Source organism: Paraburkholderia sp. JHI2823 (assembly GCF_038900695.1).
Taxonomy (GTDB): Bacteria; Pseudomonadota; Gammaproteobacteria; order Burkholderiales; family Burkholderiaceae; genus Paraburkholderia; species Paraburkholderia mimosarum.
On the sequence record NZ_JAYMRY010000031.1, the window covers coordinates 1 to 56,171 of the forward strand.

The 56,171-nt window shown below is 65.2% G+C and carries 54 protein-coding genes, 1 tRNA gene, 2 pseudogenes and 1 riboswitch (1 of these 58 running past the window's edge); of the genes and pseudogenes, 10 read left to right on the forward strand and 47 right to left on the reverse strand.

The genetic code is table 11. From position 1 onward, the window contains the following. Positions 1–295 (reverse strand): amino acid permease (locus VSR34_RS26965; RefSeq protein WP_342964046.1); only part of this gene is annotated, 295 nt, incomplete at its 3' end. 433 nt (positions 296–728) lie between these two features. Here VSR34_RS26965 and VSR34_RS26970 point away from each other — a divergent pair. Further along, entirely contained in the window at positions 729–932 is a 204-nt protein-coding gene (locus VSR34_RS26970; RefSeq protein WP_027797379.1) for a cold-shock protein, read from the forward strand. Between the two features lie 174 nt (positions 933–1,106). Here the strand turns inward: VSR34_RS26970 and VSR34_RS26975 are convergent, their stop codons facing one another. From VSR34_RS26975 to VSR34_RS26985, 3 genes are all read right to left on the reverse strand, one after another. Next, positions 1,107–2,366 (reverse strand): Hsp70 family protein, encoded by a 1,260-nt coding sequence (locus VSR34_RS26975; protein ID WP_036045642.1) that lies wholly within the window; start codon positions 2,364–2,366, stop codon positions 1,107–1,109. A 196-nt stretch (positions 2,367–2,562) separates the two neighbouring features. Continuing rightward, positions 2,563–3,165 (reverse strand): nitroreductase family protein, encoded by a 603-nt coding sequence (locus VSR34_RS26980; protein WP_028213267.1) that lies wholly within the window; start codon positions 3,163–3,165, stop codon positions 2,563–2,565. A 180-nt stretch (positions 3,166–3,345) separates the two neighbouring features. Further along, positions 3,346–4,629 (reverse strand): MFS transporter, encoded by a 1,284-nt coding sequence (locus VSR34_RS26985; RefSeq protein ID WP_028213268.1) that lies wholly within the window; start codon positions 4,627–4,629, stop codon positions 3,346–3,348. A 195-nt stretch (positions 4,630–4,824) separates the two neighbouring features. Between VSR34_RS26985 and VSR34_RS26990 the strand changes: the two genes are divergently transcribed. Together VSR34_RS26990 and VSR34_RS26995 are read left to right on the forward strand one after the other, a co-directional pair. Then, positions 4,825–5,475 carry a TetR/AcrR family transcriptional regulator gene (locus VSR34_RS26990; RefSeq protein ID WP_342964047.1) on the forward strand — a complete coding sequence of 217 codons (651 nt, stop codon included), beginning with the start codon at positions 4,825–4,827 and terminating at the stop codon, positions 5,473–5,475. A 9-nt stretch (positions 5,476–5,484) separates the two neighbouring features. Continuing rightward, a complete protein-coding gene (locus VSR34_RS26995; RefSeq protein WP_342964048.1) occupies positions 5,485–6,069 on the forward strand; it encodes a DUF1415 domain-containing protein in 585 nt (194 codons plus the stop codon). A 14-nt stretch (positions 6,070–6,083) separates the two neighbouring features. On the opposite strand, the gene VSR34_RS27000 is transcribed toward VSR34_RS26995, so the two are convergent. Then, positions 6,084–6,947 (reverse strand): SAM-dependent methyltransferase, encoded by an 864-nt coding sequence (locus tag VSR34_RS27000; protein WP_342964049.1) that lies wholly within the window; start codon positions 6,945–6,947, stop codon positions 6,084–6,086. Between the two features lie 380 nt (positions 6,948–7,327). Between VSR34_RS27000 and VSR34_RS27005 the strand changes: the two genes are divergently transcribed. Further along, the gene (locus tag VSR34_RS27005; RefSeq protein ID WP_028213272.1) at positions 7,328–7,648 is read left to right on the forward strand and encodes a hypothetical protein; all 321 of its coding nucleotides are present in this window, start codon (positions 7,328–7,330) and stop codon (positions 7,646–7,648) included. 122 nt (positions 7,649–7,770) lie between these two features. On the opposite strand, the gene VSR34_RS27010 is transcribed toward VSR34_RS27005, so the two are convergent. Continuing rightward, positions 7,771–8,919 carry a class I SAM-dependent methyltransferase gene (locus VSR34_RS27010; RefSeq protein WP_342964050.1) on the reverse strand — a complete coding sequence of 383 codons (1,149 nt, stop codon included), beginning with the start codon at positions 8,917–8,919 and terminating at the stop codon, positions 7,771–7,773. A gap of 279 nt (positions 8,920–9,198) precedes the next feature. Between VSR34_RS27010 and VSR34_RS27015 the strand changes: the two genes are divergently transcribed. After that, positions 9,199–11,958, forward strand: a complete 2,760-nt coding sequence (locus tag VSR34_RS27015; protein WP_342964051.1) for an N-6 DNA methylase — start codon at positions 9,199–9,201, stop codon at positions 11,956–11,958. 69 nt (positions 11,959–12,027) lie between these two features. Next, entirely contained in the window at positions 12,028–12,978 is a 951-nt protein-coding gene (locus tag VSR34_RS27020; protein WP_342964052.1) for a cation transporter, read from the forward strand. Positions 12,979–13,061: 83 nt separating this feature from the next. Here the strand turns inward: VSR34_RS27020 and VSR34_RS27025 are convergent. From VSR34_RS27025 to VSR34_RS27055, 7 genes are all read right to left on the reverse strand, one after another. Beyond that, positions 13,062–13,137: transfer RNA gene (locus VSR34_RS27025), tRNA-Thr, on the reverse strand. 18 nt (positions 13,138–13,155) lie between these two features. After that, on the reverse strand, positions 13,156–13,662 hold the full coding sequence (locus tag VSR34_RS27030) for a ClpXP protease specificity-enhancing factor (RefSeq protein WP_028213276.1): 507 nt from the start codon (positions 13,660–13,662) through the stop codon (positions 13,156–13,158). A gap of 79 nt (positions 13,663–13,741) precedes the next feature. Further along, on the reverse strand, positions 13,742–14,353 hold the full coding sequence (locus tag VSR34_RS27035) for a glutathione S-transferase N-terminal domain-containing protein (RefSeq protein ID WP_027797364.1): 612 nt from the start codon (positions 14,351–14,353) through the stop codon (positions 13,742–13,744). A gap of 114 nt (positions 14,354–14,467) precedes the next feature. Further along, on the reverse strand, positions 14,468–15,211 hold the full coding sequence (locus VSR34_RS27040; RefSeq protein WP_028213277.1) for a cytochrome c1: 744 nt from the start codon (positions 15,209–15,211) through the stop codon (positions 14,468–14,470). Between the two features lie 75 nt (positions 15,212–15,286). Further along, complete coding sequence (locus tag VSR34_RS27045; protein WP_028213278.1) at positions 15,287–16,687, reverse strand: cytochrome bc complex cytochrome b subunit; 1,401 nt, start codon at positions 16,685–16,687, stop codon at positions 15,287–15,289. Beyond that, on the reverse strand, positions 16,687–17,307 hold the full coding sequence (petA, locus tag VSR34_RS27050) for a ubiquinol-cytochrome c reductase iron-sulfur subunit (protein ID WP_028213279.1): 621 nt from the start codon (positions 17,305–17,307) through the stop codon (positions 16,687–16,689). The genes VSR34_RS27045 and petA overlap by 1 nt, the downstream gene beginning before the upstream one ends. A gap of 280 nt (positions 17,308–17,587) precedes the next feature. After that, positions 17,588–18,334, reverse strand: a complete 747-nt coding sequence (locus VSR34_RS27055) for a Nif3-like dinuclear metal center hexameric protein (RefSeq protein ID WP_028213280.1) — start codon at positions 18,332–18,334, stop codon at positions 17,588–17,590. Positions 18,335–18,353: 19 nt separating this feature from the next. Here VSR34_RS27055 and VSR34_RS27060 point away from each other — a divergent pair, with 19 nt between their 5' ends. Beyond that, positions 18,354–19,568: a Do family serine endopeptidase gene (locus VSR34_RS27060; RefSeq protein WP_028213281.1), complete on the forward strand. Its 1,215-nt coding sequence runs from the start codon at positions 18,354–18,356 to the stop codon at positions 19,566–19,568. A gap of 145 nt (positions 19,569–19,713) precedes the next feature. Here the strand turns inward: VSR34_RS27060 and tatC are convergent, their stop codons facing one another. The 28 genes from tatC to VSR34_RS27200 all read right to left on the reverse strand — a co-directional run bounded on the left by tatC (position 19,714) and on the right by VSR34_RS27200 (position 41,721). Then, positions 19,714–20,496: a twin-arginine translocase subunit TatC gene (gene tatC, locus VSR34_RS27065; RefSeq protein ID WP_028231680.1), complete on the reverse strand. Its 783-nt coding sequence runs from the start codon at positions 20,494–20,496 to the stop codon at positions 19,714–19,716. Positions 20,497–20,541: 45 nt separating this feature from the next. After that, entirely contained in the window at positions 20,542–21,099 is a 558-nt protein-coding gene (gene tatB / locus VSR34_RS27070; RefSeq protein WP_342964053.1) for a Sec-independent protein translocase protein TatB, read from the reverse strand. A gap of 73 nt (positions 21,100–21,172) precedes the next feature. After that, on the reverse strand, positions 21,173–21,412 hold the full coding sequence (tatA, locus tag VSR34_RS27075) for a Sec-independent protein translocase subunit TatA (protein ID WP_028213284.1): 240 nt from the start codon (positions 21,410–21,412) through the stop codon (positions 21,173–21,175). A 133-nt stretch (positions 21,413–21,545) separates the two neighbouring features. Then, positions 21,546–21,914: a histidine triad nucleotide-binding protein gene (locus VSR34_RS27080; protein WP_028213285.1), complete on the reverse strand. Its 369-nt coding sequence runs from the start codon at positions 21,912–21,914 to the stop codon at positions 21,546–21,548. Between the two features lie 66 nt (positions 21,915–21,980). After that, on the reverse strand, positions 21,981–22,373 hold the full coding sequence (locus tag VSR34_RS27085; protein ID WP_028213286.1) for a membrane protein: 393 nt from the start codon (positions 22,371–22,373) through the stop codon (positions 21,981–21,983). A 27-nt stretch (positions 22,374–22,400) separates the two neighbouring features. After that, complete coding sequence (locus tag VSR34_RS27090) at positions 22,401–22,769, reverse strand: phosphoribosyl-ATP diphosphatase (protein ID WP_028213287.1); 369 nt, start codon at positions 22,767–22,769, stop codon at positions 22,401–22,403. Further along, a complete protein-coding gene (hisI, locus tag VSR34_RS27095; protein WP_028213288.1) occupies positions 22,766–23,203 on the reverse strand; it encodes a phosphoribosyl-AMP cyclohydrolase in 438 nt (145 codons plus the stop codon). The genes VSR34_RS27090 and hisI overlap by 4 nt, the downstream gene beginning before the upstream one ends. A 4-nt stretch (positions 23,204–23,207) precedes the next feature. Then, complete coding sequence (gene hisF, locus VSR34_RS27100) at positions 23,208–23,981, reverse strand: imidazole glycerol phosphate synthase subunit HisF (protein WP_028213289.1); 774 nt, start codon at positions 23,979–23,981, stop codon at positions 23,208–23,210. Positions 23,982–24,237: 256 nt separating this feature from the next. Then, a complete protein-coding gene (gene hisA / locus VSR34_RS27105) occupies positions 24,238–24,990 on the reverse strand; it encodes a 1-(5-phosphoribosyl)-5-[(5-phosphoribosylamino)methylideneamino]imidazole-4-carboxamide isomerase (protein WP_028213291.1) in 753 nt (250 codons plus the stop codon). Between the two features lie 174 nt (positions 24,991–25,164). Then, entirely contained in the window at positions 25,165–25,806 is a 642-nt protein-coding gene (gene hisH, locus VSR34_RS27110) for an imidazole glycerol phosphate synthase subunit HisH (RefSeq protein ID WP_028213292.1), read from the reverse strand. A 251-nt stretch (positions 25,807–26,057) separates the two neighbouring features. Next, on the reverse strand, positions 26,058–26,645 hold the full coding sequence (gene hisB / locus VSR34_RS27115; protein WP_028213293.1) for an imidazoleglycerol-phosphate dehydratase HisB: 588 nt from the start codon (positions 26,643–26,645) through the stop codon (positions 26,058–26,060). A 54-nt stretch (positions 26,646–26,699) separates the two neighbouring features. Further along, complete coding sequence (gene hisC, locus VSR34_RS27120) at positions 26,700–27,776, reverse strand: histidinol-phosphate transaminase (RefSeq protein ID WP_028231682.1); 1,077 nt, start codon at positions 27,774–27,776, stop codon at positions 26,700–26,702. Positions 27,777–28,074: 298 nt separating this feature from the next. Continuing rightward, positions 28,075–29,394: a histidinol dehydrogenase gene (gene hisD / locus VSR34_RS27125; RefSeq protein WP_028213295.1), complete on the reverse strand. Its 1,320-nt coding sequence runs from the start codon at positions 29,392–29,394 to the stop codon at positions 28,075–28,077. 51 nt (positions 29,395–29,445) lie between these two features. Continuing rightward, positions 29,446–30,144, reverse strand: a complete 699-nt coding sequence (gene hisG, locus VSR34_RS27130) for an ATP phosphoribosyltransferase (RefSeq protein ID WP_028213296.1) — start codon at positions 30,142–30,144, stop codon at positions 29,446–29,448. Beyond that, entirely contained in the window at positions 30,141–31,403 is a 1,263-nt protein-coding gene (gene murA / locus VSR34_RS27135; protein WP_036019849.1) for a UDP-N-acetylglucosamine 1-carboxyvinyltransferase, read from the reverse strand. The genes hisG and murA overlap by 4 nt, the downstream gene beginning before the upstream one ends. A 120-nt stretch (positions 31,404–31,523) precedes the next feature. Continuing rightward, positions 31,524–31,763: a BolA family protein gene (locus VSR34_RS27140; protein ID WP_028213298.1), complete on the reverse strand. Its 240-nt coding sequence runs from the start codon at positions 31,761–31,763 to the stop codon at positions 31,524–31,526. Positions 31,764–31,789: 26 nt separating this feature from the next. Then, positions 31,790–32,557, reverse strand: a complete 768-nt coding sequence (locus VSR34_RS27145; protein WP_028213299.1) for an ABC transporter permease — start codon at positions 32,555–32,557, stop codon at positions 31,790–31,792. Beyond that, on the reverse strand, positions 32,554–33,480 hold the full coding sequence (locus tag VSR34_RS27150; protein ID WP_028213300.1) for an ABC transporter ATP-binding protein: 927 nt from the start codon (positions 33,478–33,480) through the stop codon (positions 32,554–32,556). Before VSR34_RS27150 ends, VSR34_RS27145 begins: the two co-directional genes overlap by 4 nt. Positions 33,481–33,750: 270 nt before the next feature. Continuing rightward, positions 33,751–34,023: an STAS domain-containing protein gene (locus tag VSR34_RS27155; protein WP_036019851.1), complete on the reverse strand. Its 273-nt coding sequence runs from the start codon at positions 34,021–34,023 to the stop codon at positions 33,751–33,753. Continuing rightward, positions 34,020–34,652, reverse strand: a complete 633-nt coding sequence (locus VSR34_RS27160; protein WP_028213302.1) for an ABC transporter substrate-binding protein — start codon at positions 34,650–34,652, stop codon at positions 34,020–34,022. The genes VSR34_RS27155 and VSR34_RS27160 overlap by 4 nt, the downstream gene beginning before the upstream one ends. 178 nt (positions 34,653–34,830) lie before the next feature. Next, the gene (locus VSR34_RS27165; RefSeq protein ID WP_028231683.1) at positions 34,831–35,874 is read right to left on the reverse strand and encodes a VacJ family lipoprotein; all 1,044 of its coding nucleotides are present in this window, start codon (positions 35,872–35,874) and stop codon (positions 34,831–34,833) included. 10 nt (positions 35,875–35,884) lie between these two features. Beyond that, entirely contained in the window at positions 35,885–36,466 is a 582-nt protein-coding gene (mlaD, locus tag VSR34_RS27170; RefSeq protein ID WP_028231684.1) for an outer membrane lipid asymmetry maintenance protein MlaD, read from the reverse strand. A 73-nt stretch (positions 36,467–36,539) separates the two neighbouring features. Then, on the reverse strand, positions 36,540–37,316 hold the full coding sequence (gene mlaE, locus VSR34_RS27175) for a lipid asymmetry maintenance ABC transporter permease subunit MlaE (protein WP_028231685.1): 777 nt from the start codon (positions 37,314–37,316) through the stop codon (positions 36,540–36,542). Further along, complete coding sequence (locus VSR34_RS27180; protein ID WP_028213306.1) at positions 37,313–38,134, reverse strand: ABC transporter ATP-binding protein; 822 nt, start codon at positions 38,132–38,134, stop codon at positions 37,313–37,315. Before VSR34_RS27180 ends, mlaE begins: the two co-directional genes overlap by 4 nt. 168 nt (positions 38,135–38,302) lie before the next feature. Next, positions 38,303–39,415 carry a thiamine phosphate synthase gene (gene thiE / locus VSR34_RS27185; RefSeq protein WP_342964054.1) on the reverse strand — a complete coding sequence of 371 codons (1,113 nt, stop codon included), beginning with the start codon at positions 39,413–39,415 and terminating at the stop codon, positions 38,303–38,305. Beyond that, positions 39,412–40,227 carry a thiazole synthase gene (locus VSR34_RS27190; RefSeq protein ID WP_028231686.1) on the reverse strand — a complete coding sequence of 272 codons (816 nt, stop codon included), beginning with the start codon at positions 40,225–40,227 and terminating at the stop codon, positions 39,412–39,414. Before VSR34_RS27190 ends, thiE begins: the two co-directional genes overlap by 4 nt. 92 nt (positions 40,228–40,319) lie before the next feature. Then, positions 40,320–40,517, reverse strand: coding sequence for a sulfur carrier protein ThiS (thiS, locus tag VSR34_RS27195; RefSeq protein ID WP_028213309.1), 198 nt, complete (start codon positions 40,515–40,517; stop codon positions 40,320–40,322). Positions 40,518–40,572: 55 nt separating this feature from the next. Further along, positions 40,573–41,721: an FAD-dependent oxidoreductase gene (locus tag VSR34_RS27200; RefSeq protein ID WP_028213310.1), complete on the reverse strand. Its 1,149-nt coding sequence runs from the start codon at positions 41,719–41,721 to the stop codon at positions 40,573–40,575. Between the two features lie 239 nt (positions 41,722–41,960). Then, a riboswitch (TPP riboswitch) is annotated at positions 41,961–42,074 on the reverse strand. A gap of 319 nt (positions 42,075–42,393) precedes the next feature. Between VSR34_RS27200 and VSR34_RS27205 the strand changes: the two genes are divergently transcribed. Further along, entirely contained in the window at positions 42,394–44,151 is a 1,758-nt protein-coding gene (locus VSR34_RS27205; RefSeq protein ID WP_028213311.1) for an ABC transporter ATP-binding protein/permease, read from the forward strand. Positions 44,152–44,353: 202 nt separating this feature from the next. Here the strand turns inward: VSR34_RS27205 and thpR are convergent, their stop codons facing one another. From thpR to VSR34_RS27225, 4 genes and pseudogenes are all read right to left on the reverse strand, one after another. Then, positions 44,354–44,914: an RNA 2',3'-cyclic phosphodiesterase gene (gene thpR, locus VSR34_RS27210; protein WP_042290447.1), complete on the reverse strand. Its 561-nt coding sequence runs from the start codon at positions 44,912–44,914 to the stop codon at positions 44,354–44,356. A gap of 296 nt (positions 44,915–45,210) precedes the next feature. Next, positions 45,211–46,677, reverse strand: coding sequence for a glutamate synthase subunit beta (locus tag VSR34_RS27215; RefSeq protein ID WP_028213313.1), 1,467 nt, complete (start codon positions 46,675–46,677; stop codon positions 45,211–45,213). 129 nt (positions 46,678–46,806) lie between these two features. After that, positions 46,807–51,507 (reverse strand): glutamate synthase-related protein, encoded by a 4,701-nt coding sequence (locus VSR34_RS27220; RefSeq protein WP_028213314.1) that lies wholly within the window; start codon positions 51,505–51,507, stop codon positions 46,807–46,809. A 648-nt stretch (positions 51,508–52,155) separates the two neighbouring features. Beyond that, positions 52,156–52,845: pseudogene (locus tag VSR34_RS27225) on the reverse strand (transposase); the annotation flags it as partial. A 188-nt stretch (positions 52,846–53,033) separates the two neighbouring features. Here VSR34_RS27225 and VSR34_RS27230 point away from each other — a divergent pair. Together VSR34_RS27230 and VSR34_RS27235 are read left to right on the forward strand one after the other, a co-directional pair. Then, complete coding sequence (locus VSR34_RS27230) at positions 53,034–53,753, forward strand: OmpW family outer membrane protein (RefSeq protein ID WP_028213315.1); 720 nt, start codon at positions 53,034–53,036, stop codon at positions 53,751–53,753. Positions 53,754–54,121: 368 nt separating this feature from the next. Next, positions 54,122–54,499 (forward strand): DUF883 family protein, encoded by a 378-nt coding sequence (locus VSR34_RS27235; RefSeq protein WP_028213316.1) that lies wholly within the window; start codon positions 54,122–54,124, stop codon positions 54,497–54,499. Positions 54,500–54,532: 33 nt separating this feature from the next. Here the strand turns inward: VSR34_RS27235 and ugpQ are convergent, their stop codons facing one another. After that, entirely contained in the window at positions 54,533–55,318 is a 786-nt protein-coding gene (gene ugpQ, locus VSR34_RS27240; protein ID WP_342964055.1) for a glycerophosphodiester phosphodiesterase, read from the reverse strand. Between the two features lie 52 nt (positions 55,319–55,370). After that, positions 55,371–56,171: pseudogene (locus VSR34_RS27245) on the reverse strand (deoxyguanosinetriphosphate triphosphohydrolase); its annotated part runs 333 nt beyond the window's last position; the annotation flags it as partial.

Sequence of the window (56,171 nt, forward strand, 5' to 3'; positions counted from 1 at the left end):
AGACGATGGCGATCCAGTTCGCCCACGCGCTGATGAAGCCCACCAGGGCGCCGTGCGAGTAGCGCGCGTAACGGACCATGCCGCCCGACTCCGGGAACATCGCGCCGAGTTCGGCATAGGTGAGCGCAATGGCCAGAATGACCACGGCGCCGATGATCCAGGCGCAAATGGCCGCCGGACCTGCGATTTTCGCCGCCTTCCACGCGCCGAACAGCCAGCCCGAACCGATGATCGACCCGAGGCCGGTGAACATCAGCGCGAACGGGCCGATGTTCCGTTGAATAGAACTTTTCACGTCTTCTCCTGTATCGAGAGCAGCTCGACAACGCGTTTTTCCCGTCTGTTGTGCGGGCGGGTTTGCCGCGGTTGCCGTACCTCCACGCGTAGGATTGCGCCTGTAGGCGCAACTTCAGCGCGGCGCGTAGTTTAACCGGTTGCACCTGCGAAAAGCGCCGAAAAAATCGGCCTAATACAAAAAAGTCATTTGCTTATCAAGCTTTGTAAGGTTTTGTTTCGACCCTGAAGCAAAAAACATGAAGATTGGCGGGGGTCCTAGTTGACGTTCCAGGCGATTAGCCGTATAAAGTTCGGGCAGGATTTCAAGCGGCGAGTGTGAATTGGTCTTTCGTAGTTCGCCCATCAACGGTACTCCGGCTGGTCCCATACCCCTTCCTTGATTTTCGTGCACCTCTCGGGCTTCGGCCTTCATTCATTTTTAGGAAAGTAATATGGAAACCGGTACCGTCAAGTGGTTCAATGACGCAAAGGGCTTTGGCTTTATCACTCCGGATGGCGGCGGCGAAGACCTGTTCGCGCACTTCTCGGAAATCAAGGTTGACGGCTTCAAGACGCTGCAAGAGAACCAAAAGGTTCAATTCGAAGTCCGCACGGGCCCGAAGGGCAAGCAAGCTGCCAACATCAAGCCGGTCTAAGTACTGCGCTCATTGGTCTGCTACCGCTTTCGGGATCCGAACGCAGTCTTGCGTGGATCCTGACTAGCGAGCCTGCCAAAAAACCCCACGCTTCTTCCCGAAGGTGGGGTTTTTTCTCGCCTCGTTTTTCTGCTTGTCAGGGGTTTTCACACGGCGCATGGGCGCCTGAAGCTTCTAGCCGTACAGGCGCTGCGCGTGAATGCCAAGGCCAGTCGCCACGCTGGCGAGGCGGTCGCCGAACACCGCCTGCGACTGCGGAAACGCCTCCGCCAGCGCCTGAGTCAAGAACACGAGGCCGGTCGAGCCCCCCGTGAAGTAGAGCGCACTGACCTGCGCTGGCGCGACGCCCGCCATCTGCACCGTCTCGCGCGCAGCCTGCACGATGCGACGCGTCTCTTCGCGTCCCGCCTCGACGAGTTGCGCATCGCCGAACGCGAGGCGCAAATCCGTCTCGACCGCTTCGAGATCGATCATCGTCTCCCCACCCGCCGAAACGCCGATCTTCGCCTCCTCGGCGCGCGCCGTGAGCGCGTGCCCCAGACGAGCGTCGACCACGCGCATCAGCCGGTCGTGGTGGCGCGTGTCCGGGTACAGATGACGCATCAGCTTGAGCTCGGTGGCGCGCTTGGGCGTGTAGATCGTGTTGATGAGGTGCCAGGTCGCCAGATCGAAATAGATGCGGTTCGGCACCTCGCGGCCCTCGGGGTCGAGCGACTGGTAGCCGAGTTCTCGCAGGATGGTCGCCAGTTCGACGCGGCGGTCGAAGTCCGTGCCGGCCACGTGCACGCCGTGGTGCGCGAGCACGTCGTCCTTGCGCTCGAGCCGCGTCATGCGATCGGGCCCCACGCGCACGAGCGAGAAGTCCGAAGTCCCGCCGCCGATGTCCGCCACGAGCACGAGCCCTTCTTGCGCGAGCCGCGACTCGTAATCGAATGCCGCCGCGATCGGCTCGTACTGGAATTCGATCTCGCGAAAGCCCACGCGACGCGCCGCCGCTTCGAGCTGATCCTGCGCGAGCTGGTCGGCACGCGAATCCTCGTCGACGAAGAACACGGGGCGCCCGAGCACCGCGCGCGTGATCGGCGTGCCCGAGCAGCGTTCGGCGCTGCGTTTCAGGTGCTCGAGAAAGATCGTGATGATCTCGGTATAGGGAATCGCGCTGCCGTCGCCCAGGTCGGTCGTGCTCTCGGCGAGCGGCGAGCCGAGGATGCTCTTCATCGAGCGCATCAAGCGGCCGTCGAAGCCATCGATATAGGACGCGATCGCCGCGCGCCCGAATTCGCGCGTGTGTTCGTCGACATTGAAGAAAACCGCCGTGGGCAAGGTGGTGTGGTCGCCTTCCACCGGCGCGAGGCGCATGGCGCCGTCGGCGGCTGCCGGCAGCGCCACCGCCGAATTGGAGGTTCCGAAGTCAATCGCGCAGAAGCTGGTCATGGCAAGGGCGCGCCGCAGCGAATGCGCGCGCGAGAGAGGAAAGGTCGGGGGGATCGGCTTTGTAACACGAAAGCGCGGCGCGGGGCAACCGGCGGCCCATGATGCGGCCCTGCAAGAAAAAACGCGCGGACGGCGCCGCGCGTTTCACTCGGGAACGACCTGCAACGCCACAGCGGCGCGCAGCTACCCGCCCGAATCAGCCCTTGAACGGGTGCTTCCATGCGTTCTCATAGGCGATTTCGCCCACCGCCGAGCGCGTGCGCTCCGCCTTCTCCCGGTCGCGCAGCACCGGCTCCAGCTTCTCGGCTTCGCCGTAGTGGCCGATCGAGATGATCGCGAGCGGCTCCACGTCGTTCGGCAGCGCGAATTCCTTGCGGAACGCCTGCACGTCGAAACCGCTCATCTGGTGCGCGGCAAGACCCAGTGCATGCGCCTGAAGCACGAGCGACATCGCCGCGGCGCCCGCGTCGTACTGCGCCGTGCGGTTGACTTCGCCCTTGGCGTTGAGCGTTTGCGCCGTCACCGCGATCAGCACCGGCGCGGGCGCATTCCATTGCTGGTTGAACGGCACGAGTGTCGCGAAGGCGCGCTTGAACGCGGTTTCGTCGACATTGCGGTCGAACACGATAAAGCGCCACGGCTGCTGATTGTAGCCCGAGGGCGCCCAGCGCGCCGCCTCGATCACCGCGTGTAGCGCCTCGCGGCTCACCGGCTCGCTCGAATAGGCGCGCGGGCTCCAGCGGCCGGCGATGAGTTCATGAATGGGCACGGCTGTCGGTGCGGGTTTGTGCTTCGTCATGCCTTGTGTGTCCTTGGGTTGGAGGGCGGCGTGCCCCGGGGGTCACTAGCATAACCGTAGCGCGCGAAATACGCTCGAACCCGAAGGGCGACGCTTGCGCTTTGCCCTTCGGATGCGCCTGCGCAGTACGCGGGCGCGCGGAATTGACACATGCGCGTGACGGCGCGCCCGCGAGCCGCGTCAGGCCGTCTGCACGCTCACCGTTTGCGGCCCGCGATTGATCCGCAGCACGAGGAAGGACGCCACGATGCACAAGCCGCCCGAAATCATCGACGCCACCGTATAGGTCCCGAGGCTCGAGCGCAGCAGGCCCGCGCCGAACGCAGCAAACGCCGCGCCGAGTTGATGGCCCGCCACGACCCAGCCGAACACGATCGGCGCGCGCTCCTTGCCGTACACGTCGGTGGCGAGGCGCACCGTCGGCGGGACGGTCGCGATCCAGTCGAGGCCGTAGAACACCGCGAAAATCGGCAAGCCGAAGAAGTCGATGCCGAACGCATGCGGCAGATAGATCAGCGAAAGGCCGCGCAGACCGTAGTACCAGAACAGCAACAGGCGGCTGTTGAAGCGGTCCGAGAGCCAGCCGGAGAGCGTCGTGCCGAACAGGTCGAAGATGCCCATCGTCGCGAGCAGCGAAGCGCCCTGCACTTCGGTCATGCCGTAGTCGCCGCACATGGCGATGAGGTGCGTGCCCACATAGCCGTTGGTACTCGCGCCGCAAATGAAAAAGCTGAAGAAGAGCAGCCAGAAGTCGCGCGTGCGGCTGGCCGAGAAGAGCGCGTCAAACGCGATCTTCAGCGGATTTTGCTGCGGAGCGGGCGGTGCGACGGGGGTGGTTTCGTCTTCGCCGAACGGACGCAGATTCACACTGGCGGGCCGCTCGGGCAACAGGAACAGCACGAGCGGCAGGACCACGGCGGCTGCCGCCGCGACCACGAGCACCACCGGCTGCCAGCCGTACTTCTGGGCAATGGCCGCGAGGAACGGCAGAAACACGAGCTGCCCGGTGGCCGAACTCGCCGTGAGGATGCCCATTGCAAGGCCCCGGTGCGAGTGGAACCAGCGCGTGACGACCGTGGCCGAAAGCGAGAGCGCGGCCACGCCGGTTGAGCCGCCCACCATCACGCCCCAGATCAGGATCATCTGCCACGGATGCGTCATCAGCGCGGAAAGCGCCACGCCCGCCGCCATGGCGGCGAGCGCCGCGAGCAGCGTGGGCCGCACGCCGAAGCGCTGCATCGCCGCCGCTGCGAACGGGCCCATCAGGCCGTAGAGCGCAATGTTCACCGAAATGGCAAGTGAGATGGTCGCCCGGCTCCAGCCGAACTGATGCTCGAGCGGCACCATCATCACGCTCGGCGTCGCGCGCGTGCCGGCCGCGGCCAGCAGCACCAGAAACACCACCGCCACGACGAGCCATCCATAGTGGAAACGCCCGACTATTCGCCTCGCTGCCCAGTTCATTGCTGCTCCTGTTACGCCGCGGTGGGATGCACGCGCAGTTTCTCGTTGATCGCTGGTTGAAGGTTCTGTGCCTGAGCCCGCGTGGCTGCGTCAATTCGCCATCGCCGGATTGTTACCGATCGGTCACAAGTGTGTTGCGATAGTAGTTACCGCTCGGTAACATGTCAAGCAAACCCCTGATCGCGAGATGCCCTCATGAAACACGAAGGCCACGACGAAACGCCGTCTTCCGCCGCCCGGACGAGCCGCCCGCGCGCGCAGACGGCCGGCGCGCGCGCGCACGAGCACCTGCTGCGCGCCGCCGACGAGCTGTTCTACCGCGAGGGCGTGCGCGCAGTCGGCATCGAAGCGGTGGTCGAGCGAGCCGGTGTCAACAAGATGAGCCTGTACCGGCAGTTTTCGTCGAAGGACGATCTCGTCGTCGCGTACCTGCAGCGCTGCGATGTGCGCTTCTTCGAGCGCTTCGACGAAAGCCTCGCCAAGCATCCCGGCGAGCCCGCGAAGCAACTGGTGCAGTATTTCGAGGACCTGTCGCGCCGCGCTTCGGCGCCGGGCTATCGCGGCTGCCCGTTCGTGAACGTCGCGACCGAATTTCCCGACCCCTCGCATCCCGCGCGGCGCAGCGTCGACAGCAACAAGAGCCGGCTCATGGCGCGGCTCGCTTCACTCGCGAAGGGGGCGGGCGCCAAAGACCCGGCCGCGCTCGCCGAGGAACTCGCGCTGCTGGTGGAAGGCATTTACGCCGCGAGCCAGACTTACGGTCCGGGCTGCGGCGCGATTCTCGCGGCACCGCGCATGGCGAAGCTGTTGATCGAGGCCGCGTGCCCCGGCGCCAGCCGCCCGTAAAATGACACGATGAACGAAACCGCTGCCCCATCGCCCGCTGCTCGCTCTTCCGATCACGCCGCCATTCTCGAAGCGACGCGCCATTGGCTCACGCGCGCCGTGATTGGCTTGAACCTCTGCCCGTTCGCGAAGAGCGTGCACGTGAAGAACCAGATCCGCTACGTCATCAGCGAGGCTACTGAACTGGAAGCCGTCCTCACCGATCTCGAACGAGAACTGCGAACGCTGGCTGAGGCGGACCCCGCGGAGATCGACACGACGCTGTTGATCCTGCCCCACGCGCTCGCCGACTTCGCGGACTTCAACGACGCGACGTGGTTCGCCGAACGCCTCGTGCAGCAGTTGCGGCTGGAAGGCACGTTACAGGTCGCGAGCTTCCATCCGGACTATCAGTTCGATGGCACCGCGCCCGACGACATCGAGAACTACACCAACCGTGCGCCGTATCCGATCCTGCATCTGCTACGGGAAGCGAGCATCGAGCGCGCAGTCGAGGCGTTCCCGGACGCCGCCGACATTTACGAGCGCAATCAGGAAACGCTGCGCAAGCTCGGTCTCGACGGTTGGCGCGAGTGGATGAGCAAGCGCGACTGACGCCGCGCCAGTGATCAGGCTTCGGTGGCTGGCTCGGCGGCCGCCTCGCCGTCCTCGGTGAAAAAGCGTTCGCGCAGGTCCGCGAGCCCGAACGTATCGAGTATCTCGTTGAGCCGCGCTGCCGGACGGCGCCGCGGCAAATCCTTGTACTGGGCGATGATGAGTTCGTTCTTCATCGAGTGCTCCCAGCCCACCAGTTCCGTCACGCTCACCTGATAGCCGTGCGCCTCGAGCTGCAGACAGCGCAGCACGTTCGTGATCTGGCTGCCGAATTCTCGCGTATGCAGCGGGTGACGCCAGATCTCGGCCAGCGCCTGCCCAAGCGACTTGCCCTTATTGCGGCGCAGCACACCGGCCACCTCCGCCTGGCAGCACGGCACGACCACGATATAGCGCGCGTGCTTTTTGAGCGCGAAGCGGATGGCGTCATCGGTGGCGGTGTCGCAGGCATGCAGCGCCGTCACGATATCGACACTCGGCGGCAATTGCGGCGACGTGATGGACTCCGCAACGGACAGGTTTAGAAACGACATCCCACCAAAGCCCAGGCGTTCGGCGAGTGCCTGCGAGTGCCGCACGAGCTCGTCGCGCGTTTCAATGCCATAAATGTGTGACCTGTCGCGCTGATCCTTGAAGAAGAGGTCGTAGAGAATGAAGCCCAGATAGGACTTGCCCGCCCCGTGATCGACAAGGGTCACGTCGCGGCCATCCTCCTTGAGATCCTTGAGCAGCGGCTCGATGAACTGGAACAGGTGGTACACCTGCTTCAGCTTGCGGCGGCTGTCCTGGTTCATCTTGCCGTCGCGCGTCAGGATGTGGAGCTCCTTCAGGAGTTCGACGGATTGATTGGGACGGACTTCGTAAGTCTTGCTTGACATCGGCGTGATCGGATGAATGGCGAGGCCTGTCGCGAAACGTGCGACAGGCGACAGAAGGGTTGCGGTTTTCCTGTCATTTTACGAAAAAAGCTAGTCGAGGCTGTCGAACCCAGAAGAGCGGCCCGTGTCGTAACAGAGCCACTGCGATCCGCACCCTGACCCACGTGCGACCAGGAGGGAGGGGGTTGAGTAAAAGAGACACGAGGATTTTGTCCCCGATGCCCACAAAGGACCAAAACGTGGCGCGACCGGTCGGCATCGTATCGACGGGCTCGCATTGGGAGGTCGCACCGGGACTGCCGGTTGCGGTGAATCAGGCTGGCGCAGTCCTCGCTGCGCGAAGAGCGCTCGACGCTGTACGGCCTTGCATGGGGCATGCAATGAACACGATACCTGACGGAAACGCAGAGCAAAAATTCCAGGAACTGCTTACGAAACTTCTCACGGTTCCCGACTGGACGGAAAAGCAGCAACTGGAGCTGGAAATGGCGCGCGACATCTCGGTGGAGATGCTGCGAGTCGCGGAGAGCATGCGCGACGGCCCTTCGGATCTCGAGACTTGCCTGATTCTGCTGAAGTACGCGAAGGTGCTCGATTTCGTGATGTCGGCACTGGCATCGCGCCGCGATATCAAGCCGCAGACCCTGCGCGTGATTTTCAAGCTCGCAGGTCTCAAAGTCGACGAGGCCTATCCGGGGTAACGCCAATGTGAGCCCGGAACGCCGGCGCGGCGGTTGCGCCGCCAGCGCCGCTGATCGACAGCCACACGGGCCGCGAGCGGCCCGCCTTGTTCGGTGTTGCCTGCGTTCTCCCTGCCCCGCGCTCACTCCGCGCGAACTTTCAGGCGCCAAAGCGATGTCACTTCAGCCGCCCGCGCATGGTAGAGCGGATCGCTGGAATCCGTGGCTTTCGGATGCCTCGGACGGATGTCCTCGCGCCCCACCACTTCGAGTCCGGCCTGCTCGATCATCTCCACGAGCGAATCGCGCGTGCGCAACCCGAGGTGCTCCGCGAAGTCGGACAGGATCAGCCAGCCCTCGCCGCCCGGTTCGAGATGATCCTTGAGGCCGCCGAGAAAGCCGCGCAGCATGCGACTTTCCGGATCGAACACGGCGTATTCGATGGGCGAAGCGGGGCGCGCCGGCACCCATGGGGGATTGCAAACGACGAGCGGCGCGCGGCCCGGCGGGAACAGATCCGCCTCGACGACTTCGACCTGCTCCGCATAGCCAAGGCGCGTGAGGTTCTCCTTTGCGCAGGCCAGCGCGCGGGCGTCCTGATCGGTGGCGACCACGCGCTTCATGCCACGCGATGCGAGCACGGCGGCCAGAACGCCAGTGCCCGTGCCGATATCGAAGGCCTTCTCCAGCGTTGGCAGCGCCGTGCGCGCGACGAGATCGACATATTCGCCGCGCACGGGCGAGAACACGCCGTAGTACGGATGAATACGCGCCCCGTTCAGCGACGCGACCGCGACGCCCTTCTTGCGCCACTCATGCGCGCCGATCAGACCGAGGATCTCGCGCAGCGACACTGCGGAAGGCTCGCCATCGGGCGCGCCCCACGCCTCCTCGCACGCTAGCCGCACGTCGGGCGCGCGGCGCAGGTTGATGCCGTAATCGCCTTCGAGCGGAATCAGCACCATGCCTAGCGTACGGGCACGCTGCGCCTGCGCCTGCCGGTGCAGATGAAAGGCTTCGAGCGGCGAAGCGGGCGCCCCGGGTGGCGCGGCCTTGCGCGGCTTGCGCTCCGCGCGGCGCGCCATCGCCTGCAGCAGCTGACGCGCATTCTGATAGTCGCCGCACCACAGGAGCGCCGTGCCTTCGCAGGCGAGACGGTACGCCGCGTCCGCGGTCGTGCGGTCGTCGGCGACGACCACGCGTTTCGGCGCTGGCACGCCAGCCTCGGAGCGCCAGCGCACGGTACGCGGGCCATCTGTATCGGGCCAGGTGAGAGTGGGATGTTCGGTCATAAGTCGGGTATTCGATGCGGCGGACCGGTTTGCACGGTGGGGACGAATTGTCCGGCCGTACAGTGGCCCGCGGGTTGACGCCGCGGCGCGCCTTGAGCGGCGCCATCATATAGCAGAGCGATGCGGCGCGTTCCGCCCCCTCCTCTTTGCAGCCATCATCGCTCAGCCGCTCGGGCGCGTCGACCCGGCCGAACGGCATAGGACGCATGGACATGCGGAAGGCCGGACCTGCGGCAGTAAAATGTGCGCCGACCGCGCCCTGTCCGACAGCAAGAGACCATGCCACGAACCACCCAGCAGACCCGCCGCGCGCGCAAACCGCGCACGCGCCGCGCCAACGCCGGTGCCGTGCGGCTCGACGAAGGGTTTTACGCCGAATTGCTGCACATCGTGGGTCTGCAGGAGAGCGTTCACGGCGCGAGGCGCACCGTCTCACGACGCGCGCCTCACGAGCGCTTGCATGGCTCGCTCATCGAACTCGCGCTGTCGCGTCTCGCTGCCGATGAATGCCAGCTTGCGCAAGAAGACCACTTCGCGCTCGCGTTGCGGATTTGTATCGTCTGGATCAGCCGGCTCGTCTTTCTCAAGGTGCTCGAGACGCGTCTGTTGACGCTGCACGACGACGATTCGACCTATGCCTTCCTGAACGCGCGACATATTCGCTCGTTCAGCGATCTCGACGCGCTGTGCAACGCCATACTCGGGCCCTGCGACGTCACGCACGCGAAGCGCTTCGCTCATCTTCCGCGCTTCGACGGATCGCTCTTCGAACCGCACGATATCGAGCCAGGCCTGCACGCCATGGGCGCCCTCGACGAGCGCGCCACGTTGCCGCTTTACTCCGCCACAGTGCTCAGCGAGGCGAGCGGCGAGCGCCACGTGCTTGCGTATCTGCTCGATTTCCTCGCCGCCTTCGAGTTCTCCACCGGGCTGGCGGGGGGCGCCAGCCGACGCTGCCTCGACGCCTCGGCACTCGGCCTCGTCTTCGAGAAGCTCAATGGCTACCGCGACGGCGCGTGGTACACGCCGGGCAGCGTCGCGATGCAGCTCGCCCGGCCCGCCGTCACGCAGGCGGCACTCAACCGCTTCAACCGCGCGAAGGGCTGGCGCTGCACGAGCATCGACCAGTTATCCAAATCGATCGAAGACCGCGACGAAGCCCGCGCCTTGCTGGACTCGCTGCGCGTCTGCGACCCGGCCGTGGGCTCGGGGCATCTGCTCGTCTCCGCGCTCAACGAATTGCTCGTGCTAAAGGTGCGGCTTGGCTTGCTGGACGCACGCGAGCGCGCAGCGCTCGGCGAGTGCCGTGTCGGCATCACCGCGGATCGCCTTTGTGTCACACACGCGAATGGCGAACCGCTCACGCGCGGGTGCGACGACGAAGCGATCCGTGCAATCGAAGCCACGCTCTTTCGCGTGAAGCGGGACATCATCGAGCGCTCGCTGTTCGGCGTCGATATCAGCGCGGATTCGGTCGGCATGGCGCGTTTGCGGCTGTGGATCGAACTGCTCGAACACGCGGATTTCACAGCGGGCGCCCCGACCGTCCTGCTGCCGAATCTCGAAACCAACCTCAAGCACGGCAACGCGACAATCAGCCGGTTCGCCTTCGACGCCCCGCTTCGCGAGGCCGCGCAACAGGTCGCGGACTATCGCGCGAGCACGGCAAGACTTCGGGCGACGGCCACGCAGGCGGCAAGGACCGCCGAAGCGGCGCGGCTCGCGCAACTGCGCGACGCATTGCGCAAGCGCCTCGATGAGGATGGCGAAGCAACGGCCCACGATGCCATGGCATTCGAATGGCGCATCGCCTTCGCGGACCTCCTCAACGACAACGGCGACTTCGAACGCTTCGACGCCGTCATCGCGAACCCGCCCTATATCGATTCCGAACGCATGATCAACGAAGGCCAGCGCGCGCTGCGCGAACGGCTCGCGCTACGCTGGCCGAGTGCGAAGGGCAACTGGGATCTTTACATCGTATTCATGGAGCTGGGTCTCGCACTGCTGCGGCCGGGGGGCGCGATGGCCTTTCTCACGCCCGACAAATGGCTGTCGAAGCCCTTCGGCAATGCCTTGCGCGCACGGCATATCGGCAAGATCGAGCGCATCGTCGCGCTTGGACGCGACGTGTTCGAACAGGCGCGGGTCGATTCGATCATCACGCTGTTTCGCGAATCGGGCACGACGGCCATCACGACGGCACAGATCGAGGGCGAAACGCTCACCGAGCTTGCGCAGACCGACAAACGCACGCTTGAAGCGCCATGGCCGCTCGACGCGCTGCTTTCGCCGCATTTCGCGTTCGTGCAACGGCTCGCCGGTTCGCACGCCACGCTCGGCGCCTTGCTGCCGTGCGAGAACGCATGCGCGACTTCAGACGCCTACCGGCTCGCGCCGCTCATCGAAGAGGCTAACGGCCGCTTTCTGGCGGAAGGTCGCTATCGGGTGGTAAATACGGGCACGCTCGGACGTTATATCTCGCGGTGGGGCAGCAAGCCGATGACCTATCTCGGACGACGCTACGACGAACCGGTGGTCGACCGTGTGCGTTTCGCCTCGACGTTCGCAAACGGATACGGCGCGAAATCCAATGCGAAAAAGCTGATCGTGAAGGGGCTCACGCGGCTCGACGCGACGCTCGATCTCGCGGGCGACACGATTCCCGGCAAGACCACGCTGATCCTCCGCTCGCACGACGAGAACCTGCTGAAGTTCGCGGCAGCGCTGTTGAACTGCCCGCTCTCGGTCTTTCTGATCCGCGCGAAACACGGCGCGTCGAGCTACAACGGCGGCGTGGTGTTCACACGGGCGATGATCGACGCATTGCCCGTGCCGGGAGACGCACGGGTGCGCGCAGAGGTCGCGGCGCGCGTGAGCCGGCTGCTGGCGGCTGCGCAGTCGGACGGTGGCGAGCCGGCCGTGATCGAGATCGCGCGCGAGATCGATCACATTCTGTACGCGGCATTTGGCTTGTCAGCGCAGGAAATCGAACTCGTGGAAAGCCAGGCCGTCTCTCTCGCGCGCGGGACGAGATGACCGCGCAGTCGGGCGGCAACGTCGCGGCGAGTCGGCTAGTCTTGCTCATCTTCGCGCTGAGCAGACATCATGGAATGGCCCCGATTCCTGATCACTTCCGACGAGAGCAGTGTTCTGAGGCTTTCGATTGTCACGACGTTACTGATCGCCTCCATCGGCATCGTGTTCGGACTCGTTTCCGGGTCGTTTTCCATTGTGTTCGACGGCGTGTACTCGCTCGTCGATGCGAGCATGAGCGCCGTCGCGCTCGCGGTCGTGCGCCTGATCACGTCCTATGCGGTCAACGTCGACCTGCCGCGCAAATGGCGCGACCGATTCACCATGGGTTTCTGGCATCTCGAACCCATGGTGCTCGGACTCAACAGCACACTGCTGGTGGGCGTGGCCGTCTATGCGCTGATCAACGGCGTCACGAACCTGCTGTCCGGAGGGCACGAATTGCACTTCGGCGCCGCGCTGGTGTACGCCGCGCTCACGGTGAGCGCCTGCGTGACAATGGTCGTGGTCGAATCACGCGCGAATCGCCGGATCCACTCGGATTTCCTGCGCCTCGACATCAAGTCATGGATCATGTCGGCGGGCATCACGGCAGCGCTGCTGATTGCGTTCAGCATCGGCTACGCGATCCAGGGAACCGCTTGGGAACCGCTCACACCCTACGTCGATCCGGCGGCGCTCGTGCTGGTATGCGTCGCGATCATTCCAATTCCGCTCGCGGAAATCCGCCAGGCGCTGCTGGACGTGCTGCTCGTCGCGCCGGCGGACCTCAAGCAGCATGTCGACATCGTCGCGAAACACTTCGTCGAGCGCTACGCCTTCGAGTATTACCGCGCGTATGTCGCGAAAGTGGGCCGCTCGCGCGAAATCGAGCTGTACTTCGTCGTCCCGCCCGACATGCCGCCCAAGCGCATTGCCGAGTGGGATGCGATCCGCGATGAAATCGGCCGCGCGATAGGCGGGGACGAGTCGCACCGTTGGCTCACGATCATGTTCACGAGCGACCCGGCATGGGCCGAGTGAGGTCCATAGCGGGAGCGATGAAGAAAGTGGGGGCAAGAAAGCACAAAGGGTTACGTGAACTTCACGTAACCCTTTGTTGAGTTTGGTGCCGGCTGCAGGACTCGAACCCGCCACCTGATGATTACAAATCAACTGCTCTACCAGATGAGCTAAGCCGGCGTAGCCCGCTATTCTACTTCATTTCACGATCTTGAGGTGCCCTTTGCCGCCCTTGTTGCCGCCGTCGTCATCTTTGTCGACAGCGGGGGAGGCGACCGGCGCGACCGGCGCGGCGGGTGCCGAAGGCTGCCCGGCGGCCTCGTCGCGCACTTCGTGCGCCTCTGCCTCTTCGTGATCCTCGGAGGACAGCACATCGGCGGCGTCGCCCGGCGGCGACTCGACCGGGAACGCCATGCCTTGCCCGTTCTCGCGCGCGTAGATGGCGAGCACGTTCGGCACAGGCACCTCGATCTTGTGCGATTTGCCCGAGAAGCGCGCGTGGAACTCGATCATCTCGTTGCCCATCTGCAGCTGGCTCGTCGCCTCGAAGCTGATGTTCAGCACAATCTCGCCGTCGCGCACGAACTGGCGCGGCACGCGCGTGCGGTTGTCGACCCGCACCGCGATATGCGGCGTAAAGCCGTTGTCGGTGCACCACTCGTACAGCGCGCGCAGCAGATAAGGCTTGGTGGAAATCTCTTGCATCAACAATCCTTTCGCGAGGCGGCGTCACGCCCACGCCGTGCACGCCACCTCTGTTACCCGCAAACCGCCGGGATACTGCTTAACGACGCATGACCTTTTCGGACGGCGTCAGCGCTTCGATGTACGCCGGACGGCTGAAGATACGCTCGGCGTACTTCATGAGCGGCGCGGCGTTCTTCGAGAGTTCGATGCCGTAATGGTCGAGGCGCCACAGCAGCGGGGCGATCGCGACGTCGAGCATCGAGAACTCTTCGCCCAGCATGTACTTGTTCTTCAGGAAGATCGGCGCGAGCTGCGTGAGGCGGTCGCGAATCGCGAGGCGCGCCTTCTCGTGGTTCTTCTCGGCGGCCTTGCCCTTCTCGTTTTCGAGCGTGCTCACGTGCACGAACAGTTCCTTCTCGAAGTTGAGCAGGAACAGGCGCGCGCGGGCGCGCTGGACCGGATCGGCCGGCATGAGCTGCGGGTGCGGGAAGCGCTCGTCGATGTACTCGTTGATGATGTTCGACTCGTACAGGATCAGATCGCGCTCGACGAGAATCGGCACCTGACCGTACGGATTCATCACGGCGATGTCTTCCGGTTTGTTGAACAGGTCGACGTCGCGGATTTCGAAGTCCATGCCCTTTTCGAACAACACCAGCCGGCAACGCTGGGAGAACGGGCAGGTAGTGCCGGAGTACAGAACCATCATGATTTACATTTCCTCAATAAACCCAAAAGGCCAGCGGGCGAAAAAACCGCCAGACGGTCGCTGAACCGTCAGACGGCTTCTCGTCGCACCGGCCCCACGTCGGTCAGGACGTGCCTATTTGATATCTTTCCAGTACGCGGCGTTCAATCGCCACGCGAAAAAGCTCAGGACGCCAAGGAACAGGAGCACCCACACGCCAAGCTGCCTGCGGGTTTTCTGCTCCGGCTCGGCCATCCAGCCAAGGTATGCCACCAGGTCGGCCACGTCGGCATCATAATCCACCGGCGAGAGCGTTCCGGGCTTGACCTGCTGGAACCCCGTGAAGCGGCGGACCTTTTCCCCGGTTTCCTCGTCCGTCGTATTCTCGTACTTCGCCGTGCGGATGCCTTGCAACTGCCACAGCACGTGCGGCATGCTCACGTTTTCGAACACCAGATTGTTCCAGCCGGTCGGCCGCGTGTCGTCGCGGTAGAAACTGCGCAGGTACGTGTACAGCCAGTCACGCCCTTTCGCCCGCGCTTCCACGGAGAGGTCCGGCGGCGGCACGCCGAACCACGCCTTGGCGTCGTCCGGGCGCATCGCGATGGACATCGTGTTGCCGACCTTGTCGGTCGTAAACAACAGATTATCTTCGATTTGCTTCTGCGGAATGCCGAGATCCTGCAAACGGCTGTAGCGCATCAAGTTCGCACTATGGCAATTCAGGCAATAGTTTACAAACAATTGGGCGCCGTGTTGCAGCGAAGCAAGATTTTCGCCGTTATCGGGTGCGCGGTCGAGCGGAATGTTTTCCTGTGCCGCCACGGATCCCGCCCCGACGGCGCATGACAGCGCCAGAGCAGCCAGGGCGGCCCGCATGCCGGCGGCCCGTACGCTCATCTTCGCGAGTGTCGAAAAGAGAGTTTTTCCCGTCATGTTTTCCTCGCTCGTCAATTAATGGGGCTTGAACCGCACGCGCTCGGGTGGCTGCTTGAAGGTGCCAAGCGGCGTCCAGAACGGCATGCCGAGGAAGAACGCGAGATAGACGAGCGCGCAAATCTGGGCAATCAGCGTGGCCGCCGGCGATGGCGGCTTCGTGCCCAGGAAGGCGAGCGTCAGGAACGCGAGCACGAAGATCCCGAGGAACACCTTGTGGAAGAGCGGCCGGTAGCGGATCGACTTCACCGGCGAGCGGTCGAGCCACGGCAGGAAGAAGAGCGAGATCACCGCTGTGCCCATCACCACCACGCCCCAGAACTTCGACTCGGTGAAGTACATCGCGAGAATCACGAGCACCGCCAGCACCGGCAGCCCTGCGCGCCATTTGCCGCGCGCGCGCACGAGCGCAAGCAGGCCGAGCAGCGCGATCACGACCATCAGCACGATCTTGAACGGGTCGGTGGTGGCGCGCAGCATCGCGTAGAACGCCGTGAAGTACCAGACCGGCGCGATCTCGGGCGGCGTCTGCAGCGGATTGGCGGGCACGAAGTTATTCGATTCCAGGAAGTACCCGCCCATTTCCGGCGCGAAGAACACGATCGCCGCGAAGATCAACAGGAAGATGCACACGCCCATGAAGTCGTGCACAGAGTAGTACGGATGGAACGGAATGCCGTCGAGCGGCACGCCGTTCGCGTCCTTTTTCTCCTTGATCTCGATGCCGTCCGGGTTGTTCGAGCCCACTTCGTGCAGCGCGATGATGTGGCAGATCACGAGCCCGATCAGCACGAGCGGTATGGCGACCACGTGGAACGCGAAAAAGCGGTTCAGCGTGACGTCGGACACCACGTAGTCGCCGCGAATCCACAGCGAGAGGTCCGGGCCGATGAAGGGGATCGCCGAGAACAGATTCACGATCACCTGCGCGCCCCAGAACGACATCTGGCCCCATGGCAGCAGGTAACCGAAGAACGCCTCGGCCATCAGGCAGAGAAAAATCGCGCAGCCGAAGATCCACACGAGCTCGCGCGGCTTGCGGTATGAGCCGTACAAAAGCCCGCGGAACATGTGCAGATACACGACCACGAAGAACATCGAAGCGCCCGTGGAGTGCATGTAGCGGATGAGCCAGCCCCATGGCACCTCGCGCATGATGTACTCGACCGATGCGAATGCGAGCGTCGCATCGGGCTTGTAGTTCATGGTGAGGAAGATGCCGGTGACGATCTGGTTCACCAGCACGAGCAGCGCCAGCGAGCCGAAGAAGTACCAGAAGTTGAAGTTCTTCGGCGCGTAGTACTCGGAAAGGTGCGCGCGCCAGGTCGAAGTCATCGGAAAGCGCTTGTCGATCCAGCCTTGCAGGCCGGAAGATGCGCCGGTTGTTTCCACCACGTCCTTTTCGGTTCCCGTCGCCATCACGCTTCTCCTTTTTCGTCCTTGCCGATCACGAGTTGCGTCGGGGACACGAACATGTACCGGGGAATGTCGAGGTTCTGCGGCGCCGGCTTGTTCTTGAACACGCGGCCGGAGAGATCGTAGGTGGAGCCGTGGCACGGGCACAGGAAGCCGCCCGGCCAGCTGTCGGGGAGGTTCGGCTGCGGGCCTTCCTGGAAGCGCGGCGTGGGCGTGCAGCCCAGATGGGTGCAGACGGCCACGGCCACGAGGATGTTCTGATGCTCGGCGCGGGAACGAAACTCGTTCTTGCAGTACTCCGGCGTGGGCAGGGAAAACGGATGCTCGGAGTCCGGATCGGCCAGATCGGGATCGGCCTTCTTCACGTCGGCCATCATGCGATCCGTGCGGTTCAGGATCCACACGGGCTTGCCGCGCCAGGCCACGGTCATCATCGAGCCGGGCTGCAGATTCGTGATGTCGACCTCGATGGGCGCGCCGGCGGCGCGCGCTTTTTCCGATGGTGCAAAGGAGCCTACGAAGGGTACGACGGTGGCCACGCCTCCAATGCCACCTGCTACGGACGTCGCAATCAGCCAGGTTCGGCGGCTGCCATCGACGCGGTCATTCTCGTTGTCTCGCATCACATCGCCCCACTTCTGAGTTGGATTTTTCCGTCACGCCAGCTTACCCGCGGTGCTGCCGAACGCTAGTTTGCGCGAATGGAGTTGGCATTTACAAGGGGCGCTCTCCAAAAAGCTTCGGAAGTCCTTGATAAGTCGGGGTTTTCCCGCAGAAAAAAGGGACATTTTCCTTTTGGTTTGTAAATGCCCCATGAATAAAACGGTGCTGCGTCACGACAATTCGCGCATTTCGCCGTGCGTGATGCGCGATGCCGGATGCGCGGAGGCCCGGGACTGGCGCCTAAACGGGATTATCGATATCGATGAAGAGATGCTCGATGTCGAAGGCTTCCGAGAGGTGCGCGCCAAGCGCCTGAACGCCGAAGCGCTCCGTCGCATGGTGGCCCGCAGCGAGGAACGCGACACCGCTTTCCGCCGAGGTGTGCGTGGTCGGCTCGGAGATTTCTCCGGTGAGGAAAACGTCGGCACCGGCGTCGATCGCGGCGTCGAAGAGGCTTTGTGCCGCCCCCGTGCACCACGCCACGCGACGCAGCTGCCAGTCCGGGTCGCCGAGCACGAGCGGTGTGCGGCCGAGTGTCTGCTCGACCTCGGCGGTAAAGTGCGCGAGCGTGATCGGCATGGGTAGCGTAGCCATCCAGCCCAGATCCTGCTCACCGAAGCGTTGTTCGCCGATCCAGCCGAATCTGGCGCCCAACTGCGCGTTATTACCCAGTTCTGGATGGCTGTCGAGCGGCAGATGGTAGGCGAACAGGTTGATATCGTTCGCCAGCAGCGTCTTCAGGCGCCGGTACTTGCGGCCCGTGATCTGCGCTGCTTCGTTTTTCCAGAAGTAGCCATGATGGACGAGCACGGCGTCCGCGCCCCACTCGTGCGCCGCTTCGAGGAAGGCAAGCGACGCGGTCACGCCGGTGGCGATTTTCTCCACGCGCCTCCGACCTTCGACCTGCAGGCCGTTCGGGCAATAGTCCTTGAACCGCGCGGATTCCAGAAGATTGTTCAGATACAATTCCAGTTCGATCCGATCCATATAATCCTCTCATCTTCAGATGCTTAGACGCTTTTGGCTGTTCTTCGCCCAGGCGGTGACGGTCCTGCTGGCGTTGATGTTCATCATCGCCACGCTCAAGCCGCAGTGGCTGCAGCACCAGGGGCAGTTCGGCAAGCAGCTCGCCGAGCCGATCGTCGCACTGCGGGAAGTGGCGCCAGGCATCGGGTCAGGTAGTGCCCAGGGCTCCTATGCGGACGCCGCCCAAAAGGCCATGCCCGCGGTCGTCAACGTGTTCTCGAGCAAGGATGGGTCGCTGCCGCCCGATCCCCGCCAGAACGATCCGCTATTTCGCTACTTCTTCGGCGATCGCAACAAAAACCAGAAACAGCAGGAGCAGCCTGCCGCCAACCTCGGTTCGGGTGTCATTGTCAGTCCGGACGGTTACATTCTAACGAACCAGCACGTCATCGACGGCGCGGACCAGATCGAAATCGCGCTTTCCGACGGCCGCACCACCAACGCGAAGGTCATCGGCATCGACCCGGAAACCGATCTCGCCGTACTCAAGATCAACCTGCCGAACCTCCCCACGATCACGCTCGGCCGTATGGACCAGACGCGCGTGGGCGACGTCGTGCTCGCCATCGGCAACCCGTTCGGCGTGGGGCAAACGGTCACGATGGGCATCATCAGCGCGCTCGGCCGCAATCACCTCGGCATCAACACGTTCGAGAACTTCATTCAGACCGACGCGCCGATCAATCCGGGCAACTCGGGCGGCGCGCTCGTCGACGTCAACGGCAACCTGCTCGGCATCAACACGGCCATCTACTCGCGCTCGGGCGGCTCGCTCGGCATCGGCTTCGCGATTCCCGTCTCCACGGCGCGCAGCGTGCTGGAGAGCATCATCACCACGGGCACGGTCACGCGCGGCTGGATCGGCGTTGAACCACAGGACGTGACGCCGGAGATCGCCGATTCGTTCGGCCTGAAGGAGAAGTCCGGCGCGATCGTCGCGGGCGTGTTGCAGGGCGGCCCCGCCGACAAGGCCGGCATCAAGCCAGGCGACGTCCTCACATCGGTGAACGGCGAGGCCATTACCGACACCACGCGCCTCCTGAACGTGATCGCGCAGATCAAGCCAGGCACCGACGCGAGGGTCCACCTCGTGCGCAAGAACAGGGACATGGATCTCGACGTGCTGATCGGCAAGCGCCCGCCCCCGCCGAAACAACCGGCTCAGGAGGATGGCGAAGGCGACGACGGAGGCTGATGACGCGGTGGCGGCCGAGCCGCCATGGCGCGCGCGCTATCCGAAAAGCCGAGCCCAAACAAAAAGGCCGCGAACCTGGGTTCGCGGCCTTTTCGTTGTCTGGGGCCGGGCTTCCTGCTGGCTTTCCTGCGCTGGGCCAGCGAGCCTAGCTTGCCGCCTGACTCTCGTCCGCCGCCTTCTTCTCGCCGGTGCCGACGAAAATTCGCGCCGCGATGATGCCCGCCTCGTACAGGATGATGAGCGGCAACGCGAGAATGAGTTGCGAGAAGACATCGGGCGGCGTCACGACGGCAGCGACGATGAACGCGCCGACGATCACATACGGCCTGATCTCCCTGAGCTTCCTCACGCTCAGCACGCCCATGCGCACGAGCAGCACGACGACGATGGGCACCTCGAACGTCACGCCGAACGCAATGAACATCGTGAGCACGAAGCTCAGGTAATTGTCGATATCCGTCGTCATCTCCGCGCCTAGTGGCGCGTTGTAATGCGCCATCACGCGGAAGATGGTTGGGAACACCACGAAGTACGCGAATGCCATGCCGCACAGAAAGAGCGTGTAACTGCTCGCCACCAGCGGCGCGACGAGCTTCTTTTCGTGCTGGTACAGGCCAGGGGCCACGAACGCCCAGATCTGGTAGAGCACGACAGGCAGCGCAATCACGAAGGCGACGAGCATCGTGACCTTCATTGGCACGAAAAACGAGCCGGTCACGTCGGTGACGATCATCTTGCCGTCGCGCGGCAGGTTCTGCATGAGCGGTCGCGCAAGCAGCCGGAATATGTCGGGTGCCCAGTACACGAGCCCCACGAAAACGACGATCACGGCGATGCCCGCGCGGATGATGCGGTCACGCAGTTCGACGAGATGGGAAATGAAGGTCTCTTCGGAGCCTTCTTCCAGGTTTTGCTGGGGGTCGCTCACACCGGCCCTCTATTGGAAATGGACATGCGCAAAGGCGGATCCGCGTCAGAAGAACCGCGTGGGCCGGCGCAGGCTGGCCGGCGTGTGCTGCGCCACCCGCGCGGCGCCCGATTGCACGCGCGTGCGCCGCAGCGTGGCGCGCTTGTACCAGACGGGTGCGGCGCTCTGCTTCACGCGCCAGTTCTTGCGCTTCACGGCGCTCGATCCCGCGCTGCCGGAGCGCCATCCCGATCGCATCGAGGCGCCGTCCGCCGCATTGGCGGCGGCCTCGACGCTGGCCGGATCGGCGCCGCCGGCAATGCTCGGCGAGACCGACGTGCCCGCGTTCCACGCGTCGTTCAACTCGGTTTCATGCTTGCGCAGGTTGTCCTGAACGGTTTTCTCGACGTTCTGGGCCGCCGACTCGAACTCGGTTTTCATGCGGCGCAACTCGTCCAGTTCGATCTCACGCGTAACTTCGGCCTTGACGTCGTTGATATAGCGCTGCGCGCGCCCGAACAGCGCGCCCGCCGTGCGTGCGACGCGCGGCAGTCGCTCCGGCCCGAGAACGACCAGCGCGACGACGCCGATCAGCGCCATCTTCGTTAAACCGAGATCGAGCATGAATGGAGAATTCCGTCAGCCTTGGCTGCTGCCTTAGAAGAAGAAACGGCGGAAAAGGACGGTTGCCACGCGTTCAGCGCAAGTCGTTCGAGCGCTGCGTCTTGTCCTTGGCTTCGACGTCGACTGCACCGCCATTGGGCGGCAGCTCGCGCTTTTGCGCGTCGGGGGCGCCTTCGCTCTCGCGCATGCCTTCCTTGAATCCCTTCACCGCACCGCCCAGATCGCTACCGATATTGCGCAGCTTCTTCGTGCCGAAGACGAGCGCCACGATCAACAAGACGATCAGCCAGTGCCAGATGCTCAATGAACCCATGATTGACTCTCTCCTTAACCCCGCCGCCGCGCTTGCTGCGCGACGCGAAAAATTGTGCCTGTGTGATGTTGCATCGACGTGGCGTGCGACCTCTTGCGCCGCCACCGCTCTCTGCCACCTGCGCTAGCAGCGCTCAGCCCATGCGGTGCCACGGACGCGGCCCTGCCAGCAGATGTGCGTGCAGATGATAGACCTCCTGCCCGCCTCCCGGCCCCGTATTCACGACCGTGCGATACCCGGTTTCGCCGCCCGTGTACGAGACGCCCAGATCCTTCGCGAGCCGCGCGACCAGTACAAACATTCTACCAAGCAGCGGAGCGTCGTTTTCACCGCAATCGGCAAGGGTGGGAATATGCTGGCGCGGAATCACGAGTACGTGGGTTTCTGCCGCGGGCCGGATGTCGCGGAAAGCGACGAACTCGTCGTCCTCGTACACCCGCGTGCTGGGAATGTGGCCATCGGCGATCTTGCAGAAGAGACAGGTGCTGCGGTCGTGATTCATGGTGCTCCTGGTGGGCGACAAGACAGGCCGGGTTAGACGAGCCGCACCACCGGACGCTGCTGCCGCTCAGAACCAGGCGCGCGGGTTGTGCAACGGCTTATTGTCGTACAAGTACAGCCAGCCTTTGATGATACGGTACAACGTCCAGATTGCGACAGCCCACAGAATTGGAATGCCGATCAGCACGAGGATGAGAAGGCCGCCGATCAGATGGCCGGCCAGTCCGAGCCAGAAAGTGCGGATTTGCCACGTGAAGTGCTGCTCATAGGGCGTACCGAGCGCTTCGTCGCGTTTCAGGTAATTGAGGATGATGGCGATCAGCACGGAAATGCCGCCGGTGAGCCAGTACACCGCATAGAGTGCGTACAGCACATGGGTGAGCGTGCGCAGGCTGCGCAGCCGGTCCGCGTCTACGCCATTGCGGTACGAAGGGGGTGGGTAATCGCCGGAAGTGGACATCGAATTCGTCTCCTGTCGCCGCCAACCTCAGTCGCCGTTCGCCTCGCGCTCACGGGTCTTGCGCAGCGCCTTTTCCTCGAGCCCCGAAAGGCCCTCGCGGCGTTCCAGTTCCGCCAGGACATCGGCGGGGCTCAAATCGAAATGCGAGAGCGTCACGAGACAATGAAACCACAGGTCGGCCATCTCGCCCACAAGCGCTTTCGGCGCGCCGCCCTGACGCACGTCCTTGGCGGCCAGCACGACTTCGGTCGCCTCCTCGCCCACTTTCTTGAGCACCGCGTCGTCGCCCTTGTGGAAGAGGCGCGCGACATAGGAAGCGTCCGGGTTGCCGCCCTTGCGGCTGTCGATCACCGCCGCGAGGCGCAGCAGCGTGTCGTTGGTGTTCAGTTGCGTCATTTGTAGATGTGTTCGGGGTCTTTCAGCACCGGATCGACGGCGACCCAGCGGCCTTCGTCGACGGTGCCTTCGAATTGCTGGAAAAAGCACGAGTGGCGGCCCGTGTGGCACGCGATGCCCGAGACCTGCTCGATCTTGAGCAGCACGACATCTTCGTCGCAGTCGAGGCGGATGTCGCTCACGTGCTGCACGTGCCCCGACTCCTCGCCCTTGAACCACAGGCGCTGACGCGAGCGCGAGAAGTACACGGCGCGACGCAACTCGACCGTTTTCGCGAGCGCCTCACGGTTCATCCACGCGAACATCAGGACGTCGCCGGTGGTGGCTTCCTGCGCGATCACGGGCACGAGGCCGTTGGCGTCCCAGTTGACCTTGTCGAGCCAGTTCGCGTTGGCGAGGTCGCTCGCGGAGTTGCCGGTTTGCGTATTGCTCATCGCGTCAAATCCTCACCGAAATGCCCTGGTCGGCCATGAAGCGTTTGGCCTCGCCAACCGTGTGCTCGCCGTAGTGGAAGATGCTCGCCGCCAGCACGGCGTCGGCATGGCCTTTTACGATGCCGTCCGCCAGATCCTGCAAGCCGCCCACGCCGCCCGATGCGATCACGGGAATGGGCACCGCGTCGGAAACCGCGCGCGTGAGGTCGAGGTCGAAGCCGCTCTTCGTGCCGTCGCGGTCCATGCTCGTGAGCAGGATTTCGCCCGCGCCCAGTTCGGCCATTTTGCGCGCCCATTCCACGGCGTCGATGCCGGTGGCCTTGCGGCCGCCGTGTGTGAACACTTCCCAGCGCGAAGTTTCGCCCGGCGCCGAGGTACGCTTCGCGTCGATGGCGACGACGATGCACTGCGAGCCGTATTTGTCGGCGGAATCGCGCACGAGCTGGGGATTCGCGACGGCCGACGAGTTCATGCTGACCTTGTCGGCACCGGCGTTGAGCAGGCGCCGCACATCCGCCACGGCGCGCACGCCGCCGCCGACGGTGAGCGGAATGAAGACCTGGGAAGCCACTGCCTCGATGATCGGCAGGATCAGGTCGCGCTGGTCGGACGTCGCGGTGATGTCGAGGAAGGTGAGTTCGTCGGCGCCCTGGTCGTCGTAGCGGCGCGCGATTTCGACGGGGTCGCCCGCGTCGCGCAGCTCGACGAAATTGACGCCTTTCACGACGCGCCCGGCGGTCACGTCGAGGCAGGGAATAATGCGTTTGGGTAGAGCCATGATCTTGCCGAAGTTGCCAGTCGGTTTGCGTCCGGTGAGCGCCCTGCCTGAGCAGGCTGCCGCACCCGGTTCGGGCGTAGCGCGCTTTCACCACGCGAGAGCCCGGCATCTGCCGGCCTTTGGCGTGTCGAACTGCCCATTGTCGCGCGCTTTTGCGCCGTGTCGCGAAAATATCCTGCGCGAGCGCCATCCGAAGATGATGGCGCCGCGCCAAAAACAAAAGGCCTCCGCGTAACGGAGGCCGACGTTCTGCGCTTTACGCGTCGTCCGATTCGCGCAGGCTGTCTGCGCGCGTTTGCGCGGCGGCGAAATCGAGGTCGCCCGAATAAATCGCGCGCCCGCAGATCACCCCTTCCACGCCTTCGTCCTCGACCTCGCAAAGTGCGTCGATGTCGGCGAGATTCGAGAGGCCGCCGCTCGCGATGATCGGAATCTTCACCGCGCGCGCGAGGCGCACCGTGGCTTCGATGTTGATGCCCTGGAGCATGCCGTCGCGGCCAATGTCGGTGTAGATGATCGACTCGACGCCGTAATCCTCGAACTTGCGCGCGAGATCCACGACTTCGTGGCCCGTGAGCTTGCTCCAGCCATCGGTGGCGACCTTGCCGTCCTTCGCATCGAGGCCGACGATGATATGCCCCCCGAATGCCGTGCATGCTTCCTGGAGGAAGCCCGGATTCTTGACGGCGGCAGTGCCGATGATCACGTAGGAAAGGCCATCGTCGAGATAGCGCTCGATGGTGTCGAGGTCGCGGATGCCGCCGCCGAGCTGCACGGGGATCTCGTCGCCCACCTCCGCGATGATTTCGCGGATCGCGTCTTCGTTCTTCGGCTTGCCTGCGAACGCACCGTTCAGGTCGACGAGGTGCAGACGGCGCGCGCCGCGCTCGACCCAGTGTCGGGCCATGGCCGCCGGTTCCTCGGAGAAAATCGTCGCCTGGTCCATATCGCCTTGCTTGAGGCGAACGCAGTGACCGTCTTTGAGATCGATGGCCGGAATCAGCAGCATAGCTTCGGGTGTGTCTGGGAATGAGGTTGAAATCTGCGGCGCCGGCGGAAAAGAGGCCCGATCCGACGCCGATTCGCTAGTTTAGTACAACTCTTTCGGCGGCCTTGCTGATGTACATCGAAGGCCGCGGCGCTCGCGCGCGAAGACGGCCGCGAAAGCCAGCGCCGCAGGGAATCAGGGGTTCCAGTGGACGAAGTTGCGATAGACGCGCAAGCCCGCAGCGGCGCTCTTTTCCGGGTGGAATTGGGTGGCGAAGATGTTATCCCGCGCCACCGCCGAGGTAAAGGCCGCGCCGTACGGCGTTTCGCCCACGGTGTGCGCCGGGTCCGCCGGCACCACGTAGTAGCTGTGCACGAAGTAAAAGAAGCTTTCGTCGGGCACGCCTTCCCACAGCGCGTGGGCGCGCGCCTGGCGCACGCGGTTCCAGCCCATCTGCGGAACCTTGAAGCGCGAACCGTCGTCCTGCAGCTTGCCCTCCAGATCGAAGCGCACGACCTTGCCTGGCAGAAGACCGAGGCCCTTCGTATCGCCTTCCGCGCTCCAGTCGAACAACATCTGCTCGCCCACGCACACGCCCATGAGCGGCTTGGTGCGCGACGCTTCGAGCACGGCATCCTGCAGGCCCGACTCGGCGAGGCTGCGCATGCAGTCGGGCATCGCGCCCTGTCCCGGCAGCACCACGCGGTCGGCCGCACGGATCGCCTCGGGACGCTCGACGATGGCCACGTCGGCTTCCGGCGCGGCCTGCCTCAGCGCCTGGGCCACCGAACGCAGGTTGCCCATCCCATAATCCACAATCGCAATTGAAGTTTTCATCTCGATTCCGGCCTGCTCGTGAGGCCCTGCCCTCGGCTGTGCGGGCGCGCGCGCCGCGATGTGCCCTGATCTGCCTTCAAAGCCGTCAATGTACGCCAGTCGGCGCGCGCAAACCATTAGCCGAACGGCCAACATTGCGCTTGCCACGTGTGCGCGACAACCCGATGCGGCGCGCGTGCGGCAAAGCGCTCATGTGCCCGGTCCGCCCGACGCGGCTCGCCTGCTGGTCGCTGAAAGGCCCGCTTGGACGCTTAGAGGCTGCCCTTCGTCGACGGAACCTTGCCCGCCTGACGTTCGTCCAGTTCGGCGGCCTGGCGCAGCGCGCGGCCAAACGCCTTGAACACGGTTTCCATCTGATGGTGCGCGTTGAGACCGCGCAGGTTGTCGATGTGCAGCGTCACGCCGGCATGGTTCACGAAGCCGCGGAAGAATTCGATCGACAGGTCGACGTCGAACGTGCCGATGCGCGCGCGCGTGAACGGCACGTGGAATTCGAGGCCCGGACGTCCCGAGAAGTCGATCACCACGCGCGAGAGCGCCTCGTCGAGCGGCACATAGGCGTGGCCGTAGCGGCGAATGCCCTTCTTGTCGCCGATGGCCTGCGCCACGGCCTGCCCGAGCGTGATGCCGACGTCTTCCACCGTATGGTGGTCGTCGATATGCGTGTCGCCATGCGCCTCGATGTCCAGATCGATCAGACCGTGTCGTGCGATCTGGTCGAGCATGTGGTCGAGAAACGGCACGCCGGTCGCGAGCTTTTGCTCGCCGGTGCCGTCCAGATTGAGTTTCACGCGGATTTGCGTTTCGCTGGTGTTGCGAACGACTTGCGCGACGCGCATGGGAATTTCCTTCAAACAGCCCGTAACAGGAGAATGGGAGAACGAAGCATCGGCTTAACGGAGCACGAGCTTCAGGGCAGCGAGCAGTTTGGCGTTTTCGTCGGGGGTCCCAACGGTCAGGCGCACGCAGTTCGCCAGCAATGGGTGCATTTTACCCACGTTTTTGATCAGGATCCGGGCGGACAGCAGCGTGTCGAAAACCGCGGCCGCGTCGGGCACGCGCACGAGCAGGAAGTTGCCCGCGCTTTCGAACACCTGAGCACCGGGCAGCTTCGCCACTTCGGCCGCCAGCGCCGCACGTTCGGCACGCAGTTGCGCTGCCTGCGCGTCGAGCACGTCGAGGTGGTCGAGCAGCAGGTCTGCCGCCGCCTGCGTGAGGACGTTCACGTTGTAGGGCGGCCGCACCTTGTCGAATTCGTTGAGCCACGACGGCCGCCCGGCGAGATAGCCGAGGCGGATGCCCGCGAGTCCGAGCTTCGACATCGTGCGCATCACGACCACGTTGTCGAACTCGCCCGCGCGCGGCATCCAGCTTCGCATCGCGAACGGCTGGTAGGCCTCGTCGATCACCACGAGGCCCTTCGCCGCCGCCGCGGCCGCGATCACGCGCTCGATGTCCGCCTCGGCGAACAACGTGCCCGTGGGGTTGTTGGGATACGCAAGCCAGATCACGGCGGGCGTGTGCTCCGCGATCGCCGTGAGCATCGCCTCGAGGTCGAGCGTGAAATCGGCCCTGAGCGGCACGCCGACGAATTCGACCTGCGCGAACTTCGCCGACATCGCATACATGACGAAGCCCGGCACCGGCGCGAGCACCTTTGCTCCCGGCTTCGCGCACGCGACGGTGATCATGCTGATGATCTCGTCCGAGCCATTGCCGAGCAGCACGTCGCAGTCGGCCGGCACGCGCATCGCGCGCTTGAGCTTCGCGATCAGCGCCTCGGGGCGCGGCGCGGGATAGCGATTGAGCGCGACGGCCGCGAGGCGTTCGCCTAGTTGCGCCGCAAGATCGGCGGGCAGGGGAAACGGGTTTTCCATGGCGTCGAGCTTCACGAATCCGGCAGCGTCGGGCACGGGGTAACTCGTCATCGCGAGCACATCGCGACGGATGATGTCTTGTGGTGTCGTCATGTTCAAAGGCGGCTCGCGCAAGCGGCTCCGCCAGCACGGGCAGCTCGGAAGGCCGGCTGCCCTGGTTATCGTCGTGGTCTCTGCTGCGTGTGGGGCAATCTGCCGGGCACAGTGCGGCTCATGCCTGCAGTTCCCGTAGTTCCTGCCGTTCCTGCGGTTACGCCCCGCCTTTTCGCGGGGCTTGCCGCGGCGCAGCGTCTCCATGCTGCACGGCGGCGTCACTCGACTACGCTTCGCACGGGCGATGCTGCCTGCCGGCAAGGCAGGCCCACCGCGCCAGGAGGCGCGGGATCTGGCTTTAGCCCTGCCTCATCCGGAATTCGGCGCTGCGCGCGTGGGCCTGCAGGCCTTCGCCGTAGGCAAGCTCGGCTGCGATCTCGCCGAGCGTCTGTGCGCCTTCGGCACTGACCTCGATGAGGCTCGAACGCTTGATGAAATCATAGACGCCGAGCGGCGACGAAAAGCGTGCGGTACGAGACGTAGGCAGCACGTGATTGGGTCCCGCGCAGTAGTCGCCCAGGCTCTCGCTCGTGTAGCGGCCGAGGAAGATCGCGCCCGCGTGGCGGATCTCGGCGCCCCACTTCTGCGGCTCCAGCGCCGAGATTTCGAGGTGCTCGGGAGCGATCTCGTTGGCGATGGCGCAAGCCTCGGCCATGTCGCGCACCTTCACGAGCGCACCGCGGTTGGTCAGCGACGTGGCGATGACTTCGGCGCGCGGCATGCTGGGCAGCAGTTCCTGGATGGCTTCCTCGACGCGCCTGATGAAGCCTTCGTCCGGGCACAGCAGGATCGACTGGGCGAGCTCGTCGTGCTCGGCCTGCGAGAACAGGTCCATGGCGACCCAGCGCGGGTCGGTCGTGCCGTCGCACAGCACGAGGATTTCCGAGGGGCCCGCGATCATGTCGATGCCGACCGTGCCGAACACGCGGCGCTTGGCCGAGGCCACGTAGGCGTTGCCCGGCCCGCAGATCTTGTCGACGGCCGGAATCGTGTCCGTGCCGTAGGCGAGTGCGGCCACGGCCTGCGCGCCGCCGATCGTGAACACGCGATCGACGCCGCCCAGCAGCGCTGCCGCCAGCACGAGCGGATTCTTCACGCCGTCCGGCGTGGGCACGACCATGACGATTTCGCGCACGCCCGCCACCCGCGCGGGAATGGCGTTCATCAGCACGGACGACGGATACGCGGCCTTGCCGCCGGGCACGTAAAGGCCCACGCGGTCGAGCGGCGTGACCTTCTGGCCGAGCACCGTGCCGTCGGCTTCGGTGTATTGCCAGCTATGCGAGCCGCACTCGATGCGCTGCTTCTCGTGGTAGCCGCGCACGCGCGCCGCCGCCGCTTCGAGCGCCGCGCGCTGCTTGGGTTCGAGGCTCTCCAGCGCCGCTTCGAGTTCGGCGAACGGCAGCTCGAGCGCCGCGACGCTGGTGGCGTCAAGGCGGTCGAAGCGGTTCGTGAAGTCGAGCACGGCGGCGTCGCCGCGCGCCTTCACGTCGGCGAGAATCTGGGCGACGGAGCGCTCGATCGCCTCGTCCTCGCTCGCCTCGAAGGCGAGCACCGCGTGCAGCGCCTTTTTGAAGCCTGAGGCGCTGGAATCGAGTTTGCGCATCGTGATAGCCATGCTGGTATCCATCCGTATCGGTTGTGCAGGCGGTGCTCGACGCCCGCCTGCTTAAGCAGCCTGCTCGCGGCGCGACGCGCGTTCGAACGCGTCGATGATGGGCCGCAGCGCCGCGCGCTTGAGCTTGAGCGCCGCCTGATTCACGACGAGGCGCGACGAGATCTCCATGATCTCCTCGACCTCGACCAGGTTGTTCGCGCGCAGCGTGCCGCCCGTGCTGACGAGGTCGACGATGGCATCGGCGAGGCCGACCAGCGGCGCGAGTTCCATCGAGCCGTACAGCTTGATGAGGTCGACGTGCACGCCCTTGGCCGCGAAGTGCTCGCGCGCGGCTTGCGTGTACTTGGTCGCCACGCGCAGGCGCGCGCCCTGGCGCACCGCGCTCGCGTAGTCGAAGCCCGCCTTCACGGCCACCGAAAGACGGCAGCGCGCGATGTCGAGATCGATCGGCTGATAGAGGCCGCCGCCGCCGTGCTCGAGCAGCACGTCCTTGCCCGCCACGCCGAAGTCGGCCGCGCCGTACTCCACATAGGTGGGGACGTCGGTCGCGCGCACGATGATCACGCGCAGATTCGGATCGGTGGTCGGCAGGATCAGCTTGCGCGAGGTTTCCGGGTCTTCGGTCACCTGCACGCCCGCGGCGGCGAGAAGCGGCATCGTCTCTTCGAAAATGCGGCCCTTCGAGAGCGCGAGTGTGAGCGGCGCGCTGGCCGCGGCCGCCGGCGTCGGCTTGGACTCGACCGTGCTCATACCGCGCTCCCTTTGATGCGCTTCACGTTGGCGCCGATCTTCGTGAGCTTCGCTTCCATGCGGTCGTAGCCGCGGTCGAGGTGATAGATGCGGTCGATCAGCGTTTCGCCATCGGCGCACAGGCCCGCGATCACGAGGCTTGCCGAAGCACGCAGATCGGTTGCCATGACCTTCGCGCCCGAGAGCTTTTCCACGCCCGTCACGAGTGCCGTCTTGCCGTCGATCGTGATGTGCGCGCCGAGGCGGTTCAGTTCCTGCACGTGCATGAAGCGGTTCTCGAAGATCGTCTCGACGACCTGCGAGGTGCCGTCCGCGATCGCGTTGAGCGCCATGAACTGCGCCTGCATGTCGGTCGGGAACGCCGGATATTCGGAGGTGCGCACGTTCACGGCGCGCGCGCGCTCGTCCATGCGCACGCGCATCCAGTCTTCGCCCTCCTCGATCGTCACCCCGGCTTCGCGCAGCTTGTCCGTGACGGCGTCAAGGATGTGCGGACGCACGTGGCGCAACGTGACGTCGCCGCCCGCGGCCGCAACCGCGCACAGGAACGTGCCCGCTTCGATGCGGTCGGGAATGACGGTGTGGCGCGCGCCGTGCAGCTTGTCCACGCCCTGGATGACGAGGCGGTCGGTGCCGATGCCCTCGATCTTCGCGCCCATCGCGACGAGCAGATGCGCGAGGTCGCCCACTTCGGGCTCGCGCGCGGCGTTCTCGATCACGGTCTCGCCCTCCGCGAGCACGGCGGCCATCAGCAGGTTCTCCGTGCCGGTGACGGTGATCATGTCGGTGACGATGCGCGCGCCCTTCAGGCGCTTCGCGCGCGCCTCGATGAAGCCGTGCTCGATGTTGATCTCGGCGCCCATCGCCTGCAGGCCCTTGATGTGCTGATCCACGGGCCGCGCGCCGATCGCGCAGCCGCCGGGCAGCGACACCTTCGCCTCGCCGAAGCGCGCGACGAGCGGCCCGAGCACGAGGATCGAGGCGCGCATGGTCTTCACGAGCTCATACGGCGCGACGAGGTTGTCGACGTTCGAGGCGTCGAGCTGCACGCGCGCGCCGTCCTGCTCCGTGCGCACGCCCATCTGGTTGAGCAGCTTGAGCGTGGTGCGCACGTCCTGGAGGTCGGGCACGTTGTCGAGATGAACGGGTTCGGCGCTCAGAAGGCCTGCGCAGAGAATGGGCAACGCGGCGTTCTTCGCACCCGAAACAGCCACTTCCCCTGCGAGCCTCTGCCCGCCGACGATGACGAGTTTATCCATGCCTGAGATTTCCTGATCGGTGCGCCCGGCTTGCGGGTTCGCTTCGTGGGTCGCTTGGTGTTGAGCAGCGCCGCTTGCTGCGGCGCTTTTATCCTGGGTGATTCGCACTGAGATTCCAGATTATGCGTTCTGCCATTCGGCGGGCGTGAGCGTCTTCATGCTGAGCGCGTGGATTTCCTCGCGCATGCGCTCGCCGAGCGCCGCGTAGACGAGCTGATGGCGCTGGATCAAGCGCTTGCCGTCGAATGCTGAGGAAACGATCGTCGCGAAGAAGTGCTGGCCATCGCCTTCGACTTCGAGGTGCTCGCACGCGAGCCCTGCCGAGATGTACTGCTTGACCTGTTCCGGTGTCGGCAACATGAGTATGGCTCCTGCCTGATAGTGCGCTAGTGGCGCAGCTTGTACCCGCTCGCGAGCAGACGCATCGCGAACGCGGCCAGCGCCACGAAAAACACGAAAACGATCGAAAGGCTCACGAGCGGGTTGATGTCGGACAGGCCGAAGAACCCAAAGCGAAAACCATCGATCATGTAGAAGAACGGGTTGAGTCGCGACACCTCGCGCCACACGGGCGGCAGCGTATGCGTCGAATAAAACACGCCCGAAAGAAACGTGAGCGGCATGATGAGAAAGTTTTGAAACGCCGCGAGCTGGTCGAACTTCTCCGCCCAGATCCCGGCGATCAGGCCGAGCGTACCGAGGATTGCCGAGCCGAGCACCGCGAAGCCGATGATGTACAACGGCGCGGCGAAGCTCATCGGAATGAACCAGATCGTCACGACGAACACGCCCGCGCCGACAGCGAGGCCGCGCACGATCGAGGCGAGCACGTAGGCGCCGAACATTTCCCAGGCTGCGAGCGGCGGCAGCAGAACGAATACGAGATTGCCCGTGATCTTCGACTGGATCAAGGACGACGAACTGTTCGCGAAGGCGTTCTGCAACACGCTCATCATCACGAGGCCGGGAACCAGGAAGCTCGTGTACTCCACGCCGGGATAAACCTCGACGTGGCCGCGCAGCGCGTGCCCGAAGATCGTGAGATAGAGCAGCGCGGTGATGACGGGCGCGAGAACGGTCTGGAAGGCGACCTTCCAGAAGCGCAGCACTTCCTTGTAGAACAGCGTGCCGAATCCACCACGCCAGGCGCTCATGCGAGACCCTCGACCATTTCAGGACCGTTCATCACCTGCACGAAGACATCCTCCAGATCGGCCTTGCGCACTTCCACTTCTTCGAGCTTGCAGCCATTTGCGCGGCACGTCGCGAGAATGCGCTCCACGTCGTCGTAGCTCGCGAGGCGCAAGAGGTGCTGGCGCGCGTTGACATTCGACGGATCGACTTCGAGCGCGCGCAACTCGGCGGGCAGCACGCCTTCCGAGAAGCGCAAATAGAGCTGCGTGCCAGCGAAGCGCTGCAGCAGCGTGCTCGTGCGCTCCAGCGCGACCATCTCGCCGCGCCGCAGCATGGCGATGCGATCGCACAATTGCTCGGCTTCTTCCAGATAGTGCGTGGTGAGCACGATGGTGTGCCCTTCGCGATTCAGGCGCGAGATGAATTTCCAGAGCGTTTGACGCAGTTCCACGTCCACGCCGGCGGTGGGCTCGTCAAGCACGATCACGGGCGGACGGTGCACCAGCGCCTGCGCAACGAGCACGCGCCGCTTCATGCCGCCCGAGAGTGCGCGCATGTTCACATCGGCCTTCTCGGTGAGATCGAGATTGGCCATGACCTCGTCGATCCACGCGTCGTTGTTGCGCAGACCGAAGTAGCCGGACTGGATGCGCAGCGTCTCGCGCACGGTGAAGAACGGATCGAACACCAGTTCCTGTGGCACGACGCCCAGATTGCGGCGCGCGTTGCGGTAGTCGGAGACGACGTCGTGGCCGCGCACGGCGATCGAGCCCTCGTCCGCGCGGGCGAGCCCGGCCAGAATGCTGATGAGCGTCGTCTTGCCCGCGCCGTTCGGGCCGAGCAGCCCGAAGAACTCGCCGTCTTCGACCGTGAAGCTGACGCCCTTGAGCGCCTGAAGCGCCTTGTAGCGCTTCTTGACGTTGCGGATTTCTATGGCTGGCATGACAAATACGCCGCCCGTTTGCGAACGGCGCGGCTCAAGAGTGCATCGATGCTGCGGGGAAGACCGGAATTGGGGACGGCTTATGAGGCCGGCTTTGCCGTCTCCGCGCACGGCTTTACACCGGTGCTATTGCGCCGAGGCAGCGCCCAAAAAACGGTTGATTATAGGCCAAGTCGGAAACCCCGGCCTGGCCCTGGAATGAGGAAGCGTCGGTCTGGTTGCGCGGCGGCTTGCCGCCCGGGCGCTTCGCGTCCGGCCAGGCGACTCGCGTCAATGTCGCTCGTGCAGGAGCGTATCGACGCCATAGGCGCGCGCGAGGGACGCGAGCGCGGGAGGCAGATTGAGCACGGCGAGGGCGGCGCCGCGTTCGCGCGCGGCGCGCTGCCACGCGATCAGCACGGCGAGCGCCGACGAGTCGAACTGCGTGAGCGCCGTGCAGTCCACTGCGGTTGCGCCCGCCGCGATCTGCTCGATCCCGGCCGCGAGCGCGGCATTCGCGCTCGCGTGGGTGAGGTTGGCGCCGGTGGCGAAGCGCTCGCTCACGAGGTCGCCTTGCCCGATGCGAGCTGCTGGTTGCGCTGCGTGAGGAACTGGATGAGACCGTCCACGCCGCCCTGCTGGATCTTTTCCTGGAACTGCTGCTGGTACGCCTGGATCAGCCATGCGCCGAGCACGTTGATGTCATACACGCGCCAGCCCTGGGCCGTCTTGTACAGGCGATAGTCGAGCTCGATCGGCTGGCCGTTGTTCAGCACCGTCGAACGGACCACGACGTCGGTGTCGTCAGGGTTCGCGCGGAACGGTTTGTACTGGATCTGCTGATCGCGCACCTGGGCCAGCGCGCCCGAGTACGTGCGGATGAGCAGCGTCTTGAACTGCTCGATGACCTGCTGCTGCTGTTCCGGCGTGGCCGTACGCCAGTTGCGGCCCATCGCCAGCTGCGTGGTGCGGCGGAAGTCGGTGTATGGCAGGATCTTCTCGTTCACGAGCTGCGTGATCTTGCTGAGGTCGCCACCCTGGATCGACTTGTCACCCTTGATCTGGTCCATGACCTGCTGCGTGATCGTCTTCATCATCGCGTCGGGATTGCTGGTGTCCACCGTCTGCGCGAACGCGCCGCCGGCAAACGAAAGAAACATCGCAAAGATCGGGTACAGAAAGAATTTTTTCATATCGAGTCCTGCTGGTTTGGGGACATGCGCCCCGGTGAAGCCAACGATATCACGCGAGTTCTATCTCGCTGTGTCAAAAACTGAGAGCAATCTGCGACAAGCGTTTCTGCTTGTTACGTCAGACATTTACGTCGGACGAATCGCCCGACGAGGCGCGTAGCCTCGCCGGGTGCAGCGCTCAACGCAGACGCAACATGCCCGGGATGCCGATGCGGGCCGGCGGGACCATCTGGTCGCCGGGGACCGTCGTCTGCGACGCGCCTTCCGGCGCGGCTGCGCCAGCCGGCCCTTCTAGCGTGGCCGGAGCGGTCGTTGCGCCGCCCGGGGACGCCGGCGGCATGCTGGCCGCGTTCGGTGCGGCGGCACGCGCGCTACCCGAGGCCGGAACCGCCGCTGCGGGAGCCGCCGATGCAGGTGCGGGAGCCGCGCCACCCGCCGCGCCCGTAGCCGCTGCGCCTGGCGCCGCGCCTTCGTCGACATCTTCGTACTTCGGCGGCGGTGCGCCGTCGCCGTAGTCCGGCAGGTTGTTGTCCGTCGAGCGTCCGTCCGAGAGCAGATAGCGGCGGCGCTGCAGATAGGCATTGCGGATGAACGAATAGCGGTCGATCGCCGCACCTTCGAGCAGGTCGCTCGCCCCCAGCAGATTCGCGCGCGTGCTCACCACGTTCAGGCCATAGAGGCCCCACGACAGCCCGGCCGGCTCGACATACGTGAGCGGATTGATGAAGTAGTTGGGCACGAGGCCGACGCCGTCGCGCACCGTGCTCGGGCCGAAGAGCGGCAGCACGAGGAACGGGCCGGGCGGCACCCCGTAGTGGCCGAGCGTGAGGCCGAAGTCCTGGTTGTGCTTGGGCAGCTTCGCGAGCGTCGCGACGTCGAAAAGACCGCCGACACCGAACACCGTGTTGATCACGATCCGCATGATGTCCGAAACGCCATCGGCGATCTTCAACTGCAGGAGGTTGTTCGCTGCGTTGTAGACATCACCGATGTTCGCGAAGAAGTTCGTCACGCTGTCGCGCACCGGCTGCGGCGTCACCTTTACGTAGCCCTGCGCCACCGGCTTGAGCGCGTACTGGTCAACCTTGTCGTTGAACGTGTACACCGTGCGGTTGAAGCCTTCCCATGGGTCTTCCTTCGACGGTGTCTGCACCGTCGAACACCCCCCGAGTGCAAGCGCGGCAACGCCGAGCGTAATGGCGCGCATGCGCATGGTCGTCATTCTTTTCTCCTTATTGGGCCGCCGAAGCAGCCGGCGCCTGCGCAGGTGCCGGCGCGGGCGCCGCGGCAGACGCTGCATCCGTGCTCGCGCCGTTCGGTGCGCTGTTGGGCGCGCCGTTGGACGCCTTGGCGGCGCCCGAATCGGCCGCCTTGCTATACAGGAACTGGCCGATCAGGTTTTCGAGCACGATGGCCGACTGCGTCATCGAAATCGTGTCGCCGTCCTTGAGCATTTCAGAGTCGCCGCCCGGCTCGAGGCCGATGTACTGCTCGCCGAGCAAGCCGGACGTCAGGATCTTCGCCGAGGTGTCCTTCGGAAACTGATACTGCTGGTCGAGGTTGATCGTCACCAACGCCTGATAGGTGTTGGAGTCGAAGCCGATCGACGCCACCCGGCCCACCGTCACGCCCGCGCTCTTGACTGGCGCGCGCGGCTTGAGCCCGCCGATGTTGTCGAACTTGAGCTTCACCGCGTAGGTGCGCTGGAACGACAGCGAACTCATGTTGCCCGCCTTCAGCGCGAGAAACAGCAGCGCGATAAAACCCAGCACCACGAACAGGCCGACCCAGAAGTCGAGAGCATTCTTTTTCATCGTCATCCCAATGAGAATCCGTTGCGGCGGCGCTCACGCGAGCGCCGCGCGGCCGGGACACTGCCCGGCGCCATTAGCTGAACATCAGCGCGGTGAGCAGGAAGTCGAGGCCGAGCACCGCGAGCGATGCGTACACGACCGTCTTCGTGGTCGCGCGCGACACGCCCTCCGGCGTGGGCTTGGCCTCATAACCCTGATAAAGCGCGGTGAACGTGACAGCGAAGCCGAACACGATGCTCTTGATCACGCCGTTGCCCACGTCTGCCCAGACGTCCACGCCGCCCTGCATTTGCGACCAGAACGCACCGGCGTCCACGCCGATGAGCACGACGCCCACCACGTAGCCGCCCAGAATGCCGACCGCGCTGAAGATCGCCGCGAGAACCGGCATGGCGACCACGCCCGCCCACATGCGCGGCGCGATTACGATGCGCACGGGGTCCACCGCCATCATCTCCATGGCGGTGAGCTGCTCGCCCGCCTTCATGAGGCCGATCTCGGCCGTGAGCGATGTGCCCGCGCGGCCCGCGAACAGCAGCGCCGTGACGACGGGCCCCAGCTCGCGCACGAGCGAAAGCGCCACGAGCAACCCGAGCGCCTGTTCGGAGCCGTAGCGGTTGAGCGTGTAGTAGCCCTGCAGGCCGAGCACGAAGCCCACGAAGAGGCCCGACACGGCGATGATCAACAACGAATAGTTACCGACGAAGTGGATCTGCTTCGTGACGAGCCGCGGGCGGCGCAGCAGCGGGAAGAATTCGAGGACGAGGCGCACGAAGAAGCGCGTGGCGTGCCCCGCGCGCGCGATGGTGTCGAGCACGTTGCGCCCGATCGAGCTGATGGCGCCGATCATGAGCGTCCTCCGCCAATGCCGAAGTCCGCTTCGAGCGGCAGGTTCGACGGGTAGTGAAAGCGGAACGGGCCGTCCGGCGCGCCGTCGATGAACTGGCGCACGGTCGGGTCCGTCGAGGCGCGCAGCTCGGCGGGCGTGCCTTGCGCCTGCACGCGGCCGTTCGACATGAAATAGACGTAGTCGGCGATCGCGAACGACTCGGGCACGTCGTGCGTGACGAGGATCGAGGTCGCGCCGAGCGCGTCGTTGAGCGTGCGGATGAGGTTCGCGGTGATGCCGAGCGAAATGGGATCGAGGCCGGCGAACGGCTCGTCGTACATCATCAGCTCGGGGTCGAGGGCGATGGCGCGGGCAAGCGCCACGCGGCGCGCCATGCCGCCCGAGATTTCCGACGGAGCGAGGTCGCGCGCGCCACGCAGGCCCACGGCATTGAGCTTCATCAACACGAGGTCGCGGATCAGCTCTTCGGGCAAATCGGTGTGCTCGCGCAGGGCGAATGCGACGTTCTCGAACACCGACATGTCGGTAAACAGCGCGCCAAACTGGAACAGCATGCCCATCTTGCGGCGCAGCGCGTACAGGCCTTCGCGCGATTGGGCGCCGATGTCCTGGCCACCGAACAGAACCTGGCCGCGCTGCGCGCGAACGAGGCCGCCGATCAGGCGCAGAACTGTTGTTTTTCCGCCACCGGAAGCGCCCATGACCGCCACCACCCGACCGCGCGGAAAGCGCATGTTCAGGCCGGACAGGACGAGCCGGTCGCCGTAGCCGAAGTCGACGTCGCGCAGCTCCAGCAGGGTCTCAGAGGTTAAGGGCACGTGGCAGACAGTCCATTTACACGAAGGCCGGATTATAGGGTCATCGTGGAAAACCTGCCGTGACGCACCCGGGGCCGTTGATCCAGGCCACATCCCCGCTGTCGCGGTTGCGGCCACCCCGAGGCCTGGAGTCGCGCGCGGCGCGCAGCCCCAAGCCAGGGCGGACCATTATTGCGTAAACGCGTTGCGCAATGCAGCAACTGCAGCGGCCGGGTCGGCCGCCTCGGTCACGGCGCGCACCACCGCGGCACTGCCCGCGCCCGTTGCGAGCACCTCGGGCAGCACATTGCCGTCGATACCGCCGATCGCCACCATCGGCACGACGCCGTCCAGCAGCTTCACGTAGCGGGCGAGCCGCGCGAGCCCCTGGGGCGCGGTGGGCATCGTCTTCGTCGTCGTGGCGAACACCGCGCCGCACGCGAGGTAGCTCGGGCCGAAATGCAGCGCCGTCAGCATCTCGAAGTAGCCGTGCGTGGAAAGACCGAGGCGCACGCCTGCCGCCGCGATCGCGCCGAGGTCGGCTTCGCGCAGGTCTTCCTGGCCCAGGTGCACGCCATAGGCTCCGGCGGCGACCGCCTCCTGCCAGTGGTCGTTGATGAAAAGCTGCGCGTCGTGCTTGCGGCCCGCCGCGACGCAGCGCCCGATTTCGTTCGTGAGCGCCGGTGACCTGGGCTGCTTGCTGCGCAGCTGCACTGTCTTCACGCCGTAGTCGAGCACGCGCTCGACCCAGTCCGCCGTGGGCAGCACCGGGTACAGGCCAAGCTTCGCCGGGCACGGCGCGAAGGCCTGCGCGGGCGCGGCCGGCAGGCCCAGCACGCGCGGAAAACGCTGGATGTCGACGGGCCAGGCGTCGTGCTGCCGCTCGTCGCCGTCGCGCCAGGCCATCGCGAGCACGAGCGCGTCATGCGGATCGAATCCGCAGTCGAGGAATGCCGCCAGCGCCGGGATCCAGTCCTCGGCGAGCTCCCCTTCGAGCGCGTAGCGCTCGCCGCCCAGATGCAGCGTGGCGCGCGCCGCCTTCGGGCTCTCGCCCGCGGCTTCGATCACGCCGGCGCCGTCGGTCATCCAGCGGGCGATGCTGGCGAGATGCGGCGCCGCGTCGGTCACGATGATCAGATCGCCGCCATTGGGCGCATCGGGCGGCGTTAAGCAAATGCGCCACGGCGCATGCGTGGGCGGCCAGTCGCCGAGGCGCGCGCGAATGCGCTCCGCCGTTTCCGTGAGTTCGTCCGCGGGCGGCCAGAACAGCTCTCGGTCCTTCAGTCGCAGCGTATCGGTCATCGCTTGTCTCCATCCTGGTGCCAGAACGGCATGCCGACCACGGGCGTGCTCGCCACTGCGGCCTCGCGCTCGGCCATCGGCCCGGCGAGATACGCAGTGCGACCCGCCTCGACGCCGAGCGCGAATGCGCGTGCCATCGCCGCGGGGTGCGTGGCCTGCGAAACCGCCGTGTTGAGCAGCACGCCGTCGAAGCCCCACTCCATCACCTGACAGGCATGCGAAGGCACGCCGAGTCCCGCATCGACGATCAGCGGCACATCGGGCAGGCGTTCGCGCAGCACGCGCAGGCCGTATGGATTGATCACGCCCTTGCCGGTGCCGATCGGCGCGCCCCACGGCATGAGCGCCTCGCAGCCCGCATCGAGCAGACGGCGGCCGATCACGAGGTCCTCGGTGCAGTACGGCAACACCTTGAAGCCGTCCTTCACGAGCCGCGACGCGGCTTCGATCAGGCCGACCGGATCGGGCTGCAGCGTGTAGTCGTCGCCGATCAGCTCGAGCTTGATCCAGTCGGTTTCGAAGACTTCGCGCGCCATGTGCGCGGTCGTGACCGCCTCGTTGACAGTGAGACAGCCCGCCGTGTTCGGCAGGAGCGGCACGCCTTGGCGCTTGAGCAGGTCGAAGAAGCCCGCCTCGGCGGTGCCCTCGTTCATCTGGCGGCGCAGCGCGACGGTGATCATGCCGGGGCGCGCGGCAGCCATCGAGTCGGCGAGCGACTGCAGTGACGGATAACGCGACGTGCCGAGCAGCACGCGGCTCGCGAAGGTTTCGCCGTAGAGCGTGAATGCGTCGGCGGTGGAAGGGGTGGTCATGGGTAGATGTCCTTGGCGGGGTCGTGAAAGCGCGCTGGCGACCTATGCGACAGGCGGCGCTGCGCGCGACAGGCGGCCGGGCGGAGGGCGGCTCAACCGCCCGCCACGGGGCTCACGACGTCGAGGCGGTCGCCCGCCTGGAGCGCGCGCGCGCCATGCTGGGCACGCGCCACGAAATCGCCGTTCAGCGCAACGGCGAACGGCGGACGCGCGCCGAACGCGGCGAGCGCATCGGCGACGGTCGCGCCCTCGGGCAGCGTGATCGGCTTCTGGTTGATATGAATGTCCATGGCAAATACGTTCTCGAACTGCAGTGTGTTTCTCGCGGCGCGGCCTGGCTGCATGTCAGGCCGGCTCGTGCGCGCCCTGCGCGTGCAACATCTCGCCCCAGCGCGACGCGCGCCGCAGCGATTCGAACGAATCGGCGTCGGTCACGCGTGCGTCGAGCAGCGCTTGAGCGACACGCACGGCTTCGTCGGCGACTTCCGGCGCGATCATGAAACCGTGCCGGTAGAGGCCGTTCACGCGCAGCGTCGCCTTGCTGTCCCAGATGAGCGCCGGGCGGTGGTCGGGCAGCGTCGGGCGGCATTGCGTATTGAGCTCCAGGATGCGCGCCTCGCCGAACGCCGGATGCACCGCGAAGGCCGCGCTCAGCAATTCGAGCGCCGAGCGCACGCTCACGGGCGAGCGGTCCTCGCCTTCGATCTCGGTCGCGCCGATCACGAAGACATCGTTCTCCTTGGGCGCGATATAGAGCGGGTAGCGCGGATGCAGGAGCCGCACGGGGCGCGTGAGCGTGATGCCCGGCGCGTGCACGCGCGCGACTTCGCCGCGAATGCCTCGCAGACCCGGCAGCGCTGCCTTGGCACCCAGCCCGCGGCAGTCGATCGTCACGCGCGCGGACGGCGGGTTCGCCTCGTCGACCGTCGTGTGCCAGTGCGTCTCGACGCCACGCGCAGCGAGACCGGCCGCGAGCGCGGCCAACGCCTGACGATTGTCGAGCTGGCCTTCGCCCGCGAGCAGCCAGCCGCGCGCGAAGCGACCTGCGAGCGCGGGCTCGGCCGCGTCCAGCTGCGCGCCGGCGAGCGCGACGAAGTTCGCGTCGGCGAGCGAGCGTGGCGCGTTGGCGCGCACGCGGCGCTCGAAGAGCGGCGCTTCGGTGCGATCGGCGCTATGCCAGACCACGAGCGTTCCGTTGCGCTGGAAGAACACGGGCTCGGGCAGCTCGGCCAGGATGCGCGGCCAGGATTCGAGCGAGGCGACACCCAGCTCGGTGATCAGCAACTCCGCAACGGCGGCCTCGGCGAGTGGTGCGAGCATGGCGGCCGCGACCCAGGCGGCGGCTTCGCCGCCCTCCGGCCCGCCACGCTCGTAGAGCGCGACGCGATGCCCCTCGCCTGCGAGACGCCAGGCGACGAGCCGGCCGCACAGGCCGCCGCCGAGCACGGCGAAGTCGGGCACGCCGCCCGCGCTGCGTTGATGGGCGCGACTCATGACGACGCTCCGTCGCGCAAGGCGAAAGCGGCGAATATCGGGGAACAAGCAACAGAATAAGCGGTCATCGTATCCTTTCCGTACGGCAAGCAGACGTACCCAAGGACGAAACCGGCTGGCAAGGCCGACCGTGGAGGCTATGCGGCGCAGACGGCCGATACGGAAATCGTACGGAACCGTGCGCCGGTAGCGCAGCCCGGCGGGAATCCTGGCGCCCGTGCAAACGCTGGACGCTCCGGTAAGACTTTCTGGAAACTTCCCGCGCCGGTATTACCCGGATCGGGTGCGAAGGGTCTCTCTCAGCCTCAGTACAGCATGCCCCGCATACCGGTGAAGCACCCCTGTTTCGTCAACGCCGATTAGACCACAAAACGCGCGCGGCCCGCAAACCTCGGCGGAACGGGGCTTCCGCTCTGGCACAATGCCCTCGGCCCGCCAATTTCGCCCCGCAAGCCCGGGCGGTGAGACAATGAGCGCCACGCGACGGCAGCGCCGGCGCGCGCTTTTGTCACTGCTTTCGTCTCCGTATGGGTTCATTAAGTCTCACTTAAGCGGCTGCCGACAGAATCGCTGCGAATATTGCTGCGCGCCGTCGCTGCGAAGCGGCCGCCGCGCGGGGCGCGGCCAACGGCCTAAGCGGGCCACGCGGCCCAGCACAACATCAGGATGCACATGACCAACCAACCTGCCAGCGCCACGCCAGATCAGAACGAGCATCAGAAGATCACCGCATGGAGTCTGATCAAGCCTTACTGGGTCTCCGAGGAACGCTGGGTCGCCTGGGGCCTGCTCGTCGCGATCATCGTGATGAACCTGCTCGTCGTGTGGATCAACGTGCGGCTCAACGGCTGGAGCGCGGAGTTCTACAACGCGCTGCAGGCCAAGGACGTCAAGCGCTTCCCGCCTTTGCTCGTCACTTTCACGGAACTGGCCTTCGGCTTCATCATCCTCGCGGTGTACGGCCGCTATCTGCGCCAGATGCTCGGATTTCGCTGGCGCCAGTGGCTCACCAACCGCTTCCTGAACGAGTGGCTCGGCAAGGGCGCGTTCTATCGCATCGAGCGCGACCGCCTCGCCGACAACCCCGACCAGCGGATCAGCGACGACCTCCAGTCGTTCGCCACGAGCACGCTCTCGCTCACGCTCGACCTGCTCTCTACGGTCGTCACGCTCGTCTCGTTCATCACGATCCTGTGGACCCTCGCCGGCGCGCTCACCGTCACGCTGGGGGGCCACCCTCTCGCGATTCCGGGCTACATGGTCTGGGCCGCCGCACTCTACGCCGTGTTCGGCTCGTTCGTGATCCAGAAGGTCGGCCACCCGCTCGTGTCGATCAACTACCAGCAGCAAAAGGTGGAAGCGGATTTCCGCTTCGGCCTGATCCGCCTGCGCGAAAACGCCGAGCAAATCGCGCTCTACGACGGCATGGACACCGAGCGCAGCAACGCCCAAGGCCTCTTCCAGCACATCCGCGAAAACTGGTGGCGCGTGATGAAGTACACGAAGCGCCTCACCTTCGTGCTGAGCTTCTACGGCCAGATCGCCATCATCTTCCCGCTCGTGGTGGCGGCGCCGCGCTACTTCGCCGGCGCGTTCACGTTCGGCGTGCTGATGCAGATCTCGCAGGCCTTCGGCACCGTGAGCGACTCGTTTTCGTGGTTCATCAACAGTTACTCGACGCTGGTCGAATGGCGCGCTACGGTGAACCGTCTGCGCGAATTCGTGCGCGTGGTCCACTCGCCGCGCCTGAAGGAATCGGTCTCGCCCGCCACCGAGCACGGCGGCATCAACCTGCACTTCGTCGACAGCAACGAGCTCGCCACCGAGCACCTCAAGCTCTCGCTGCCCAACGGCACGCCGCTTTCCGAGGTGCGTGACATCGCCATCAAGCCGGGCTCGCGCTGGCTCGTGCGCGGACCGTCGGGCGCCGGCAAGAGCACGCTGATGCGCGCGCTCGCGGGCCTCTGGCCGTTCGGCGAAGGCTCGATCGACGCGCCCGTGGACGCGCGCATGATGTTCATCCCGCAGCAGAGCTATCTGCCGATCGGCACGCTCAAGGCCGCGCTCACCTACCCCTCGCCCGCCGACGACTACAGCGACGAAGACTGCCGCGAAGCGCTGCGTGCCTGCCGTCTCGAGGATTACGTGGACCGCCTGGGCGAGTCGGCGCACTGGACGCGTGTGCTCTCGCCGGGCGAGCAGCAACGTCTCGCCGGCGCGCGCGTGCTGCTGCACAAGCCCGACTACCTGTTCCTCGACGAAGCGACGAGCGCGCTCGATCCCGACAACGAAGGCCGCCTCTACAAGCTCTTCGTGGAGCGCCTGCCGAAGGCGGCGATCGTGAGCGTCGCGCACCGCGAATCGCTCGAGGCGTACCACCACGAAACGCTCGAGATCGAGCGCATGCCTGAAGAGCGCGTCGCCGCGTGAGCGGGGGCGAGCGCTGCGAGCGCGTCGTGCTGATCACGGGCCGGGCTCGGGGATCGGCGCAGCGCTCGCGCGCCGCATTGCATGGCGTTGCGTCGCGCTGACGCCGCACGTGTGCGGCGAGCTTGCCGGAAATCGACCTCGATGGTTTGACGCTCGCCCCTATCGACGCTAAAGCGGCGCTAATGCTATGCGGGGCGATGCCTCAACCCAGCGCGACGCTCGCCAGCGCCTCGTAGCGCGCGCCCTGCTTTGCAAGCGTGCTCGAATACAGCACCAGCGACTCGAACTGCAGCGGCGGCAATGCTTCGCCGCCTCTCGCGGCCGGCGCGCCCACCGCGTCGCGCGAGAATCTGGCAAGCGTTACATGTGGGCGAAACGCCCGTGCGTCGAGCGGCAATCCCACCTCCCCCATCAGCGAACGCACGCGCCAGTCGAGCGCCGTGAACGCATCGGACATCGCCAGCACGGCCACCATAAGCCGCGGATGTGCCCGCCCGGGCCAGCTTTCGATGTTCGTGACCTGTGCGGGCGGAATGCTCGGCACGTGCTCCGCGAGCCGCCGCGAGAGCATTTCCCCCTGGCCGAACGACATCGCGCCGATGAATGCCACCGTCAGATGCAATTGGGCGTAGGGCACGCGCCGCGCGTTGGGCGGCACGTCGATTGTGGCCAGCGCGTCGCGCGATGCGGCATCGGGCGCGAGCGCGACGAAGCAGCGCCGCCATTCTTGCGTATCGCGATCGATCTCGGGGGCTTCGGACATGATCGGCGGGCCTTGGGTTCGGTCGGGCAATCGCGTCATGGTAACCCTGACGGCCAGAGTTGGCGCTTCGGCAACAAGGACAAAAAAACCGGGTCACCCTTGCGGGTGCCCGGTTTTCTCGCTTCGTGTCTCCTGCCGTCTCCCGCGCGCCCGGTCTTACCGACGGGCGCACTGGATTCAACGCGGCAGCTCCGAGCTGCCCATCAGGAACGCATCGACGGAACGTGCGCACTGGCGGCCCTCACGTGTCGACCAGAGTTAGCGCTTTAGCGCTTACTCTGGTCCCAGATCCGGCCTTAACGCGGCAGCTCCGAACTGCCCATCAGGAACGCATCGACGGAACGTGCGCACTGGCGGCCCTCACGGATCGCCCAGACGACGAGCGACTGGCCGCGGCGCATGTCGCCGGCGGTGAAGACCTTGTCGACCGACGTGTAGTAAGCCTTCTCGCCCTCGGTCGAGGCACGCACGTTGCCGCGCGCATCCTTGTCGACGCCGAACGCTTCGAGCACCGGCGAAAGCGGCTGCGTGAAGCCCATGGCGAGCAGCACGAGGTCGGCCTTCATTTCGAATTCCGAGCCCGGTACTTCGACCATCTTGCCGTCCTTCCACTCCACACGCGCGGCGATCAGCTTCTCGACCTTGCCGTTCTTGCCTTCGAGACGCTTCGTGGCGACTGCCCAGTCACGCGAGCAGCCTTCCTCGTGCGACGACGACGTGCGCAGCTTGATCGGCCAGTACGGCCACACGAGCGGCTTGTTCTCTTCCTCGGGCGGCTGCGGCAGCAGTTCGAACTGCGTGACGCTCTTCGCGCCGTGACGGTTCGAGGTGCCCACGCAGTCGGAGCCCGTATCGCCGCCGCCGATCACCACCACGTGCTTGCCCTTGGCGAGCAGCTGGTTCGGCAGCTTGTCGCCGGCGTTGACCTTGTTCTGCTGCGGCAGGAATTCCATCGCGTAGTAGATGCCTTCGAGCTCGCGGCCCGGCACCGGCAGATCACGCGGCGTTTCCGAACCGCCGGCGATCACCACGGCATCGAACTGTTCTTTCAGCTCGTCCGGCGAGAGGGTTTCCTTCGCCGTGTTGCCGATGAACGCGGGCAGCTCGCCCTTGCCGATGAAGACATTGGTGCGGAACGTCACGCCTTCGGCTTCCATCTGGCGCATGCGGCGGTCGATCAGCCACTTTTCCAGCTTGAAGTCGGGGATGCCGTAACGCAGCAGACCGCCGATGCGGTCGTTCTTCTCGAACACCGTCACCTCGTGGCCAGCGCGCGCGAGCTGCTGCGCGGCGGCGAGGCCCGCGGGGCCCGAACCGACGACAGCGACCTTCTTGCCGGTCTTGTGCTTCGCCACTTGCGGCGCGACCCAGCCTTCGGCCCAGGCCTTGTCGATGATCGCGTGCTCGATCGACTTGATGCCTACGGGATCGTCGTTGATGCCGAGCGTGCACGCCGCTTCGCAGGGCGCCGGGCAGATGCGGCCCGTGAACTCGGGAAAGTTGTTCGTGGAATGCAGGACGTCGATCGCACTCTTCCAGTCCTGGCGGAACACGAGGTCGTTGAAGTCCGGAATGATGTTGTTGACCGGGCAGCCGTTGTTGCAGAACGGGATGCCGCAGTCCATGCAGCGCGCGCCCTGGATCTTCGCGTCGGCGTCGGAGAGCGCCGCGACGAATTCCTTGTAGTGCTTCACGCGCGTGAGCGGTGCTTCGTACGCCTCATGCTGGCGCTCGAACTCGAGAAAACCGGTTGCCTTACCCATATTTGGTTCTCGTCTGTCTCTATCTATTCGCGAAAATTCGCGGTGAGGGGACCGCGCCCGCCGCCGCGCAACTTTTCGCGCGGCGGGCGCTTCGTCTTCGTTCAGTCGTCTCGCGACCCGGTTGCCAGATCAGGCGGCCAGTTCTTCCTGGTTCGCCTTCTTCGCGCCGAGTTCGCCCAGTGCGCGCTTGTATTCCGTCGGGAACACCTTCACGAACTGGCGGCGCGCCGCATCCCAGTTTTCGAGCAGCGCCTTCGCACGCGGCGAGCCCGTGAACTGGAAGTGACGCTCGACGAGTCCCTTGAGCAGCGCTTCGTCGGTCTGGCCCGTATGCCACAGCGCGCGGTCCACGGTGCGCTCCTGCTCGGCCTGTTGCAGGACCGGTTCGAGCGCGACCATCGACTTGTTGCACTTGCCGGCAAACGTGCCGTCCGGGTCGTACACGTAGGCGATGCCGCCCGACATGCCGGCCGCGAAGTTGCGGCCCGTCTCGCCGAGCACGACCACCGTGCCGCCCGTCATGTATTCGCAGCCGTGGTCGCCCGTGCCTTCGACGACCGCCGTCGCGCCCGAGTTACGCACCGCGAAACGCTCGCCCGCCACGCCACGCAAGAAGGCTTCGCCTTCGAGCGCGCCGTACAACACCGTGTTGCCGCAGATGATGTTTTCTTCGGACTTGCCGCGGAAGTCGTTGGTCGGACGGATGATGATGCGGCCGCCCGAAAGGCCCTTGCCGACGTAGTCGTTGCCGTCGCCCACGAGATCCAGCGTGATGCCGCGTGCGAGGAACGCGCCGAAGCTCTGACCCGCCGTACCCTTGAGCTGGATGTGGATCGTGTCTTCCGGCAGGCCGTCGTGGCCGTACTTCTTCGCGACGACGCCCGAGAGCATCGCGCCGACCGTGCGGTTCACGTTGCGCACCGGCTGGATGAATGAGACGTGCTCGCCCGTTTCGATCGCGGCCTTCGCCTTCTCGATCAGCGTGTGATCGAGCGCGCGGTCGAGACCGTGGTCTTGCGACTCCACGTGCAGGCGCGCGACTTCGGCGCCGACTTGCGGCTGGTAGAACACGCGCGAGAAGTCGAGACCCTTCGCCTTCCAGTGTTCCACGCCGCGGCGGGTGTCGAGCAGATCCGAGCGGCCGACGAGGTCGTCGAACTTGCGGATGCCCAGTTGCGCCATGATTTCGCGCACTTCCTCGGCGATGAAGAAGAAGAAGTTGACGACGTGCTCGGGTTGGCCCGAGAACTTCGCGCGCAGCACCGGATCCTGCGTCGCGACGCCAACCGGGCAGGTGTTCAGGTGGCACTTGCGCATCATGATGCAGCCCTCGACGACGAGCGGCGCCGTCGCGAAGCCGAATTCATCGGCGCCGAGCAGCGCGCCGATCACCACGTCGCGGCCCGTCTTCATCTGGCCGTCGGCCTGCACGCGAATGCGGCCGCGCAGCTGGTTCAGCACCAGAGTTTGCTGGGTTTCGGCGAGGCCGAGTTCCCACGGCGTGCCGGCGTGCTTGAGCGACGAGAGCGGCGACGCGCCCGTGCCGCCGTCGTGACCAGCGATCACGACGTGGTCGGCCTTGGCCTTCGCCACGCCGGCCGCCACCGTGCCCACGCCCACTTCCGACACCAGCTTCACCGAGATCGACGACGACGGATTCACGTTCTTCAGATCGTGAATCAGTTGCGCGAGGTCTTCGATCGAGTAGATGTCGTGGTGCGGCGGCGGCGAAATGAGGCCCACGCCCGGCACCGAGTAACGCAGCTTGCCGATGTACTCCGAAACCTTGTGGCCCGGCAGCTGACCGCCTTCGCCCGGCTTCGCGCCCTGCGCCATCTTGATCTGGATCTGGTCCGCCGACGACAGGTACTCGGCCGACACGCCGAAGCGGCCCGACGCGACCTGCTTGATCTTCGAGCGCAGCGAGTCGCCATCCTTCAGCGGGATGTCCTTGACGACTTCCGGACCGATGATCGACTGCATCGTGTCGCCGTTCTTGATCGGAATACCGCGCAGTTCATTGCGGTAGCGCTTATCGTCTTCGCCGCCTTCGCCCGTGTTCGACTTGCCGCCGATACGGTTCATCGCGACGGCCAGCGTGGCATGCGCCTCGGTGCTGATGGAGCCCAGCGACATCGCACCCGTGGCGAAGCGCTTGACGATTTCCTTGGCCGGCTCGACGTCGTCGATCGAGATCGCGCGCGCCGGGTCGAGGCGGAATTCGAACAGACCGCGGAACGTCATGTGGCGCTTCGTCTGATCGTTGATCAGGTGCGCGTATTCCTTGTACGTCTGGTACGAGTTGCTGCGCGCCGAGTGCTGGAGCTTGGCGATCGCGTCCGGCGTCCACATGTGGTCTTCGCCGCGCACGCGGTAGGCGTATTCGCCGCCCGCGTCGAGCATGTTGGCGAGAACGGGGTTGTCGCCGAACGCGTCGCGGTGCAGACGGATCGCTTCCTCGGCCACTTCGAAGAGGCCAATGCCGCCCACCTTCGAGGCCGTGCCCTTGAAGTACTTGGCGATGAGGTCGTCGGCGAGGCCGACGGCTTCGAAAATCTGCGCGCCCGTGTACGACATGTACGTCGAGATGCCCATCTTCGACATCACCTTGAGCAGGCCCTTGCCCACGGCCTTGGTGAAGTTGTAGACGGCCTTCTCTGCCGACAGATCGCCCTTCAGGCCCTGCGCCATTTGCGCGAGCGTTTCCATCGCGAGGTACGGGTGCACGGCTTCCGCGCCGAAGCCGGCGAGCAGCGCGAAGTGGTGCGTTTCACGCGCCGAACCCGTTTCCACGACGAGACCCGTGCTCGTGCGCAGACCGTGCTGTACGAGGTGCGAGTGAATGGCCGAGGTGGCGAGCAGCGCGGGAATCGCGACGTTGTCGCGATCGGCGCGGCGGTCCGACACGATCAGGATGTTGTAGCCCGACTTGACGGCGTCCACGGCTTCCGCGCACAGCGACGCGAGGCGCGCTTCGATGCCTTCCTTGCCCCAGGCCACCGGGTAGCAGATGTTCAGCTCGTAGCTGCTGAACTTGCCGCCCGTGTATTGCTCGATGGCGCGGATCTTCGCGATGTCCTTGAAGTCGAGCACGGGCTGCGAGACTTCGAGACGCATCGGCGGGTTGATGTTGTTGGTGTCGAGCAGGTTCGGCTTCGGGCCGATGAACGACACGAGCGACATCACCAGGTTCTCGCGGATCGGGTCGATCGGCGGGTTCGTGACCTGCGCGAACAGCTGCTTGAAGTAGTTGTAGAGCGTCTTGTTCTTGTTGGACATGACCGCCAGCGGCGAGTCGTTGCCCATCGAGCCGACGGCCTCTTCTCCCGACATCGCCATCGGCGCCATCAGGAACTTGAGGTCCTCCTGCGTGTAGCCGAACGCCTGCTGACGGTCGAGCAACGCGGCCGCTTCGGTGCGCGCGGTCGCGACGTCTTCCGCCTTCGGCTCGATCTCGTCGAGCTTGATGCGCACGGCGTCGATCCAGCTCTTGTAGGGCTTGGCGTTGGCGAGGTTGTCCTTGAGTTCCTTGTCGTCGATGATGCGGCCGTGCTCCATGTCGATCAGGAACATCTTGCCCGGCTGCAGACGCCACTTCTTGACGATCTTCGACTCGGGGATCGGCAGCGTGCCCGCTTCCGACGCCATGATGACCAGGTCGTCGTCGGTGACGATGTAGCGCGCCGGACGCAGGCCATTACGGTCGAGCGTCGCGCCGATCTGGCGGCCGTCGGTGAACGCGATCGCGGCGGGACCGTCCCACGGCTCCATCATCGCAGCGTGGTATTCGTAGAACGCCTTGCGGTTCTCGTCCATCAGCGTGTGCTGCTCCCAGGCTTCCGGGATCATCATCATCATCGCGTGGACGAGCGGGTAGCCCGCCATCACCAGCAGTTCGAGACAGTTGTCGAACGACGCGGTATCGGACTGGCCCGGGTAGATCAGCGGCCAGAGCTTGGGCAGGTCGTCGCCGAGCATGTGGGAGGCAATCGCGCCGGTGCGGGCGTTGAGCCAGTTGACGTTGCCCTTCACGGTGTTGATTTCACCGTTGTGGGCGATCATGCGGTACGGGTGAGCCAGCTCCCACGCCGGGAACGTGTTCGTGGAGAAGCGCTGGTGCACGAGCGCGAGCGCCGAGACGACGCGCTCGTCCTGCAGGTCGCGGTAGTACACGCCGACCTGACCCGCGAGCAGCAGGCCCTTGTAGACGACCGTGCGCGCCGAGCACGACGGCACGAAGTATTCCTTGCCGTGCTTGAGCTTGAGCGCCTGGATGCGGTGGCTCGCGGTCTTGCGGATGATGTACAGCTTGCGTTCGAGCGCGTCCGTGACCATCACGTCCTTGCCGCGGCCGATGAAGATCTGGCGGATCAGCGGCTCGCTCGCCTTCACCGTGGGCGAGATCGGCATGGTGTGATCGACCGGCACGTCGCGCCAGCCCAGCACGACCTGGCCTTCGGCGCGCACGGTGCGCTCCAGTTCCTGTTCGCATGCGAGACGCGAGGCGTGCTCCTTCGGCAGGAAGATCATGCCGACGCCGTACTCGCCGAACGGCGGCAGTGTCACGCCTTGCTTGGCCATCTCTTCGCGGTAGAAGGCGTCCGGAATCTGGATCAGGATGCCCGCGCCGTCGCCCATCAGCGGATCGGCGCCCACGGCGCCCCGGTGGTCGAGGTTCTCGAGAATCTTCAGGCCTTGCTGAATGATTTCGTGGCTCTTCTTGCCCTTGATGTGGGCGACGAAGCCGACACCACAGGCGTCGTGTTCGTTTTGCGGGTCATAGAGACCTTGCGCGGCGGGCACCGCGGCGCGCTGCTGGTGATCGTTCATGGGGACACCGTCAGAGTGGGGGGCCGTTGCCGGCCGTTGATTCCGTGTTCTTTGTTTCCCGCCGCTTGCGTGACCGCTGTACGGCGTTGCGCGGGGTGTTACGTGCTTCCCGCGTTGTGCGCCCAGGAGAGCCGAAAGGCGAATATACGCGACGAATCAAGGGGATGCAAATAAAACGTCATGGTCGAACCCCAATTATCGTGTTGGTGCAGTCGCACATTTTTTTAACGGGGCCATATCAAAATCGCAGAATAAAAAACGGCACCCGGAGATGCCGTTTATCTCTTAAGCATTTGATCCTAAAGGCAATCAATGGGTGCCGGTGCCCGGCTTGCGCTCGTCGTGCCCCGAAGTCGAGCCAGGCGAACTGCCGCCGCTGGCACCCTGCGAGCCGCCCGAATGGCCCGTCGGTCCTCCTTGATTCCCCCCCGATGTTGTAGCCGAACCACTGCCCGGGTGGGCGCTTCCGGTCGTCGAAGCCGCACCGCCCAGGTTTGCGCCAGTGTGCGACCCGGAATGGGTGGCGGACTGACCGGGACCCGCACCGGCCGGCTGCCCGCTTGCGGCACCGCCTCCTCCTGATCCTCCGGCCGCAGGCATGGAAGCCGCGCCACTGACGCCCGCGCCGACGGCCGGTGTGCCCGGTGCCTCGCGGACCTTGCGCGGCCGCCCGCGCGGCAGCGGCGACACGCGCCGGTTAGCGGTGCGCGACGCCCAGTCGCGGTACGTGTCGCTGCCCAGCACCCAGCCCTTGAGCGTCGCCTGCATGAGCTGGGTGGTCTCGCGTTCGTCGAGCGCCTGCTCACATAGCTCGCGGTACGCGCGCTGACGCTCGAACGGCGTGTTGCCGAGCGCCCAGTAGAGCGGATGGTCGGTGATGAGGCTGTCGACGGTGAGGCCGATGTGATGGCGGTAGCTCGACCACCGGTAGTCCTCGGGCGCTGTCACGAGATGGCTGCGCACCGGCGCGAGCTCGACGACTCGGCTCGCCAGGAGGAAAAAGCGCTCGCCTTCGATAACCGTCGCGCGGTAGCGCCCCTCCCAGAGCGTGCCGCGACGCGCATAGCGCCGGTTGAAATGCGCCACGTAGCGCCGGCCGACCGCCTGCATCGCCTTGGGCAGACTGGATTCGTCGGAAGGCGTGACGAGCAGTTGGACCGCGCCGGGCATCAACACCCACGCATGAACCGCCAGATGATGATCGCGCGCCGCGGCCTTCAGGCAGTCGATGAACAGTTCGTAGTCCTGGTCATCGACGAACGCGGGCTGCTGATCGAGTCCGCGCAGGATCACATGCTGCGGCTGATCGGGAACATAAAGACGTGCAAGCCGTGCCATGCTCGATTTTCCTGGTTCCGTTGGTGAATACCCGGAGACCCGCCAGGCCGCACCAGCGCTGGTTCTCGCTGGCATGCGGCTTCGGCGGAAAGCTCGCGGCGCCTAGTAAAAAAGCTCTAACGGTCGCGTATGGTTTGTTGCAAACGTTGTGTTCATAATGAGCGGGCCTTTCATGGAGGAGCATTAATATGAAATTAAAACAGGCGCTGGCAGGGGTCGCCGCGCTCGCCAGTCTCACGGCAGCACACGCACAATCCGCAAACACGTTCTACGTCACCACTGGCTGGTTCCGCTTCATGCCGCAGGACACCAGCGATCCACTCAAGATCGATTCCGTCGGCGGCACGCCCGTCAACATCGCCATTCCGGGCACCGGCGCCAGTGTCGGCACGGCCGACACGGTGGGTTTGTCCTTTGGCTACTTCATTACCGACCACTTCGCCACCGAAGCCGAAATAGGCATTCCGCCGAAGTTCGATATTTCCGGCGGCGGCACACTGAGCAGCTTCGGCAAGGTGGGCACGGCAAAACTGTGGAGCCCAGCGCTGCTGTTCAAGTACTACTTCAACAGCGCGGAAGCAAAATTCCGTCCTTACGTCGGCGTTGGCGCGACCTACGTCTGGTTCACTGACGCCCATATCACCAATGGCACCTTTGAACAGGGCGTGCTTGGGGGTCCGACCAGTGTTTCGACGGATCGTTCCTGGGCCCCCGTGTTTAACCTGGGCTTCAACTACAACTTCACGAAGCACTGGTTCGCCGGCTTCTCGCTCTCGTATATCCCGGTCAACGTGACCGCGACTTATCACACGACCCTGAACAACCAGTTCGGCACGCAGCGTGTTGCTGAATCGAAGATTCACCTCAACCCGCTCGTGACGTACCTGAAGGTCGGCTACGCGTTCTAACGCGCTGCGGCGCGCGCATGACCTTGCGCAAGCCCTTTGCCTCGCCCCAGCGGCAAGGGGCGTGGGGCTGCGCTTCCCCTCCCCGCCGAATCGTTTCCGCGTTGGCGTCTCCATCTGATTTCCCCGCTTGTCGCATGGGCTTCCCCTGATTCTATGCCTCTGGGAAAAAGCGTGCTGTCCCCGTAATCATCTGGTTTGTCGCCAGGCGGCCAAGCCCCGGCCGGCGGACGTTGTCGCCCGTTCGGCGGCGCGCTTTCGACGCTCGGGCACTGAAATTGCGCAATACTTGCACTCCGGTCCTCCCCTGCCGCGCCCTTTTTCGTGCGCGCCGTGGCGAGCCTCTTTCCTTTGCAACGACGGAGCCATACATGAGCGCCTTTCCGAACACGCGAGAAGCCCTCGGCGATTCCTGGACGCGCACGAGCCGCCACGCGCGGCGCATCGCGCGCCGCGGCCGCAGCGCCGCCGCCGATATCACCGACGAATTGCGTGATCTGCTAGCCGAGCTGGAAACCACGTTGGGTGAGGGAACGCAGGCCGATGCGACCGCCCTGCGCGCCGATATTCGCAAGCGCCTCGACGCCGCCCGCGAGCGGCTCGAAGTGGCGCGTGCGGCTGCACGCGATCAGGCCGAGGCAGCCATCGCCGGCGCCGACGAGTACGTCCACCGCAATCCCTGGCAGGCCGTCGCGATCGTCGGCGGCGTGGCGCTGATCCTGGGTGCGCTGCTCGCCCGCCCCCGCTGAACGACAATAGAGGCGCTGACCGTCCGCTTGCGTTCAGACGTCGAGCGCGTGCGGCCCGATCAGGTCGATACGGTCCGTGCAGACCGTATCGACACCCCAGCGGACGAGCTGGCGAGCACGGTCGAGGTCGTTCACGGTATAGGCGAGGATGAAGAGTCCCGCCGACTTGATGCGCTCGACCAGCGCCTCGTCCAGATGGCGATGGCTCGCATGAAGCGAAACACAGCCTAGCGCGGCGGTCTGCTCTCGCCAGTCGCCAGGCACGCGCTCGAAGAGCCGGCCGCGAGGCAGACCCGGCGCGACCTCGCGCGCTGCCTCCAAAGCCGACCAGGAGAACGACGAGAGCAAAGGCGGTGGGCCAGCCGGCGCCTCCTGCGCCGATCGCCCGTCTGCTTGCCCCTCTTGCGCCCACAAGCGAGCGGTTTCGGCGGCGACAATGCGGCCTGTTTCCACGTCGCGGCCGTTGCAAGGCTTGATCTCCACGTTGGCAGCCAGCGCTGACTCGCGGCAATACGCGGCGGCCTGGGCGAGCGTCGGCATCGGCTCTCCGGCAAAGCGGGCATCCCGCCAGCCGCCGGCGTCCAGCGCGGCGAGTTCCGCGTAGCGCATGCGCGCTGCCGCGCCGTGCCCGTTCGACGTGCGGTCGACCATGTCGTCGTGCAGCAGGAATGCGACATTGTCGAGAGACAGCTTGGCGTCGAACTCGACCATCGTGTGGCCGAGGCTGGCGCCGGTGCGCAGACCCGCCAGCGTGTTCTCGGGCGCGAGCGTGCCCCCTCCCCTGTGTGCGGCGACGCGTGGATACGGCCAGGACTTCATCAAGCGGACTCCCGAAATCGACGAGGCGAATGGCGTCGTGCGAATGGCGCGATCAAACATCGTCCGCGACGACGAACAGGCGGCGGTATTCCTTCAGGGCATACCGGTCGGTCATGCCCGCGATGTAATGCGCGATCAGGCGCGGCTGCGAGGCGGCGTCCTGCGTCTGGTACGGCGGCGGCAACAGGCGCGAGTCCTCGCTAAATGCCTCGAACAGCCCCTTCACCACGCGCCGCGCCTTGTTGGCCATGCGCATCACGCGATAGTGGCGGTACAGGTTGCGGTAGAGAAAGCGCTTGAGTGCGGCCGCCTGCGCGGCCACGCGTTCACTGTGCGCGACGAGAGGCGGCGCGGCGCGGACGTCGTCGAGGGACTGCGGCGCGCATTCGGCGAGATTGCGCTGGGTCTGGCCGATCAGATCGACGATCAGCGTGTTGATGATGCGCCGCACCGTCTCGTGAATCAGCCGGCGGCCTTCGATCTGCGGATACTCGGCGCGCGCGGCGTCGTAGTGGGTCTGCCAGAGTTCGACCTCGGCGAGTTGCTCGATCGTGAGCAGGCCCGAGCGCAGGCCGTCGTCGACGTCGTGGTTGTTGTACGCGATCTCGTCGGCGATATTGGCGATCTGCGCCTCGAGCGACGGCTGCCGGCCGAGCAGGAAACGCTCGCCCAGATCGCCGAGCCGACGCGCGTGCTCTCGCGAACAGTGCTTGAGGATGCCCTCGCGCGTCTCGAAGCAGAGGTTCAGGCCGTCGAACGCGCCGTAGTGCTCTTCCAGTTCGTCGACTACGGCCAGACTCTGCAGATTGTGTTCGAAGCCGCCGTGCTCGCGCATGCACTCGTTGAGCGCATC

Coding starts and splice junctions, on each gene's coding strand:
- VSR34_RS27010 (WP_342964050.1), bottom strand. CDS start 8,919: ATGACCGAACATCCCACTCTCACCTGGCCCGATACAGATGGCCCGCGT.
- VSR34_RS27220 (WP_028213314.1), bottom strand. CDS start 51,507: ATGAACGATCACCAGCAGCGCGCCGCGGTGCCCGCCGCGCAAGGTCTC.
- VSR34_RS27005 (WP_028213272.1), top strand. CDS start 7,328: ATGAACACGATACCTGACGGAAACGCAGAGCAAAAATTCCAGGAACTG.
- hisC (WP_028231682.1), bottom strand. CDS start 27,776: ATGACGACACCACAAGACATCATCCGTCGCGATGTGCTCGCGATGACG.
- murA (WP_036019849.1), bottom strand. CDS start 31,403: ATGGATAAACTCGTCATCGTCGGCGGGCAGAGGCTCGCAGGGGAAGTG.
- VSR34_RS27060 (WP_028213281.1), top strand. CDS start 18,354: ATGCTTAGACGCTTTTGGCTGTTCTTCGCCCAGGCGGTGACGGTCCTG.
- hisB (WP_028213293.1), bottom strand. CDS start 26,645: ATGCGCGTCGCGCAAGTCGTTCGCAACACCAGCGAAACGCAAATCCGC.
- VSR34_RS27020 (WP_342964052.1), top strand. CDS start 12,028: ATGGAATGGCCCCGATTCCTGATCACTTCCGACGAGAGCAGTGTTCTG.
- VSR34_RS27140 (WP_028213298.1), bottom strand. CDS start 31,763: ATGTTGCCGACACCGGAACAGGTCAAGCAGTACATCTCGGCAGGGCTC.
- tatA (WP_028213284.1), bottom strand. CDS start 21,412: ATGGGTTCATTGAGCATCTGGCACTGGCTGATCGTCTTGTTGATCGTG.
- ugpQ (WP_342964055.1), bottom strand. CDS start 55,318: ATGAAGTCCTGGCCGTATCCACGCGTCGCCGCACACAGGGGAGGGGGC.
- VSR34_RS27090 (WP_028213287.1), bottom strand. CDS start 22,769: ATGACGCAACTGAACACCAACGACACGCTGCTGCGCCTCGCGGCGGTG.
- petA (WP_028213279.1), bottom strand. CDS start 17,307: ATGCGAGACAACGAGAATGACCGCGTCGATGGCAGCCGCCGAACCTGG.
- VSR34_RS27150 (WP_028213300.1), bottom strand. CDS start 33,480: ATGCCAGCCATAGAAATCCGCAACGTCAAGAAGCGCTACAAGGCGCTT.
- VSR34_RS27030 (WP_028213276.1), bottom strand. CDS start 13,662: ATGCAAGAGATTTCCACCAAGCCTTATCTGCTGCGCGCGCTGTACGAG.
- VSR34_RS26995 (WP_342964048.1), top strand. CDS start 5,485: ATGAACGAAACCGCTGCCCCATCGCCCGCTGCTCGCTCTTCCGATCAC.
- tatB (WP_342964053.1), bottom strand. CDS start 21,099: ATGCTCGATCTCGGTTTAACGAAGATGGCGCTGATCGGCGTCGTCGCG.
- mlaE (WP_028231685.1), bottom strand. CDS start 37,316: ATGATCGGCGCCATCAGCTCGATCGGGCGCAACGTGCTCGACACCATC.
- VSR34_RS27165 (WP_028231683.1), bottom strand. CDS start 35,874: ATGACGACCATGCGCATGCGCGCCATTACGCTCGGCGTTGCCGCGCTT.
- VSR34_RS26970 (WP_027797379.1), top strand. CDS start 729: ATGGAAACCGGTACCGTCAAGTGGTTCAATGACGCAAAGGGCTTTGGC.
- VSR34_RS27235 (WP_028213316.1), top strand. CDS start 54,122: ATGAGCGCCTTTCCGAACACGCGAGAAGCCCTCGGCGATTCCTGGACG.
- hisA (WP_028213291.1), bottom strand. CDS start 24,990: ATGCTGCTGATTCCGGCCATCGATCTCAAAGACGGTCACTGCGTTCGC.
- VSR34_RS26985 (WP_028213268.1), bottom strand. CDS start 4,629: ATGAACTGGGCAGCGAGGCGAATAGTCGGGCGTTTCCACTATGGATGG.
- VSR34_RS27145 (WP_028213299.1), bottom strand. CDS start 32,557: ATGAGCGCCTGGCGTGGTGGATTCGGCACGCTGTTCTACAAGGAAGTG.
- VSR34_RS27160 (WP_028213302.1), bottom strand. CDS start 34,652: ATGAAAAAATTCTTTCTGTACCCGATCTTTGCGATGTTTCTTTCGTTT.
- VSR34_RS27015 (WP_342964051.1), top strand. CDS start 9,199: ATGCCACGAACCACCCAGCAGACCCGCCGCGCGCGCAAACCGCGCACG.
- VSR34_RS27215 (WP_028213313.1), bottom strand. CDS start 46,677: ATGGGTAAGGCAACCGGTTTTCTCGAGTTCGAGCGCCAGCATGAGGCG.
- hisI (WP_028213288.1), bottom strand. CDS start 23,203: ATGAGCAATACGCAAACCGGCAACTCCGCGAGCGACCTCGCCAACGCG.
- hisG (WP_028213296.1), bottom strand. CDS start 30,144: ATGAGCACGGTCGAGTCCAAGCCGACGCCGGCGGCCGCGGCCAGCGCG.
- VSR34_RS26990 (WP_342964047.1), top strand. CDS start 4,825: ATGAAACACGAAGGCCACGACGAAACGCCGTCTTCCGCCGCCCGGACG.
- thpR (WP_042290447.1), bottom strand. CDS start 44,914: ATGTCCGAAGCCCCCGAGATCGATCGCGATACGCAAGAATGGCGGCGC.
- VSR34_RS27200 (WP_028213310.1), bottom strand. CDS start 41,721: ATGAGTCGCGCCCATCAACGCAGCGCGGGCGGCGTGCCCGACTTCGCC.
- VSR34_RS26980 (WP_028213267.1), bottom strand. CDS start 3,165: ATGACGAAGCACAAACCCGCACCGACAGCCGTGCCCATTCATGAACTC.
- hisH (WP_028213292.1), bottom strand. CDS start 25,806: ATGAAAACTTCAATTGCGATTGTGGATTATGGGATGGGCAACCTGCGT.
- VSR34_RS26975 (WP_036045642.1), bottom strand. CDS start 2,366: ATGACCAGCTTCTGCGCGATTGACTTCGGAACCTCCAATTCGGCGGTG.
- thiE (WP_342964054.1), bottom strand. CDS start 39,415: ATGACCGATACGCTGCGACTGAAGGACCGAGAGCTGTTCTGGCCGCCC.
- VSR34_RS27205 (WP_028213311.1), top strand. CDS start 42,394: ATGACCAACCAACCTGCCAGCGCCACGCCAGATCAGAACGAGCATCAG.
- mlaD (WP_028231684.1), bottom strand. CDS start 36,466: ATGAAAAAGAATGCTCTCGACTTCTGGGTCGGCCTGTTCGTGGTGCTG.
- VSR34_RS27085 (WP_028213286.1), bottom strand. CDS start 22,373: ATGTCCACTTCCGGCGATTACCCACCCCCTTCGTACCGCAATGGCGTA.
- hisD (WP_028213295.1), bottom strand. CDS start 29,394: ATGGCTATCACGATGCGCAAACTCGATTCCAGCGCCTCAGGCTTCAAA.
- VSR34_RS27080 (WP_028213285.1), bottom strand. CDS start 21,914: ATGAATCACGACCGCAGCACCTGTCTCTTCTGCAAGATCGCCGATGGC.
- VSR34_RS27045 (WP_028213278.1), bottom strand. CDS start 16,687: ATGGCGACGGGAACCGAAAAGGACGTGGTGGAAACAACCGGCGCATCT.
- VSR34_RS27230 (WP_028213315.1), top strand. CDS start 53,034: ATGAAATTAAAACAGGCGCTGGCAGGGGTCGCCGCGCTCGCCAGTCTC.
- VSR34_RS27040 (WP_028213277.1), bottom strand. CDS start 15,211: ATGCGGGCCGCCCTGGCTGCTCTGGCGCTGTCATGCGCCGTCGGGGCG.
- VSR34_RS27055 (WP_028213280.1), bottom strand. CDS start 18,334: ATGGATCGGATCGAACTGGAATTGTATCTGAACAATCTTCTGGAATCC.
- thiS (WP_028213309.1), bottom strand. CDS start 40,517: ATGGACATTCATATCAACCAGAAGCCGATCACGCTGCCCGAGGGCGCG.
- VSR34_RS27190 (WP_028231686.1), bottom strand. CDS start 40,227: ATGACCACCCCTTCCACCGCCGACGCATTCACGCTCTACGGCGAAACC.
- hisF (WP_028213289.1), bottom strand. CDS start 23,981: ATGGCTCTACCCAAACGCATTATTCCCTGCCTCGACGTGACCGCCGGG.
- VSR34_RS27035 (WP_027797364.1), bottom strand. CDS start 14,353: ATGATGGTTCTGTACTCCGGCACTACCTGCCCGTTCTCCCAGCGTTGC.
- VSR34_RS27000 (WP_342964049.1), bottom strand. CDS start 6,947: ATGTCAAGCAAGACTTACGAAGTCCGTCCCAATCAATCCGTCGAACTC.